The sequence below is a fragment of the Streptomyces zaehneri genome, from assembly GCF_032248645.1.
Classification (GTDB): domain Bacteria; phylum Actinomycetota; class Actinomycetes; order Streptomycetales; family Streptomycetaceae; genus Streptomyces; species Streptomyces coriariae.
This window is the reverse complement of sequence record NZ_JASTTJ010000035.1, coordinates 1-55,378: the sequence shown is the minus strand read 5'-3', so window position 1 is coordinate 55,378 and position 55,378 is coordinate 1. Positions and strand designations below refer to the sequence as shown.

General features: G+C 68.7%; 55 protein-coding genes and 2 pseudogenes (1 of these 57 cut by a window edge). 31 read left to right on the top strand and 26 right to left on the bottom strand.

Translation table 11 applies throughout. The features are described from left to right. The 8 genes from QQM72_RS37810 to QQM72_RS37775 form a co-directional block, all read left to right on the top strand. Positions 1-402: the 3' portion of a class II aldolase/adducin family protein gene (locus QQM72_RS37810; RefSeq protein ID WP_314225331.1), read on the top strand. 327 nt of this gene lie to the left of the window's left edge; 402 of the gene's 729 nt are visible here — the last part of the coding sequence; the start codon falls outside the window, past its left edge; its stop codon occupies positions 400-402. An 86-nt stretch (positions 403-488) separates the two neighbouring features. Beyond that, positions 489-1,232 (top strand): dienelactone hydrolase family protein, encoded by a 744-nt coding sequence (locus QQM72_RS37805; protein ID WP_314225330.1) that lies wholly within the window; start codon positions 489-491, stop codon positions 1,230-1,232. Positions 1,233-1,264: 32 nt separating this feature from the next. Further along, positions 1,265-2,248 (top strand): cupin domain-containing protein, encoded by a 984-nt coding sequence (locus QQM72_RS37800; RefSeq protein WP_314225329.1) that lies wholly within the window; start codon positions 1,265-1,267, stop codon positions 2,246-2,248. Positions 2,249-2,270: 22 nt separating this feature from the next. Beyond that, positions 2,271-3,371, top strand: coding sequence for an alcohol dehydrogenase catalytic domain-containing protein (locus QQM72_RS37795; protein ID WP_314225328.1), 1,101 nt, complete (start codon positions 2,271-2,273; stop codon positions 3,369-3,371). Then, complete coding sequence (locus QQM72_RS37790) at positions 3,368-4,957, top strand: bifunctional 3-(3-hydroxy-phenyl)propionate/3-hydroxycinnamic acid hydroxylase (RefSeq protein ID WP_314225327.1); 1,590 nt, start codon at positions 3,368-3,370, stop codon at positions 4,955-4,957. Before QQM72_RS37795 ends, QQM72_RS37790 begins: the two co-directional genes overlap by 4 nt. Beyond that, positions 4,954-6,045: a quinone oxidoreductase family protein gene (locus QQM72_RS37785; protein WP_314225326.1), complete on the top strand. Its 1,092-nt coding sequence runs from the start codon at positions 4,954-4,956 to the stop codon at positions 6,043-6,045. Before QQM72_RS37790 ends, QQM72_RS37785 begins: the two co-directional genes overlap by 4 nt. 71 nt (positions 6,046-6,116) lie before the next feature. Next, complete coding sequence (locus tag QQM72_RS37780; protein ID WP_314225325.1) at positions 6,117-7,253, top strand: NAD(P)-dependent alcohol dehydrogenase; 1,137 nt, start codon at positions 6,117-6,119, stop codon at positions 7,251-7,253. Beyond that, a complete protein-coding gene (locus QQM72_RS37775; RefSeq protein ID WP_314225324.1) occupies positions 7,250-8,692 on the top strand; it encodes an aldehyde dehydrogenase family protein in 1,443 nt (480 codons plus the stop codon). Before QQM72_RS37780 ends, QQM72_RS37775 begins: the two co-directional genes overlap by 4 nt. Positions 8,693-8,808: 116 nt before the next feature. Here the strand turns inward: QQM72_RS37775 and QQM72_RS37770 are convergent, their stop codons facing one another. Both QQM72_RS37770 and QQM72_RS37765 read right to left on the bottom strand, forming a co-directional pair. Further along, positions 8,809-10,092 (bottom strand): MFS transporter, encoded by a 1,284-nt coding sequence (locus QQM72_RS37770; protein ID WP_314225323.1) that lies wholly within the window; start codon positions 10,090-10,092, stop codon positions 8,809-8,811. Between the two features lie 188 nt (positions 10,093-10,280). Next, entirely contained in the window at positions 10,281-11,120 is an 840-nt protein-coding gene (locus QQM72_RS37765; RefSeq protein WP_314225322.1) for a fumarylacetoacetate hydrolase family protein, read from the bottom strand. Positions 11,121-11,226: 106 nt separating this feature from the next. On the opposite strand from QQM72_RS37765, the gene QQM72_RS37760 reads away from it, so the two are divergent. From QQM72_RS37760 to QQM72_RS37750, 3 genes are read left to right on the top strand one after another with little or no spacing between them, the layout of a single operon-like run. Next, positions 11,227-11,721, top strand: a complete 495-nt coding sequence (locus tag QQM72_RS37760; protein WP_314225321.1) for a VOC family protein — start codon at positions 11,227-11,229, stop codon at positions 11,719-11,721. Between the two features lie 40 nt (positions 11,722-11,761). Continuing rightward, the gene (locus tag QQM72_RS37755) at positions 11,762-12,565 is read left to right on the top strand and encodes an IclR family transcriptional regulator domain-containing protein (protein WP_399080108.1); all 804 of its coding nucleotides are present in this window, start codon (positions 11,762-11,764) and stop codon (positions 12,563-12,565) included. 40 nt (positions 12,566-12,605) lie between these two features. Then, the gene (locus tag QQM72_RS37750; RefSeq protein ID WP_314225320.1) at positions 12,606-13,409 is read left to right on the top strand and encodes an IclR family transcriptional regulator; all 804 of its coding nucleotides are present in this window, start codon (positions 12,606-12,608) and stop codon (positions 13,407-13,409) included. Here QQM72_RS37750 and QQM72_RS37745 read toward each other — a convergent pair. Continuing rightward, a pseudogene (locus tag QQM72_RS37745) lies at positions 13,352-13,801 on the bottom strand (sulfatase-like hydrolase/transferase); the annotation flags it as partial. The gene QQM72_RS37750 and the pseudogene QQM72_RS37745 sit on opposite strands and share 58 nt — an antisense overlap. Before the next feature lie 180 nt (positions 13,802-13,981). Here QQM72_RS37745 and QQM72_RS37740 point away from each other — a divergent pair. Next, the gene (locus QQM72_RS37740; RefSeq protein ID WP_314225319.1) at positions 13,982-14,155 is read left to right on the top strand and encodes a hypothetical protein; all 174 of its coding nucleotides are present in this window, start codon (positions 13,982-13,984) and stop codon (positions 14,153-14,155) included. A 285-nt stretch (positions 14,156-14,440) separates the two neighbouring features. Here QQM72_RS37740 and QQM72_RS37735 read toward each other — a convergent pair whose 3' ends face one another. The 6 genes from QQM72_RS37735 to QQM72_RS37710 all read right to left on the bottom strand — a co-directional run bounded on the left by QQM72_RS37735 (position 14,441) and on the right by QQM72_RS37710 (position 19,923). Continuing rightward, on the bottom strand, positions 14,441-15,496 hold the full coding sequence (locus tag QQM72_RS37735) for a sugar phosphate isomerase/epimerase family protein (protein ID WP_314225317.1): 1,056 nt from the start codon (positions 15,494-15,496) through the stop codon (positions 14,441-14,443). 412 nt (positions 15,497-15,908) lie between these two features. Continuing rightward, on the bottom strand, positions 15,909-16,283 hold the full coding sequence (locus QQM72_RS37730; RefSeq protein ID WP_314225316.1) for an antibiotic biosynthesis monooxygenase family protein: 375 nt from the start codon (positions 16,281-16,283) through the stop codon (positions 15,909-15,911). Positions 16,284-16,304: 21 nt separating this feature from the next. Next, positions 16,305-17,225 carry a VOC family protein gene (locus tag QQM72_RS37725; RefSeq protein WP_314225315.1) on the bottom strand — a complete coding sequence of 307 codons (921 nt, stop codon included), beginning with the start codon at positions 17,223-17,225 and terminating at the stop codon, positions 16,305-16,307. A 46-nt stretch (positions 17,226-17,271) separates the two neighbouring features. After that, positions 17,272-18,117, bottom strand: coding sequence for a fumarylacetoacetate hydrolase family protein (locus tag QQM72_RS37720; RefSeq protein ID WP_314225313.1), 846 nt, complete (start codon positions 18,115-18,117; stop codon positions 17,272-17,274). Positions 18,118-18,157: 40 nt separating this feature from the next. After that, positions 18,158-19,330 carry an acyl-CoA dehydrogenase family protein gene (locus QQM72_RS37715; protein ID WP_314225312.1) on the bottom strand — a complete coding sequence of 391 codons (1,173 nt, stop codon included), beginning with the start codon at positions 19,328-19,330 and terminating at the stop codon, positions 18,158-18,160. A gap of 62 nt (positions 19,331-19,392) precedes the next feature. Beyond that, the gene (locus QQM72_RS37710) at positions 19,393-19,923 is read right to left on the bottom strand and encodes a flavin reductase family protein (RefSeq protein WP_314225311.1); all 531 of its coding nucleotides are present in this window, start codon (positions 19,921-19,923) and stop codon (positions 19,393-19,395) included. Positions 19,924-20,043: 120 nt separating this feature from the next. Here QQM72_RS37710 and QQM72_RS37705 point away from each other — a divergent pair, with 120 nt between their 5' ends. Then, positions 20,044-20,820 (top strand): FadR/GntR family transcriptional regulator, encoded by a 777-nt coding sequence (locus tag QQM72_RS37705; RefSeq protein WP_314225310.1) that lies wholly within the window; start codon positions 20,044-20,046, stop codon positions 20,818-20,820. A gap of 738 nt (positions 20,821-21,558) precedes the next feature. On the opposite strand, the gene QQM72_RS37700 is transcribed toward QQM72_RS37705, so the two are convergent. After that, positions 21,559-22,356 carry an IclR family transcriptional regulator gene (locus QQM72_RS37700; RefSeq protein ID WP_314225308.1) on the bottom strand — a complete coding sequence of 266 codons (798 nt, stop codon included), beginning with the start codon at positions 22,354-22,356 and terminating at the stop codon, positions 21,559-21,561. A 281-nt stretch (positions 22,357-22,637) separates the two neighbouring features. On the opposite strand from QQM72_RS37700, the gene QQM72_RS37695 reads away from it, so the two are divergent. From QQM72_RS37695 to QQM72_RS37655, 9 genes are read left to right on the top strand one after another with little or no spacing between them, the layout of a single operon-like run. Beyond that, positions 22,638-22,838, top strand: a complete 201-nt coding sequence (locus QQM72_RS37695) for a hypothetical protein (RefSeq protein ID WP_314225307.1) — start codon at positions 22,638-22,640, stop codon at positions 22,836-22,838. Beyond that, complete coding sequence (locus tag QQM72_RS37690; protein ID WP_314225306.1) at positions 22,838-23,863, top strand: NAD(P)/FAD-dependent oxidoreductase; 1,026 nt, start codon at positions 22,838-22,840, stop codon at positions 23,861-23,863. Before QQM72_RS37695 ends, QQM72_RS37690 begins: the two co-directional genes overlap by 1 nt. 13 nt (positions 23,864-23,876) lie before the next feature. Beyond that, the gene (locus QQM72_RS37685; RefSeq protein WP_314225304.1) at positions 23,877-24,206 is read left to right on the top strand and encodes an indolepyruvate ferredoxin oxidoreductase subunit alpha; all 330 of its coding nucleotides are present in this window, start codon (positions 23,877-23,879) and stop codon (positions 24,204-24,206) included. 2 nt (positions 24,207-24,208) lie between these two features. Then, a complete protein-coding gene (locus tag QQM72_RS37680; RefSeq protein WP_314225303.1) occupies positions 24,209-25,393 on the top strand; it encodes an FAD-dependent monooxygenase in 1,185 nt (394 codons plus the stop codon). 20 nt (positions 25,394-25,413) lie between these two features. After that, positions 25,414-26,109, top strand: coding sequence for a class II aldolase/adducin family protein (locus tag QQM72_RS37675; protein WP_314225302.1), 696 nt, complete (start codon positions 25,414-25,416; stop codon positions 26,107-26,109). Next, positions 26,106-27,194 carry a cupin domain-containing protein gene (locus tag QQM72_RS37670; RefSeq protein WP_314225301.1) on the top strand — a complete coding sequence of 363 codons (1,089 nt, stop codon included), beginning with the start codon at positions 26,106-26,108 and terminating at the stop codon, positions 27,192-27,194. Before QQM72_RS37675 ends, QQM72_RS37670 begins: the two co-directional genes overlap by 4 nt. Then, entirely contained in the window at positions 27,191-28,027 is an 837-nt protein-coding gene (locus QQM72_RS37665; RefSeq protein ID WP_314225300.1) for a fumarylacetoacetate hydrolase family protein, read from the top strand. The genes QQM72_RS37670 and QQM72_RS37665 overlap by 4 nt, the downstream gene beginning before the upstream one ends. Then, the gene (locus QQM72_RS37660; protein WP_314225299.1) at positions 28,017-28,754 is read left to right on the top strand and encodes a maleylpyruvate isomerase family mycothiol-dependent enzyme; all 738 of its coding nucleotides are present in this window, start codon (positions 28,017-28,019) and stop codon (positions 28,752-28,754) included. The genes QQM72_RS37665 and QQM72_RS37660 overlap by 11 nt, the downstream gene beginning before the upstream one ends. Positions 28,755-28,788: 34 nt before the next feature. Next, positions 28,789-29,439, top strand: coding sequence for an MBL fold metallo-hydrolase (locus QQM72_RS37655; protein WP_314225298.1), 651 nt, complete (start codon positions 28,789-28,791; stop codon positions 29,437-29,439). Positions 29,440-29,515: 76 nt separating this feature from the next. On the opposite strand, the gene QQM72_RS37650 is transcribed toward QQM72_RS37655, so the two are convergent. The 4 genes from QQM72_RS37650 to QQM72_RS37635 all read right to left on the bottom strand — a co-directional run bounded on the left by QQM72_RS37650 (position 29,516) and on the right by QQM72_RS37635 (position 32,877). Next, positions 29,516-29,725, bottom strand: a complete 210-nt coding sequence (locus QQM72_RS37650) for a hypothetical protein (protein WP_314225297.1) — start codon at positions 29,723-29,725, stop codon at positions 29,516-29,518. 409 nt (positions 29,726-30,134) lie between these two features. Then, complete coding sequence (locus QQM72_RS37645) at positions 30,135-30,677, bottom strand: cupin domain-containing protein (protein WP_314225296.1); 543 nt, start codon at positions 30,675-30,677, stop codon at positions 30,135-30,137. Further along, positions 30,674-31,420 carry a hypothetical protein gene (locus tag QQM72_RS37640; protein WP_314225295.1) on the bottom strand — a complete coding sequence of 249 codons (747 nt, stop codon included), beginning with the start codon at positions 31,418-31,420 and terminating at the stop codon, positions 30,674-30,676. The genes QQM72_RS37645 and QQM72_RS37640 overlap by 4 nt, the downstream gene beginning before the upstream one ends. 656 nt (positions 31,421-32,076) lie before the next feature. After that, a complete protein-coding gene (locus QQM72_RS37635) occupies positions 32,077-32,877 on the bottom strand; it encodes an IclR family transcriptional regulator (RefSeq protein WP_314225294.1) in 801 nt (266 codons plus the stop codon). Positions 32,878-32,989: 112 nt separating this feature from the next. Between QQM72_RS37635 and QQM72_RS37630 the strand changes: the two genes are divergently transcribed. The 3 genes from QQM72_RS37630 (at position 32,990) to QQM72_RS37620 (ending at position 35,459) form a co-directional block, all read left to right on the top strand. Beyond that, the gene (locus tag QQM72_RS37630; RefSeq protein WP_314225293.1) at positions 32,990-33,271 is read left to right on the top strand and encodes a nickel-binding protein; all 282 of its coding nucleotides are present in this window, start codon (positions 32,990-32,992) and stop codon (positions 33,269-33,271) included. After that, positions 33,264-34,226 (top strand): TAXI family TRAP transporter solute-binding subunit, encoded by a 963-nt coding sequence (locus QQM72_RS37625; RefSeq protein ID WP_314225292.1) that lies wholly within the window; start codon positions 33,264-33,266, stop codon positions 34,224-34,226. Before QQM72_RS37630 ends, QQM72_RS37625 begins: the two co-directional genes overlap by 8 nt. Positions 34,227-34,379: 153 nt before the next feature. Next, complete coding sequence (locus QQM72_RS37620; RefSeq protein WP_314225291.1) at positions 34,380-35,459, top strand: IS630 family transposase; 1,080 nt, start codon at positions 34,380-34,382, stop codon at positions 35,457-35,459. Here the strand turns inward: QQM72_RS37620 and QQM72_RS37615 are convergent. The 6 genes and pseudogenes from QQM72_RS37615 to QQM72_RS37590 all read right to left on the bottom strand — a co-directional run. Next, positions 35,456-35,620 (bottom strand): annotated as a pseudogene (locus QQM72_RS37615) (IS5/IS1182 family transposase); the annotation flags it as partial. The gene QQM72_RS37620 and the pseudogene QQM72_RS37615 sit on opposite strands and share 4 nt — an antisense overlap. A gap of 216 nt (positions 35,621-35,836) precedes the next feature. After that, positions 35,837-37,261, bottom strand: a complete 1,425-nt coding sequence (locus tag QQM72_RS37610; RefSeq protein ID WP_314225290.1) for an MFS transporter — start codon at positions 37,259-37,261, stop codon at positions 35,837-35,839. Positions 37,262-37,485: 224 nt separating this feature from the next. Continuing rightward, positions 37,486-39,030 carry a GMC oxidoreductase gene (locus tag QQM72_RS37605; protein WP_314225289.1) on the bottom strand — a complete coding sequence of 515 codons (1,545 nt, stop codon included), beginning with the start codon at positions 39,028-39,030 and terminating at the stop codon, positions 37,486-37,488. After that, a complete protein-coding gene (locus tag QQM72_RS37600; protein ID WP_314225288.1) occupies positions 39,027-39,971 on the bottom strand; it encodes a sugar phosphate isomerase/epimerase family protein in 945 nt (314 codons plus the stop codon). The genes QQM72_RS37605 and QQM72_RS37600 overlap by 4 nt, the downstream gene beginning before the upstream one ends. A gap of 338 nt (positions 39,972-40,309) precedes the next feature. Beyond that, a complete protein-coding gene (locus tag QQM72_RS37595; RefSeq protein WP_314225287.1) occupies positions 40,310-41,281 on the bottom strand; it encodes a sugar phosphate isomerase/epimerase family protein in 972 nt (323 codons plus the stop codon). 6 nt (positions 41,282-41,287) lie between these two features. Next, the gene (locus QQM72_RS37590; RefSeq protein WP_314225286.1) at positions 41,288-42,481 is read right to left on the bottom strand and encodes a Gfo/Idh/MocA family protein; all 1,194 of its coding nucleotides are present in this window, start codon (positions 42,479-42,481) and stop codon (positions 41,288-41,290) included. Positions 42,482-42,689: 208 nt separating this feature from the next. Here QQM72_RS37590 and QQM72_RS37585 point away from each other — a divergent pair, with 208 nt between their 5' ends. Next, positions 42,690-44,051 carry an ROK family transcriptional regulator gene (locus QQM72_RS37585; RefSeq protein ID WP_314225285.1) on the top strand — a complete coding sequence of 454 codons (1,362 nt, stop codon included), beginning with the start codon at positions 42,690-42,692 and terminating at the stop codon, positions 44,049-44,051. Positions 44,052-44,364: 313 nt separating this feature from the next. Here QQM72_RS37585 and QQM72_RS37580 read toward each other — a convergent pair whose 3' ends face one another. Both QQM72_RS37580 and QQM72_RS37575 read right to left on the bottom strand, forming a co-directional pair. Next, on the bottom strand, positions 44,365-44,658 hold the full coding sequence (locus QQM72_RS37580; protein WP_314225284.1) for a DUF4193 domain-containing protein: 294 nt from the start codon (positions 44,656-44,658) through the stop codon (positions 44,365-44,367). A gap of 82 nt (positions 44,659-44,740) precedes the next feature. Continuing rightward, positions 44,741-46,828 carry a HelD family protein gene (locus QQM72_RS37575; protein ID WP_314225283.1) on the bottom strand — a complete coding sequence of 696 codons (2,088 nt, stop codon included), beginning with the start codon at positions 46,826-46,828 and terminating at the stop codon, positions 44,741-44,743. Positions 46,829-47,192: 364 nt separating this feature from the next. Between QQM72_RS37575 and QQM72_RS37570 the strand changes: the two genes are divergently transcribed. From QQM72_RS37570 to QQM72_RS37555, 4 genes are all read left to right on the top strand, one after another. Next, entirely contained in the window at positions 47,193-47,417 is a 225-nt protein-coding gene (locus tag QQM72_RS37570) for a ferredoxin (protein ID WP_314225282.1), read from the top strand. Then, positions 47,414-48,583, top strand: a complete 1,170-nt coding sequence (locus QQM72_RS37565) for an NAD(P)/FAD-dependent oxidoreductase (protein ID WP_314225281.1) — start codon at positions 47,414-47,416, stop codon at positions 48,581-48,583. Before QQM72_RS37570 ends, QQM72_RS37565 begins: the two co-directional genes overlap by 4 nt. Before the next feature lie 11 nt (positions 48,584-48,594). Next, the gene (locus QQM72_RS37560) at positions 48,595-49,776 is read left to right on the top strand and encodes a cytochrome P450 (RefSeq protein WP_314225280.1); all 1,182 of its coding nucleotides are present in this window, start codon (positions 48,595-48,597) and stop codon (positions 49,774-49,776) included. Between the two features lie 178 nt (positions 49,777-49,954). After that, a complete protein-coding gene (locus tag QQM72_RS37555) occupies positions 49,955-50,092 on the top strand; it encodes a hypothetical protein (RefSeq protein ID WP_314225279.1) in 138 nt (45 codons plus the stop codon). 47 nt (positions 50,093-50,139) lie between these two features. On the opposite strand, the gene QQM72_RS37550 is transcribed toward QQM72_RS37555, so the two are convergent. Continuing rightward, entirely contained in the window at positions 50,140-50,733 is a 594-nt protein-coding gene (locus QQM72_RS37550) for a TetR/AcrR family transcriptional regulator (RefSeq protein ID WP_314225278.1), read from the bottom strand. 328 nt (positions 50,734-51,061) lie between these two features. Further along, positions 51,062-51,985: a sugar ABC transporter substrate-binding protein gene (locus QQM72_RS37545; RefSeq protein ID WP_314225277.1), complete on the bottom strand. Its 924-nt coding sequence runs from the start codon at positions 51,983-51,985 to the stop codon at positions 51,062-51,064. A gap of 372 nt (positions 51,986-52,357) precedes the next feature. Here QQM72_RS37545 and QQM72_RS37540 point away from each other — a divergent pair, with 372 nt between their 5' ends. Further along, complete coding sequence (locus QQM72_RS37540) at positions 52,358-53,179, top strand: FadR/GntR family transcriptional regulator (protein WP_314225276.1); 822 nt, start codon at positions 52,358-52,360, stop codon at positions 53,177-53,179. 203 nt (positions 53,180-53,382) lie between these two features. On the opposite strand, the gene QQM72_RS37535 is transcribed toward QQM72_RS37540, so the two are convergent. Both QQM72_RS37535 and QQM72_RS37530 read right to left on the bottom strand, forming a co-directional pair. Further along, positions 53,383-54,036 carry a CoA transferase subunit B gene (locus QQM72_RS37535; protein ID WP_314225275.1) on the bottom strand — a complete coding sequence of 218 codons (654 nt, stop codon included), beginning with the start codon at positions 54,034-54,036 and terminating at the stop codon, positions 53,383-53,385. Next, entirely contained in the window at positions 54,036-54,791 is a 756-nt protein-coding gene (locus QQM72_RS37530) for a CoA transferase subunit A (RefSeq protein ID WP_314225273.1), read from the bottom strand. Before QQM72_RS37530 ends, QQM72_RS37535 begins: the two co-directional genes overlap by 1 nt. Positions 54,792-55,378: the final 587 nt, after the last annotated feature.

The following is a 55,378-nucleotide window of genomic DNA, read 5'->3' as shown; positions in this document are numbered from 1 at the left end:
CCCCTCCTGCCGCTCTCCCACGAGGGCGCCCTGTTCGGGGGCGAGGATGTGCCGAGGTTCAGGGAAACGGGAGGGCTCGTCAGCAGTCCCCAGCTGGGGGAGAAGCTCGCCACGGCTCTTGGCGAGGCCCCCGCCGCCCTCATGCCCAAACACGGGCTCGTGGCCGCCGGACACACCGCCGCGGCGGCCGTCATGCACGCCGTACTGCTCGACAGCGCCTGTGCCATCCAGCTGCGGGCCCAGGCGGCTGGCCGGGCGGTCGTCCACTCCGACGCCGCGGAGGCCCGCGCCAAACGTGCCCAGTGCTGGCCCGACAGCCAGCTGGAGGCCGGCTACCGCTACCTCGTCCGCAAGGCGGCCACCACGCTCGCCTCGGCCGGCTCGTCTTCTCGCCCAGCCTGACGCCGGGCCCCGCAGCTTGCACTTTGCCCAGGGTGTGAGACCCCGTCACACCGGTTCCCCCGATCCACAGCAGAAGGACTTGCGCCATGACCGACCAGCCCAACTCCACCGCAGCCACCGACTGGACCACCCTCTCCACCGGTGACGGACCGATGCGCGTCTTCGTCGCGCGGCCCGCACAACCCACGAACCGGGCCGTGGTCGTCCTGCAGGAGGCTTTCGGAGTCAACGACCACATCCAGGACATCGCACGCCGCTACGCCGCTCGTGGCTTCCTCGCCCTGGCTCCGGACCTGTTCCACCGCAACGGTGCCGGCACCCTCGCCTACGAGCAGCACGCCGAGGCCATGCCTCTGATCGGCGCCATCGGACCGGACGCGATCGTCACCGACGTCGAAGCCGTCCTGACGCACCTCGCCGAGAAGGAGAACGTGCCCGCCTCCCGTACGGCGATCCACGGGTTCTGCTTCGGCGGCCGCGCCGCCTTCACCGCCGCCACCGGCATCCGCGGCCTCGGCGCCACCGTCGTCTTCTACGGCCCGGGCATCGCAGCCGGCCCGCACGCGGTCCTGGACCGGGCCGCGAACATCGACGCCCCCATGATGCTCCACGTCGGCGCCGAGGACCCCACCATCCCCAGCGACCAGGTAGCGGCCATCGAGGGAGCCCTCACCGCCGCCGGGGTCACCTTCGAGAGCTACGTCTACGAAGGCGCCGGGCACGCCTTCGCCTGCGACGCCCGGCCCCACATGTACGTCGAGGACAGCGCGAAGACCGCCTGGCAGCGCACCCATGCCTTCCTCGACGAGTACCTTCCCGCAGCCTCCTGATCACACCCCTACCGACGGAACAAGGACGTTTCATGGGTACTGTCACCGAAGTCATCGCGGTCGTCTGTTCCGACCAGCCCTCCCGCACCGTCGAGCGGGACGAGCACCTTCTGCTGTCCCCTCCGCACCCCAATCCCTTCCCGGTAAAGCTCTGGCGCGATCACGAGCCACTGAGCGTGGTGCACTTCCCCCACGCGTACGAATCCGTGCCGTTCGCCCCGCCGCGCGGCATCTACGAGAGCGCCCAGGTCCGCGTCGAATGGCAGACGATGGACAACCGCCAGCCCTTCTACCACCGCAACTGCGACGTCGACGAGATCTCTTACCAGATCGCCGGCGAGCGCACCCTGATGACCGAACTAGGGACCGTCGAGCACCGGCCCGGAGAGTTCTCCCGGCTGCCCCGCGGTGTCGCCCACGACAACTACGGGCGGCGCGAGAGCCACCTGCTCTTCTACACGCCCGCCCCCGTCAGGGAGGAACGCCCCCCGGTCAGGCGGTCCGAAGCAGTGTTCCCGCCCTTCCCCGGCTGGGAACCGGGCAACATCAACGAGGCGGTCACCCAGTGCATGGGCACGCCCGGCCATGACATCACCGTCGCCCCCATCGACGAACAGCGACTGCTGGAACAGGTACACGCCGAGAAGGAACGCCTCAGCGTCCTCACCGGGACCGACGAAGTCGGCATGACCTGGCTGTACCGCTCCGCCGGCTTCCGTCTGGGTTCCGTACGGCTGCGGCCCGAGGGCGAGCGTGTCTACCGGCGCACCCTGGACGCCGACGAGATCCAGTACCAGATCAGCGGCCGCCGCACTCTGGTCAGCCAGCGCGGCATCGCCGAGCTGGGACCGGGCGACTTCGTCCGCATCCCGCTCGGTATCGCGTACACCAGCGTGTGCGCCGAAGCCAGCGAACACATCGCCCTGTTTGCCGACCGCGAGCTCCCGCAGATCGCCGAAACGACCAGGACCGCCGAGCCGTACACCCCCGAACGCCTGGCCGCGCTGCAGCACTGAAACGACGTAGGAGCCGCACATCATGAACGCCATGCTCGCCGCGCGCGCCCAGAAGGGCTCCGACGCGCTGCACCTGCACAAGATCGCCATCCCTGAGCCGGGACCCCAGGACGTCCTGGTGAAAGTGGCCTCCGCCGGCCTCGCCCCCGGGATGATGACCCTGCTCGCCCAGGGCGCCTTCAAACACCTGCCCACCACACTCGGACACGAGGCCGCCGGCACCATTGCCGCCGTGGGCAACCAGGTGGAGGGAATCGGCATCGGCACCCGCGTGCGGGTGCACCCCAACCTCAACTGCCGTACCTGCGGATACTGCCGCTCCGACCGGGACATGATGTGCCCGCAACAGGCGATGATCGGACACGCCGCCTTCGGCGACGTTCCCATGCCGCTGTACGACCGCTACCACGACGGCGGACTGGCCGAGTACATCCGGGTACCGCACTGGCTCGTCGACACCCTGCCCGACAGCGTGTCCTTCGACGTCGGCGCAAAGGTCCACGACCTCGCCAACGCCATCCGCGCCCTCAAATGCGCCGACCTGCCGCTGGGCGCCACCCTCGTGGTCACCGCCGCCACCGGCACGATGGGCACCGCCACCGTCAAGCTCGCCCGGCACTTCGGCGTCTCCCGTCTCATCCTCGTCGGACGCAGCGCCGAGCGGCTGGACGCGGTCCGGCCGCTCGCAGGTGACGTACACACCGACATCGTGGCACTCGACGAACTGCCGTCGAACTGGGCGAAAGAAGGCGGCCTCACCCGCGCCCTGCGCACTCTGGTCCCGCAGGGCGCGGACGCGGTCCTCGACTTCGTACCGGAAGGACCCGCCACCTCCCAGGCGCTCGCCGCCCTGGCAACCGGCGCAAGCCTCGTGCACATGGGCGCCAACCGCAGCCCGCTGCTGTTCCCGATGATCGCCGTCATGGTCAACTGCTGGCGCATCGTCGGCACCCGCGCCTGCACTCGCACGGACGCCCGAGAAGCGCTCACCCTGCTCGAGCGGGGCGCACTGGACGCGGAGGAACTCATCACCCACCGCTACCCACTGGCCGCAGCGAACGAAGCCGTCGCCGCGCTGCAGAACCGGACAGAACCGATCTGGATGGCGGTGGTCAACCCGTGACCGCGGCACAGCTTCCCGTACTCGTCGTGGGCGGCGGTCCTGTCGGCCTGACCGTGGCGAACCTCCTCGCCGCCCGCGGCGTGCCACTCGTCCTCGTCGAGCGCAACGCCTCCACCAGCGATGAGGCCAAGGCCATCAGCCTGGACGACGAGTCCCTGCGAACCCTGCAGACGGCAGGTCTCGCGGACAAGGTCCTGGAGGTCGTCGTACCGGGCACCGGAACCCGCTACTACGACCGCAAAGGCCGGCCTCTCTTCCACGCCCGCGGCCCACAGCCCTACCGTCTCGGCTTCCCGTTCAAGAACCAGTTCGCCCAGCCCGAACTGGAAAAGCTCCTCCTGGACGAGCTGAAATCCCGTCCCCAGGCGGACATCCGCTTCTCCACCGAGCTGATCACCGTGACGGAGAATCCCGACGGCACCGGTGCCACCGCCGCGATCCGCTCACCCGGTGACACCGACACGGAAGACCTCCAGGTCAGCTGGGTCCTGGCATGTGACGGAGGCCGCTCCACCGTACGAGAACTGCGTGGCATCGACATGACCGGCACCAGCCACCAGGACGTCTGGCTGGTCGCCGACACCACCGGCGACCACCACGACGAGCGCTACGGCATGCACCACGGCACCCCCGACCGGCCCACGGTGATCGTGCCCGGCCGCGGCGGCCGCTGCCGCTACGAGTTCCTCCTGTACCCCGGGGAGGGCGAGAAGGGAGCAAGCCCCGACTTCGAGACCCTGCGCAGACTCGTCGCGCCCTACCGTCCCCTGACCGAGGACCAGGTGGAACGCTGCACCGCGTACACCTTCAACGCCGTCGTCGCCGACCGGTGGCGCGACGGGCACATCCTGCTGCTCGGCGACGCCGCGCACATGATGCCGCCCTTCGCCGGCCAAGGCCTCAACTCCGGTATCCGGGACGCCGCGAACGTCGCATGGAAGATCGACCACGTGTGGCACGGCCGTGCCGGACAGAGCCTGCTCGACACCTACGAGGCGGAACGGCGCCCGCACGCCACCGCGATGGTCCGCTACTCGGAACGACTCGGCGATGTCGTCATGACCACCGACCGGCGCCGTGCCCTCCTGCGGGACGTCGCCGCCCGGACTCTCCTGCGCATACCACCGGGGCGTCGCTACCTCACCGAGATGCGGTTCCGTCCCCACGCGCGGCACGAGGCCGGCCTGGTGGTCGGAGACCACGCACTGACGGGCACCCAGCTCCCCCAGCCACGGGTCCTGGTCCCACCGAGCCTGCATCCCCAGTGGTTCGACCAGGTTCTCGGCCGGTCCTTCGCTCTGCTGGGCATCAACGTCCCGGAAACCGCCTGGCAGTGCTTCGACGGCACCCCATGGCCGGACGACAAGCTCGACATCAAGCGGATCGACGTGCTGCTGGACGACCGGCTGCCCTCGGCGACGGCAGCACGCGAAGCTGTCGCGGACGCGGACGGCCGCCTGGAGGAAGCCCTCGCCACGGCCCGCAACCGGTTCGTCCTGGTCAAGCCCGACCGTTACATCGCCGCTGTCATGGGACCCGATGACATTCCTGCCGTTGCCGAGGCATTGCGCAGGAACATCCAGTGACCTTGATCCCGACGACCACGGCCGCCGTACGAGTCTACGAACACGGCGGCCCTGAGCAGCTTGTCCACGAACAGCGGCCCCTGCCCGCGCTGGGCCCCACCGACGTGCTGGTGGCCGTCGACACCGCCGCCGTCTCGGGCTGGGATCTGAAGTACCGCCGCGGACTGCAGCCCGGCACGAAACTCCCGGGCCGTAACCCCTTTCCCATGCCCCAACAACTGGGACGGGAAGCCGCAGGAACGGTCGTCGCCGCCGGGCCCGACACCCGGCTGCTGCACGTGGGCGACCGGGTAGCGGCCGTCGTCCACCCTGAGAACCCCCATGCCCCGGAAACCTACCGGGGCCTGGGGAACCTCTCCACGGGCATCGCCATCCCAGGCCATCAGGGCCCGGGAGCCTACGCCGAGTACATCGTGCGTGACGAGCGGCTCTTCCTGCCGGTGCCCGACCACGTCGACCTGGAACAAGCAGCCATCACCCTGTGGCCCTACGGCACCAGCCACCGCGTCCTGCGTGACCGTCTGCGGGTCACCGCGGGCGACACCCTGCTCGTCACCGGAGCCGCCGGCCCTATGGGCCTGGCCACCATCCAACTCGCCCAGCTCTTCGGCCTGCGCGTCATCGCCACCACCCGACACGCCGAGCGAGCCGACGCTCTGCGCAGCGCCTGCAGTGCCGAGGTGGTCGTCACCGACGACCTCGACGCCGCCCGACACGCCGTACGGGACCTCACCCACGGCCAGGGCGTCGACCACGCAGTCGACTACTCCACCCACCGCGACCTCCTGCGCCTGGCCCTGGACGTGCTGCGACTGGGGGGCAGGCTCTGCCCGGCGGCCGGTGAACAAAACCCGCCGGGCCCGATGCCGTTCACCGTCTTCGACCTCACCCGTCTGGAAGCCGACATCGTCGGCGTCCGCGGAGCACGGCACGAGGACGCCCTGCGCGTGATGGCCCTCCTGGCCGACGGCAAGCTCCACTCACGGATCGCGGCACGCCTCCCGCTGGCCGACGCTGCGAAGGCCCACGAACTGATGGAACGAGGCACCACCGTCACCGGGCGCATCCTCCTCAAACCCGGGACCTGAAAGCGCGCGGGTGGCCGGTCCTGCCCTGACCCGGCCACCCGCGTTTCCTCATCGCACGAGAGAAGAAGCTCTTGCCCACCCTCACCACCGTCGCAGTGGCCCGCACCGGCGAGGACACCTTCCACTGGGAACGCGCCGTCCTCGACGACCCCGGCCCCGGCGAAGTCCTCGTCCGCCTCGTCGCAGCCGGCCTGTGCCACACCGACCTGTCCGTCCTGGCCGGACGCCTGCCCACCCCTCTGCCCGCAGTTCTGGGCCACGAGGGAGCGGGAACCGTCGAAGAGGTAGGAGCCGACGTAGCAGGCATCGCCCCCGGAGACCACGTCGTGCTCTCCTTCAACTCCTGCGGCCACTGCAACGCCTGCCGCACCGGCCGTCCCACCACCTGCGAGACGTACTTCCCCCTCAACTTCCGGGCCGCACGCGCCGATGGCACCACACCGATCCACACCGAGGACGGCGCACCGCTCGGCGGCCTGTTCTTCGGACAGTCCTCGCTGGCCCGGCACGCCGTCGTCTCCGCGCAGAGCGTCGTGCGAGTCGACGTCACCGACGAGGAAGAACTCAGCCTGCTGGCACCCGTCGGCTGCGGGATCCAGACCGGAGCCGGAGCGATCCTGAACCTGCTCAGGCCCCACTACGGTGACAGCGTGGCCGTCTTCGGCGCCGGGGCGGTGGGACTGTCCGCCGTCATGGCGGCCCGCCTCACCCCCGCCCGCACCATCGTGGCCGTGGACGTCGTCCCGTCGCGGCTGGCTCTGGCCACCGAACTCGGCGCCACCCACACCATCGACAGCAGCAAGGAAGATCTCCGGTCCCGTCTCGCCGACCTGGCCGGTCCCGGCGGCCTGACGTACATCGTGGAAACCACCGGCGTCCCCTCACTGCTGGAGCTCGCCGCCACGGCCATCGCCGCCGGCGGAACCGTCGCCGTCATCGGAGCCCCCTCCGCCGGCAGCCGGGCTTCCTTCGACATCAATGCCCTCATCGACGGCCGCACCATCCGCGGGGTCACCGAGGGCGGCAGCGACCGCACCACCTTCATCCCCGCTCTCATCGACCTGGCACGCCAAGGACGCCTGCCCTACGAGAAGTTCGTCCGCTTCTACGCCGAAGACCGGCTCCACCAAGCGGTGACCGACGCCCGCTCCGGGCACACCATCAAACCGGTGATCTGCTTCGACAACCGGACGGGGGAGGAACGATGAGCCTGCCGCACGCCCGCAACCTGATCGACGGCCAGTGGCACGACGGACACGCGACAGGCACCGCCTGCGCCCCGGCCACCGGACAGGCCATCGGCACCTTCGCCGATGCCGGAGCCGTCAGCGCCCGTCACGCCATCGACGCGGCCCGCCGCGCCTTCAGCGACACCTCCTGGGCCCACGACCGGCAGCTGAGGGCCCGCGCCCTGTCGGAGCTGGCCGACCGGATGTCCGCCCGGCGCGACGAACTGGTCGATCTGCTCTCCCTCGAGAACGGCAAACGGCGAGCGGATGCGGCCATGGAGATCGACTCTGCCATCCCCAAGCTGCGCTACAACGCCGCCCTCGCCCTGACCGACACCGGCCGCGCCGCGGAAACCAGCCCGCACAGTTACTCGATGACGATCCACCAGCCCGTCGGCGTCGCCGCCGTCATCGTCCCGTGGAACTCTCCCGTCATCCTGGCGGTGCGCTCCTTCGCCCCGGCCCTGGCCGCCGGCTGCACCGTGGTCATGAAGATGCCCGCCCAGACCGCGCTGACCAACGGCCTGCTGTACGAGATCATCGCGGAGACCAGCGCGTTGCCGGCCGGTGTCGTCAACGCCTTCACCGAGTCGGGGAACGAGGGCGCGCCCCTTCTCGTCTCCGATCCCGGTACCGACGTCGTCAGCTACACCGGCTCGACCGCCGTCGGCCGCGTCATCATGGCGCAGGCCGCCCGGCATCTGAAGGGCTGCTCGCTCGAACTGGGCGGCAAGTCCCCGATGGTCGTCTTCGACGACGCCGACCTGGACGCGGTCGTCCCCGTGCTCACCGCTGCCGTCACCACCTTCTCCGGCCAGTTCTGCATGGCCGGCAGCCGCATCCTCGCCCAGCGGTCCGCGGCCGACGAGCTCCGCAGGCGGCTGATCACCGCTCTGGAGACGGTCGCGGTCGGCCCGGACGCGGATCCGGAAGCAGCCATGGGACCGGTCATCGACCGGGCTCAGGCCCTGCGCATCGACTCCCTGGTCGCCGAATCCGCCGACTACGGCCGGGTTCTCGTACGAGGCGGGTTGCTCGAGCCCGACGGCGAGGACGCCTACGTGCGGCCGAGCCTGGTGGAAGTGGACGACCTCGAGGCCCCGATCATCCAGCGGGAGGTGTTCGGGCCGGTCGCCACCTTCGAGGTGTTCGACGACGAGGACGATGCCGTTCACCGGGCGAACGCCACCGAGTACGGCCTCGCCGCCTCGGTCTGGAGCCGGGACGTCGACCGGCCGCTGCGGGTCGGGCGGCGACTCGACGCCGGAACCGTCTGGATCAACGGCTGGGGTGTGATCCGCGACCAGTTCGAAGAGGGCGGATTCAAGCAGAGCGGCGTCGGCAGGCTCAACGGCCCCCGGGCTCTGGCGGAGTTCCAGGAGATCAAGCATCTGGTCCACACCCCCGGCGCCGGCTGACGAAGGGCTCCCGTGGTGCGGCACGGGAGCCCTCGCACAGCGGACGCCACCTTCGCGCCGCGGCCGGTGTCACCGGCCGCGGCGCGATGTCGTGAGGAGGCCGGCTCCTCAGCCGGTCACCGGGGATCGGGGGCCGTGGCCAGGGGCACCCGTGTCCGCTCCGGTGCCCGCGTTCTCGGCAGGGAGGCCACGGCCACCGCTCCGAACACGGCCGGCACGGTGAACGCGTAGAACCCGGCCTTGGGAGAGGCGATCCAGGTGGTGACGGCTGCGAGATAGCTCGGGCCCACGATGGCGCCGAACCGTCCTACCGCGAGACCGAAGCCCATACCGGTGCCGATCAGCTGGGGCGGATGGCTCGCCGCCATGCAGCCCACCACCAGGCTCTGGGTGCCCAGGGAGCCGACTCCTGCCAGTGCCGAGAGCAGCAGCAGGACAGGACGTGGCTGGGGGGTGCTGAGCGCGAGGAGCGCGCACGCGGCCAGGAGGAATCCCCCCAGCGTCACCACGCGGAGATGACCGCGGTCGGCGAGCAGGGACAGGGCTGTGGTCCCCACGCTCGCGCCCACCGTGAAGGCGGTGGAGAACTCCAGTGCCGAGTTCAGGTCGTACCCCGCCTTCAGCATGACGGAGGGCAGCCAGTTGCTCGTGGAGTAGATCAGGGCGATGGACATGAAGGACGCCACCCACAGCAGTACCGTGACGCGGCGGCGGTCCTTGTCCAGCAGAGCCCGGGAACGGTAGGCCGGGTCCGCGCTCCACGGCGCGTTCGCCGCCGGAGGCGGCTGCTGCGGCAGGAACCGCAGCAGGAACGGGACGAGAAGCAGAGGCAGGACGCCGGGAGCGAACATCCACCGGAAGTCCGTCTCGGGCAGCAGCGCGCGGCCGAGATAGGCGGAGACGGCACCGCCGAGGCCGAGGGCCGCCATGGCGACGGCGATGTACAGCGTCCGGCGTCGCTGCGGAGCGTGGGCGGTGACGAACGCCCCCACGAGGGGGGCCAGGGCGCCGACCCCGAGGCCGGTGAGGACGCGGGCGGCGATGAACACCGGCAGTCCCGGGGCGAGGGCCGACAGCAGCATCGACACCGAGATCACCGCCAGGGCGGTGACCAGCGGCAGCCGGAGGCCGAACCGGTCGCCTGCACGGCCGGCCGCCGCCGATCCCAGAATCATGCCGATGCCGGTGACGCTTCCGAGCATGCCGAGTGTGCCCGCGGTGATCTCACCACCCCAGGCACCGTGCCGCAGGAGTGCGGGTCCGACCGTGCCGAGCGTGAAGAGGTCGTAGCCGTCGATGAAGAGGATGAGGAAGGCCAGCGCCAGCACGCCGAGTGGCTTGGCCGGGAGGGGAGAGCCACCTGGGGAGGAGGGGCCAGGGTTGGCGGAGAGCGAGGACACGTGCGGCTCCTAATGGAGAGGGGCGCCACCGAGGAAGCGTGCACCGGGCCGGGAGTGCTCCGGCGCAGCGTGATCACGGCGCCCAGTTGACCTGATTTTCAGGTCGCGTGTCCTGTTAGGCAATACTCGTGCAACGTCCAATACGCGTGCGGAGCTCGACGTCGTCGGCTCCGCACGGCGGACGAACCTCAGCCTCGCGTCTCGCGGACGCACACGTTGCGGGTCTCGCCCAGGCCCTCGATGACGGTCCGGAGGGTCTGGCCCTCCTTGAGGTAGACCTTGGGGTCGCGTCCGTCGCCGACGCCTCCCGGTGTGCCGGACAGGATCACGTCGCCCGGCTGCAGCGTGATGATGTCGCTGATGTAGGCGACGATGTCCGCGATCCCGAACAGCAGGTCCGACGTGCGGGAGATCTGCATCACCTCGCCGTCCACCTCGCAGCGGATCTCCAGGTCCGGCTCCTTGCCGCCGAACTCGTCCGCGGTGACCAGTTCGGGCCCCAGGGGTGTGGTCGCCTCGAAGGTCTTGCCCGCCAGGAACTCCCGGGTGCGACGCTGGTACTCGCGCACGGTCACGTCGTTGGCGACGGTGTAGCCGGCCACGAAGTCGAGGGCCTCGGCCTTCGGGACGTGGCGGGCGGCCCGGCCGATGACGAAGGCCAGTTCCGCCTCCCAGTCCACGGTGTCGCTCACCGTGGGCAGGGTGACCGGGTCACCGGCGCCGATGAGGGAGCCGTCGTACTTCGCGAACAGCGTGGGGTGGCGCGGAGTGTCCCGTCCCATCTCCTTGATGTGCGTGGCGTAGTTCAGGCCGAGGCAGATGATCTTGTTCGGGTGCGGCACCACCGGGGCGAAGACGGCTTCGGCGGCGTCGACGCGCCCGCTTCCGGCGGCGGCGCCCGCCCGGGCCCAGTCGCCACCCGAGTTCAGCAGGTCCCCCACGTTCGTGTGGGGGAGCAGAACGTAGGAGTCCCCGTCACGCCGGGCGGCCCGGGTTCCGTCGCTCGTGCGCAAAGTCGCCAGTCGCATGCCTGATGCACCTCTTCCTTCATTGACTGATTCCGGGGCCGATCGTACTCTAGTTGCGAAATGCAGGATAGATGTCCTGCAAAGTGAGACATGAGGATGTGGCGGCATGGCTATCACCGGACTCGGTCACACGGGGCTGTGGGTCTACGACCTGCCGAAGATGCGGGACTTCTACGAGCGCGTCATGGGTTTGAGCGTGACGGACGAGGACGAGGGTCTGCAGATCGTCTTCTTCAGCGCCCGGCCCGCCGAGGAGCACCACGAGTTCGTGCTCCAGGCCGGGCGGACCTCTCCCGTCGGCGACAAGCAGCAGCACCAGATCTCCTGGCGCGTGGAGTCGATCGAGGATATCCGGACCTTCCACCGGCGCTTCGAGGAGGAGGGGGTCAAGGTTCAGCAGGAGGTGACGCACGGCAACGCCTTCGGGATCTACTTCTTCGACCCCGAGGGGAATCGCAACGAGGTCTACCTGCGCATCGAACGAGACGTGCGGCAGCCCTTCCGCAAGACCATCGACTTCAGCCTCTCGCCGGAGGAGATCTACGCGGAGGCCGAGCGGCTGCTGAGCGACGGCGGCGCCGCGTACCAGCCGGTCCAGTAGCTCAGGGCCGGCTCCCTCGCGCCCCTGCTAAGTTGCCTGCATGTCAGGATCTATCTCTCGAAATACGGGAATTGGGCAGGGGCGTCGAGGGCGGAACGCGACCGCTGACCGGGCGCTGGACATCCTCCTCATGTTCGACGACGACCGGCTCGTCCTCTCCGCCACCGACGTGGCGGACCGTCTCCAAGTGGCCCGGTCGACCGCCTACCGGTACCTGCAGAGCCTGACCGGCAATGGCTTCCTGGAGGAGAAGGACGGCGCCGGATTCCGGCTGGGACCCCGGGTCGTCGATCTCGCGCGTCTGGCGCGCAAGGGCGTGGGGCTGTCGGACCTGGCGCGGCCCGTCATGCGCGCACTGGTGAAGCGCACCGGTATGCCCGCCCTGCTCACCCGCAGAACCGGCCGCACGGTCGTATGCCTGGAACGCGAGGACGCGGGCACTTCACTGCGCCTTTCCTACGAGCGTGGAGAGGTCCTGGCCATCAACGCGGGAGCTTCCGCGCTGGCCCTGCTCGCCTGGGCGCCGGCGGAGGAACTCGACGAACTCCTGGCGGGGCCGCTGCCCCGCTACACCGACGCCACCCACGCCGATCCTGCGGCGCTGCGTGCCCACCTTGCCGAGATCCGGGAGCAGGGATACGCGGTGGGCCATGGCGAACTCGACCCCGACGTGCTCGGGATCGGGGCTCCGGTGAGGGGGGAGAACGGCACCATCGTCGGGGCACTCAGTGTCGCGGCCTTCTCCCACCGGGTGCCGCGAGGGGAAGTGCCCCGCCACATCGAGGCCGTGTGCCAGGCGGCCGAAGACCTCTCAGGCCAAGTGGCGCGCATGGGGATCGGCTGAACGGCGGAAAGTCGCACACGGCACCCGTACGATGTCCTGCATGACAGGACGTAAGTCAGAAAAGGTCACTCCGGTGAGCCAGTACCGGGAACGCAACTCGACCGCGGACCGCGCGCTCGACATCCTCGGACTGTTCTCGCAGGACAAGCTGTCCCTCTCCGGCCAGGAGGTGGCGACCGCTCTGGGAACGGCACGCTCGACCGCTTACCGCTACCTCCAGAGCCTGGTCGGCAGCGGGTTTCTGGAGGAGGACCCCCAGGGCGGGTTCCGGCTCGGCCTGCGTGTTCTGGAACTGGCGCGCCTGGCCCGCCGGGGATACGGGCTGTCGGAGATCGCCCTGCCCCTGATGCGGGAGCTGTGTGCCGAGGTCGGCGAGACGGTACTGCTGACTCGCCGTGCCGGAGGCGCCGCCATCTGCGTGGAGCGATGCGAGGCGGAGCATCCGGTGCGAATCTCCTACGAACGCGGCAGCGTGCTCCCGGCCAATGCCGGGGCCTCCGCCCTGGCGCTGCTGGCCTGGTTGCCCGAGCAGGAGTGCCGCGAGCTGCTGGAGTCTCAGAGACTGCAGCGGTTCACCGCGCGCACGATGACCGACGTCGACGCACTCATGGAACGGCTCGCCCAGATCCGCAAGGACGGGTTCATCGTCAGCCGGGGCGAACTCGACGCCGACATCCTCGGTATCGCCGCCCCGATACGCGGAGCGTCCGGGGGCGTGGTGGCCGCGCTGAGCATCGCCGCGCTGGAGCACCGGGTCCCTGACCGACGGCTCGACGAGGTGGTCGCAGCGGTCCGCCGTGCCGCTGAACTCATCAGCGGCCAGCTGGCGGTCGTCGGGGACTGACCAGAGGACCCGCCGAGGGGTGCCGGCGGGCCGATGGGTGTCGGCCCGCCGAGGGGTGCCGATGGGCGTCGGCCGTTTCGCACCGGACAGGTCGGTGAGCAGGTCGCGGACCCGGAGTACGCGTCGGTGAACCGCACCCCCTGACGGGCGAGCCGGTCCAGATGGGGGGTCCGGATGTGCGGGGCGCCGTACGAGGAGAGATCGGCCCAGCCGAGGTCGTCGGCGAGGATGACCAGGATGTTCGGGCGCTTGCCGGACGGGGCGCCGGGGCGGGCTCTGAACGGCCGCTCGGCGGACGCCGCCTCCGCTGCGCCGGCCGTGGTGGCGGTGGCGGCGGTCACGAGGCTGCCGCCGACGAGACCACTGAAGACACGGCGGGACATTTCAGGCATGAGTGATCCTTGGGTGCATGGCGGTCCCGAGAGGGGCGGCGAACCGGGACCGTGAAGGGATTGAGGAGTCGACCGAGAAGGTCAAAAAGGAAGGAGCAGGTCAGGGAGAGAACCGCTCTTGAACAGTGCCGGCCCGAAGACCTGGCGAAGCACTACGGAAGGCGGGCCCAGGTCGCCGTGATGCACAAGATCGCCATCGCGATCTGGCACATCTTCCGCGACAAGACCTGCTACCAGGACCTCAGTGCCGATTGCTTCACCCGACGCGACCCCGAACGCGCCATGCACCGCATGACCAAGGAGGCCAACCGCCTCGGGCTCACTGTCCGCTTCGAACCCATCCCAGCCGCCTGACCGGCACACACTCCATTTTTCGTGTCAGAGTCAAGCTGAGATTCGGTAGGAGATTCAGCCCCCTACCGAGGGCCCGTCGGACTGCCGACGGGCCCTCCCCGCGAGCAGATACCGGCATGCCTCCGGCGCATCGTCACGGTGGCCGTGTCACTGGTCGGCTGTGCTCGCGCCGCGCGGCCGACCGGACCGACGGTGTGTCGATCCGAGTGGTCCGAGCGTGCGGCCGGCTCCGCGCCACCCCGGCACGCACGGTCGCGCCCCGGCGGGAAGACGGCCAGAGGTGGATCAGGCAGTCGCCGGGGCGGCTGCCCGGATCAGCTCGGCCGTGCGCTTGATCGCGCTCTCCGCGGCCTTGGCGTCGAATCCCCCGTATTCGATGGTGAGCGGGCCCTCGTATCCGCTGTCGGCGATGATCCGCAGGACTCGGTCGAGGTCGTACAGCTTCGAGCGACCGTCGGGGTGAAAACCGTACGTCTTGACATGCACCACCTCGGCTCGCGGGAGGAGCGCCTGGATCGCCTCGTACGCGGGGTCGGCGTCCGCGAGGTCATCCGGTTCGCGACCCGTCAGGAATGCCTCGACCGCCGCGCTCATCACGGGTTCGAGGTTGCCCGTGTCGAGGACCAGGCCCAGCTCGGGACCCACCGCATCGAGCAGCGGGGTCAGCTTCGCCGGATCCGCGGTGTACGGATCGGCGTTTTCGAGCATCAGTCGCACGCCTGCCGCCTGCGCGGTGGCGATGAGCCCCCGCAGGGTCTCGACGATCACCTTGAAGGAGGCTGGTGTCACTGGGGGGACGAAAGGAGGCGGCATGAGGAGGACTCCCACCTGCTCGGCCTGAGCCTCCGCGGCCAGCGAGATGAGCCGATCCGCCCATACGAGGTCTTCGGCCCGGTGGCGGTCGTCCGCGTCAGCGATACACCGGCTGATCCAGACGAGGCTCACCGACACGTTCTCGCGGGCCAGAGCCGCAGGCAAGACCGCGCGCTCCGCTGCGGTGGCCGCCGTGAGCTGTTGCTCCATGAGCTCGACCGACGACAGACCGAATCCCTTCGTACGGCGCGGGATCTGGTCCAGCGAGAGGGACTTCGGGCTGTGCACGACCTGGATCGAGGTCATCTCACCGCTCTGTGCACGATAGTCGACCCACATCGGACCGAGTTCCTCCCTGATCCCCAAGGCGGCCAACCGGATCTGGTTCTCCATTACTGTCCTTTCGTCGGGTCGCGGCGCCGTAAAAGCCGTCGGCTGGTGCGCAACGGCCAACACGGTCGCTGTCCTGTCACCACCGACCTGGCCGGGCGCCGAAGGCATCGCGGGACTGATGCCGCCCTGTGCCATGTGGCTGGCCCTATGCACGGTCGGTTCGTTCGGGCCAGCGGCGCCGAAGTATCGCGGGGCCGATCTTGCAGATGCGCGTAGCTCCGGTGACGGCCATCGGGAAGCGTTGAGCACACTGCTCGTGCTACTACCGCAAAGCAGGGTCAGAGCGGCGGGAGCCGGAATGCCCCTCCGGCCACCACGGACCTGCAACGGAGGGGGGTGCGGCTTGGAGCTGATGAACTCGACGAGCCGGCTTCGAATCACGCCGAGCGAGGTCATCGGGTGCGCTCGCCGGCGAGCTGGTGGGAGGCCTCGTCCACGGCACAGTCGCGGGGCAGACCGGCTGCCGAATGTCCATCGTCTGCCACTCGACGCGGATTTCGTCGTTCTCGTAGTCCAGTCAGGGAGGATGTCCGGCGAACCCGCGGGCTCAGGCGACGCACACTCCCGGCACCGCTGCCGTGCGCATCACGACCGGGTGGGAGATCGAGCCGTCCGGGTAGAGCGTCAGCGTGCTCTGGAACTCCTGGGTCATGAACGCGGCTCTGAGCGAGGCCAGGGTCTCCCAGACGGCCACGTTCGTCAGGAGACGGCTGTCCCCGGCACCCCGGTACAACTGGGCGGAGACGAAGCCGGGCTGCGCCTTCATGATCAGGGAATCCTGGCGCCAGATGCCGATGACCTTGTCGGTCTGTCCTTCTGGAGCCAGGAAGGTGTTGATGAGGGTGACGGGCTGTCCGTCGTCCGGGCCCTGGAGCTGCGCCAGGAACGGGGCCGAGGGGTCGAGGTCCTTGAGTTCGATCATGTGAACTCCTCCGGGAGCAGGTCAGGCGCTGTGGGAGCCGGTCATCAGTGCGGCCAGGTCGTCGGGCTTGATGAACGAGGGGGGCGGGGGCGGTCCCCAGTTGAACAGTCCCTTGGCACCGTCGAAGACTTCCGGCTTCCACAGCTGGTCGTCGACGATGCAGTCCAGGTCCGAGTAGTACTCGGAGAAGTTGCCGGCGGGGTCCTTGAGGTACCAGAAGAAGTTGGAGCCGGCGTGATGGCGGCCCAGGCCCCAGACGTGGCGTTCGGGGTGGTCCTCCAGCATGGCCGCGGCACCGCGGCCCACCTCGTCCACGTCGTCGACCTGCCAGGAGGTGTGGTGCAGGAACGCCACCGGCGCGGCGAGCACGAGGATGTTGTGGTGATCGGTGGAACAGCGCAGGAAGACGCCGACGTCTCCCATCAGGTCGGACACCTTGAAACCGAGGCCGTCGCGGAAGAAGCCGGTGGTGGCCTCGAAATCGGTGGTGCCCAGGACCGCGTGGCCCAGCTTCCGGGGCCGGACCGGGCTCTCACGCAGCAAGGCCGGGGCGCGGTTCCCGATGCGTTCGGTGCGGCCGGGACCGTTGTAGGGGGTGGGCGGGGTTTCCGGCTGTGTGACGCGGGGTTCCACCCTGAGGACGGCGCGGACGCCGGTGATCTTCTCGTAGGCGGTGAGGGTGCCGGCCTCCTGCTGGGCGGAGACACCCAGCCGGTCCAGCCGGGCGGCGACAGCGGAGAGGTCGTCGGGGGAGTCGACGCCCACGGTGATCTCGACGAGCCGGCGCGTGGGTGCGTGCACGACCTGAAGCTGGCGTCCTCCGTCACGCGTGGCGAACCAGCCGTCCCCTTCGGGTGCGAGCCCGAAGTCGGTGTAGTAGGCGGCGGTCTGGGCGGTGTTGGGGACACCCATGACGATCGAGGACAGACGGTGCAGGGCCATGGTGAACTCCTGAACGCGGGAATCGCGTGGTCGTGGGTGAGCCGGCTCAGGCGCGGAAGGTCTGGCGGAGCTCACCGATGCCCTGGACGTGGCTCACGAGAACGTCACCGTCGGCGAGCCAGCGCTGCGGAGTACGGCCCATCCCGACACCTGCGGGGGTGCCGGTGAAGATGACGTCGCCGGGCAGCAGGGGAAGGACGGCCGACAGCCGGGCCACCAGCGCGGGCACGGAGAAGATGAGGTCCCTGGTCCGGCTCTTCTGCACCTCCTCGCCGTTGATCGAGCAGCCCAGCTCGAGGTCGTCGCTGTCGGCCAGAGCATCCGGCGTGACCAGGAACGGCCCCATCGGGGTGAATCCGGGGAAGGACTTGCCCAGGCCGAACTGAGGTGCCGGACCGGTGAGCTGGGTGATGCGCTCCGAGATGTCCTGGCCCACGGTGAGTCCCGCGATGTGCAACCATGCGTCGTCCTCACCGACCCGGTGGGCCGGTTCGCCGATGACGGCGACGAGCTCGACCTCCCAGTCCGTGTGGCCCCCTTCGGGGAGCCGGACTTCGGTGACGGGGCCCGTGATGCTGGAGACGTACTTGGTGAACACGGGCGGCAGGGTGTCGGGGACCGCGAAGCCTGACTCGGCGGCGTGCGCACGGTAGTTGAGCCCTACGGCGAGCACCTGACGCGGAGCGGGGGCGGGGGAGCCGAGGTCCGTGGCCGCGAAGGGCCGCCCCGCGGGCAGCTCGGCGCTCGCGGCCCAGGTACGGAAGGCGGTCCAGCGCTCGTAGACCTCCTGGGGGTCGGGACCGAACCGGCCGTCACTGGCCTGCTCGACGTCGACGGCCGTGTCGTCGTCGGTGATGATGACGAGACGGCCGGACAGGTTGGCGGTACGCACGTGCTGCTCCTCAGAGGGGGGTGGGGTGTCGTGCTGCTGGTCACACGAGGGGGGTGATCTTCTCGTCGATGCCGAGAAGGGCCTTGCCGTACACCTCGAACGCGACCGTCGGCGCGGCGACCGCGTGCCGGCCCGCGGTGTTGGCGTCGCGCCAGATCCGCTGCAGGGGGTTGACGTCGGCGAAGGAGCCGGCGCCGTGCACGCTGACGAGGGTGTTGATCGCTTCCAGCACGTTCTGGATGGCCCAGCCGGTGTCCGCCCGCACCCGGGCGCGCTGGGTGAAGTCGAGGTACGTGCCCTGCTGCGCCGCCTGGTCGATCTCGGAGGCGGCGCGCTGCGCGTGGAGCGTGGCGGTGTCGATCCGCAGGGCTGCTTCGGCGATCTGCAGCTGCACGGCGACCGACTCGGCCTGCGTCTCGTAGAAGGTGTACGAGATGGGCTTGCGGGAGGCCTTCTCCGTGACGTACTCGAGGGCCGCGCGCCCCAGACCCAGTTGGGGGCCTGCCAGAACGAGGGCCAGGATGGGCACGAAGGCGGAACGGGACAGGACCTCGTCCGTGTGCTCGGTCGGATAGTCACCCTCGATGGCGGCGGGCACGGACATGACCCGGTGCTCGGGCACGAAGATGTCCTCGGCGATCAGACAGTTGCTCGCGGTGCCCTTCATCCCCGCGACGAACCAGGTGTCCTCCAGGGTGAGGTCACCGCGAGGCACGAGCGCGAGTGCCTGGTCCACCACCGCGCCGTCCGCGTCCGTGAGCGGAACACCGAGGACGGCCCAGTCGGAGTGCGAGGACCCCGAGTTGTAGTACCAGCGCCCCGAGACCTGCCATCCGCCGTCGACCTTGGTCGTCGTGGAGGTCGGGCTGAGTACCCCGGTGACCCGGGCGTCGGGGTTGGCGCCGAACACGTCGTCCTGGGCTTTGGAGGGGAAGAGGCTGGTGAGCCAGTTGCAGACGTTGACGAGGGTGACCACCCAGGAGGTGGAGCCGTCCCCCTCGGCCAGGGCGGCCGACACGTCGAGCATGGTGCGCATGGACGTCTGGTGACCGCCGTACCGGCGGGGAGTGGCGAGCTTGAACAGGCCGGCGTCGGCGATGGCGTCGATCACCGGGTCCGGCACCCGGCGGCCGGTCTCCGTGGCGGCCGCGTGCTCGCGCAGCAGTGGCCGCAGGGCTGCGGCGCGGGCGACGAGGTCCTCATGAGTCGTCATCGTGGTGCGCTCTTTCTGTCATCGGCGGGACAAGTGGTCCCTGGTTCGAGCGGGAGGAGCGATCAGCGTGCGCAGGCTGCGACGTGTTCGCGGATCGTGTGGCGCGGGCGGTCGGCGAAGGCGGAGTGGGTGCCGAACGTGCGGTGTCCGTAGACGAGCGGTGCCGCCGGTGTCGTTTTCGCGTGGGTGACCAGGCCGAGGATCAGAAGGTGGTCACCGCCGTCCACGGCCTGAGCCACCTCGCACGCCAGCCATCCCGGGGCCGAGCCGAGCCGGGGGAGGCCGTGATCGAAGTCCCAGTCCACGCCGGCGAAGCGGTCGGCCCCGCGGCGGGCGAACCCCAGGGCGAGATCGTCCTGGGTCCGGGCGAGGACGTTCACGCCGAAGCGTCCGGTGGCGGTGATGTGGGACAGGACCCTGGACCCGCGGTCGAGAGCCACGGTCACCATGGGCGGGCGCAGCGACAGGGAAGCGAAGGCGCTGACCGTCGTGCCATGGGGGAGATCCTCCGCCGTGGTGGTGACGATGGTGACCGGGGCGCAGACACCGGCCATGAGATCGCGGAATGCCTGCTCACCGAAGGAGGGGATCATGAGGATCTCCATTCGTCATAATGATTACGGTGATGCTGCATCCGGGTTACGTGAGGCGTCAAGAGGTGCGACTGTATTCGTCATAATGATTTTCGGAGCCGGATGAAGAGTGGAGTGGCTGTGGCGGCACGCAAGGAAGATGCCCGGCGTCGGAGTACGGGCGCGAGCAGGGGAGTCGATCCACCGGCACTGCGACGGGCCGAGTGGGGGCAGGCGGGGAGCGCGTCTCGTGCCGAGGCCGCCGCGGACGCCGTGGCCGAACTGGCCGCGCACGCCGCCCCGGGCACACGTCTGGGCACGAAGGACGAACTGCGGTCCCGCTGCGGGGTGTCCGTCGGGACGTTCAACGAGACGCTGCGCCTGCTCCAGACCAGGGGAGTGGTGACCGTGCAGCGCGGCCCGGGCGGAGGCCTCTTCGCTGCCGAACAAACCCCGATGACACGGCTCGCCCACTCCGTACTGGCCCTGGACGCCTCCCGGGGCGATGTCGCGCAGGCGCTGCGCATCCGCAACGCTCTTGAACCGCTCCTCTGGCAGGACGCGCTGTGGCACGCCTCGCCGGCCGACGTCAACGACCTCCGCGTGTGTCTGGAGGGCATGGCCGCGGCCGCCGGCGACGCGGACGACTTCGTGCTGGCCAACTGGCGGCTGCATGCCAGGGTCGCCGACATCACTCCGAACTACCTCCTGTGTTCGCTCTACGTGGCCCTTCTGGAACTGGTCGAACGCCATGCCCTGGCGGTCCGGCCGCAGGCCGGCACCCCTCTCGCGCAGCACATCCGTGACCGCTGGAACCTGCATGCCGCGATGGTCGACGCCCTCGACAAGCGCGATGAGGAAACGCTCCTGCGGCTCGTCGCCGAGCACGACACGACCGCGGCCGCCGGTGAGGAGTGACGTAGGGGGCCAGCGGCCAAGAGGAACATCTGGCGGGCGTCGTCTTGCATAGAAGGACCATTGTCCTGTTTTCTCGGTCAGGCCGCCATAGTCGGGCGCACTTTTCGACCCCTGAAGGTAAGGCCTTCTCCCGCCCGGCCCGGGCAGCGTCGCCCGTCGTCTCGTCGCAGGCTTCGCCGCTGTCCGGCCCGTACTCGAAAGACGGGTCGATGAGGCCACCCCCACGGCAGGACTGTCCGTGGGCGACGTGCAGCTGCGCACGCCGATCCCTCGAAGAGCGTGGCCGCACCGGTGAACTACCGGGACCATCAGCCCGACATGAGCGAGGCTTTCCACGTCAGCGCACTCGGTCGGCGGACTGACCGTCGGGGTCACCGGCGAGGGGGTGGTGCCGTGCCCGACCGGTGGTGCCGTGCCCGACCGGTGGTGCCGTGCCCGACCGGGGGGTGCAGGGCAGGGGCCGGTGCCCCCGCCCGCTCCCGTCGGGCGGCGCTGACCCGCACGACGGGAGCGGCTCGGTCGCCCAGCTTGCCTGTCTGTCCGTATCGGTCGGTCGACGTGGCACGGGCGTGCATGGCGCGCCCCTCGGCACCAGCGAACCCTCCGTTGCTCGCCGACCCCCGGGGCGTCACCGACCACCGCCGTCCGGCCGTCTTGGCGTGCCCCGACCACACCCTCGCCGTGCGTGATGGAAGGTAACCCGGACTCAGATGTCCGCCCGCCACGCGACGACCCGCGTCAGCCGATGCGCTCGCTCAGTTCCTTCGCGATGCGTGTCACCGTCGGTGCGACGCTCTCGGTCCATCCCGTACCGGCACGGGAAGCGGGCGCAGTCACCGCGATGGCGACGCGGGTGTGGCCGTGCCCGTCCCGTACGGCCGCGGCCACCGAGCGGACTTCGAGCTGGCTCTCGCCGTCGTTCGTCGCGTAGCCGCGCTCTCGGGCCACCGTCAGCGCGGGCAACAGATCGTCGAGTGTGCCGATCGTGTGCTCGGTGAGCTTCGCGAGCTCGCCGCTCGGATGGAGAGTGGCGAGCTCCGTGTCCGGCAGTTCGGCGAGCAGCACCTTGCCGATCGCGGTCGCGTGTGCCGGGACGGACCAGCCGACGCGGCTGCCGGCGCGGACGGCCTGGGTGCTCTCGACGGCGTCCAGGTACACCACGTCGGCGCCGCGCAGGCAGGCGAGGTGAGTGGTCTCACCTGTCTCGTCCCGCAGTCGCGTCAGGACATCGCGGGAGACGGCCTGGATGTCGATGTTCACGACGACGGACAAGCCGATATCGATCAGTGCGGGGCCCGGCCGGTAGGCCCGCGACCCCTCGTCCTGCTGCACGAACTGGTGGTGGCTGAGGGTTGCCAGCAGGCGATGCACCGTCGAGCGGGACAGCCCCATCCGCTGTGCCACCTGGTTGACGCGGATCGTTTCGTGATCTTCGAACATGCGCAGCAGATGCAACACGTTGTCAACCGCGCCGATGAGCCCCGAAGGGCTTTTCGCCTGGCCTGACCTGTCGGGGGTGTCGTCTTCTCCAGCCACGTGGAGCACGTTATCCCACCGTTTTCCAGCCTTGCTTCGTCTCTACAATAGGGCCACACTACGGAACAATGTTCCGCATGATGCGTCATGCCTGAGGATTCGAGGAGCCGTCATGTTCCAGCGCCCGGAGATGCCCACCGCGTCGTCGCCGCAGTTCCGGCGTCACATGGCTACGGTGCCTGCTGGTGGAGGTTCGGCATGAGCGTCGGAGCCGTGGCTGTCCCGCGGCGCGGGTGTCCCGTCGCCGCGGCCCTGGCCAACACCCAGGCCCGGAGGGGGACGTGACCGCCCTGGACTGCTCCGACCCGGCGGTCCTGTGCCGTGCGGACCTGGACGACGACATCACCCGCCTGATCGCCCAAATGCCGACCCGGGGGCGCAGCTCCGCGGAAGCCGGGGCAGCGGAGCCTACGCCGCTGCATCCCGGAACCACCCGCGTCCACGCCGACCTCGTCACCGACGCACCCCTCGGGAGCCGCTGATGTCCGAATCCGTCCTGACACCTGGGCCGCCTGCCGTCCACGAGACCGAACTCCTCGTCGTCGGCGCCGGTCCCGCCGGGCTCTTCGCCTGCTACTACGCGGGGATGCGAGAGCTTGAGGTGACCCTCCTGGACAGCCTGCCCCACCTCGGCGGCCAAGTTGCCGCGCTCTATCCGGACAAGGAGATCTTCGATGTCGCGGGGTTCCCGGCCGTCACCGGACGAGAGCTGATCGAGCGGCTCACTCGGCAGGCCGAAAGCGCCTCCCCGGCCATCGTGCTAGGGGAAGGCGCCCTAGACCTACGCCAAGACGACGCGGACGCTGTCACCGTCATCACCGACGCCGGACGCGTCATCCGCGCGGGCGCCGTGCTGATCACCGCCGGCATCGGCCGCTTCACCCCGAGGCCACTGCCCGCCCTGGACGGATTCACCGGGAATGGGGTCCACCACCTCCTCGCACCTCCCCCTGCGTACGCCGAGCGCGAGGTAGTGATCGTCGGAGGCGGCGACAGCGCCGTCGACTGGGCCAACAGCCTTGCCCCGCACGCACGTCAGGTGACGCTCGTACACCGCCGCAACAGGTTCCGAGCCCACGAGCACTCGGTGAGCCGACTGATGGACTCCCCGGTACGGATCCTCACCAACAGCGAGATCACCCACGTACACGGCAGTGCCTCGCTCACAGCGGTGACCGTGCGCGACTGCGGCACCCAGACACTGGAGACGGTCGACGCCGACGTCCTGATCCCCGCTCTGGGGCACATCGCCTCGCTCGGGCCGCTCACCACATGGGGGCTCACGCTCGACAAGCAGCAGCTTCAGGTGGACACCGCGATGTGCACCGGTGTGGACCGCGTCTACGCCGCCGGTGACATCACCACCTATCCCGGCAAGGTCCGGCTGATGGCCGTCGGCTTCGGCGAGGCCGCCACCGCGGTCAACAACATCGCCGTGCGCCTGCGGCCCGACGAGGACCTCTTTCCCGGCCACTCGAGCGAACGCCCGCCGACCCCGACCCCCTGAAGGAGGACGCCTCGTGGGTTACGTGATCAACGACAAGTGCATCAACGAACTCGACGGCTCCTGCGTCGACGTATGCCCCGTGGACTGCATCTACGAGGGACTCACCAAGCGCTACATCAACCCCGCCGAATGCATCGACTGCGGGGCCTGCCTGCCCGAATGCCCGGTCGACGCCATCGCCACCCCCAAGAAGGCCGACCCCACCTGGGCACGCGACAACGCCGAGTTCTTCTCTGCGCTGCTGCCCGGCAAGGACGCCCCGCTGGAGAGTCCCGGCGGCGCCTGCGGAACCGGCTCCATCGGGGTGGACACCCCGCTCGTCGCCAACTGGACCCAGGAGTGACCGTGCGACACGTCCCCCTGCTCATCATCGGAGGCGGCATAGGGGGCATGGCCACCGGCCTGGCCCTCGCGCAGGCCGGCTTCGAGGCCCATATCGTCGAGCAGACACCGGAGTTCGCCGAGATCGGCGCGGGAATCCAGCTCGCCCCGAACGCTCTGCGGGTCCTTGAATCCCTTGGTGTCCTCGACGCCGTCAGCGAGGTGGCGGTACGCCCGCGCAACCTGGTGTTCCTGCACGCCGACACCGGCAAGCACCTCACCACGATCGACTTCGGCGCCGCCTTCCTCGAGCGCTACCGACAGCCCTACAGCGTGCTGCACCGCGGCGACCTCCTCGACGTCCTGCTCGCCGCCTGCCGTGAACACCCCAAGGTCATCTTGGAGAACGACCGCCAGGTCGTCGACATCGAGGACCACACCACGAGCGCCGTCGTCCACTTCGCCGACGGCGAGAGCTACCGCACCGACGCCCTGATCGGCGCCGACGGCCTGAAATCCCGCACCCGGCAACTCCTTTCCGACGACCGTCCCATCACGGACGCGTACGTCGCCTACCGCGGCGCGCTCCCCATGGCCGAGGTCAGCCTGCCGGTCGAACCGGATGACGAGATCATCTGGATCGGCCCGGACAAGCACCTGGTGCAGTACCCGATCCGGCGCGGCGAGCTCTACAACCAGGTCGCCGTCTTCCGCAGCCCCAGCTACACGCCGGAGATCGAACACACCGACCAGTGGGGCGGACCCGACGAACTCGACCAGGCCTTCGCCGGGGCCTGCGAGCAAGTCCGCACCTCCGTGACGATGTTCAACAGGTCCAGGCGCTGGCCGATGTACGACCGGGAGCCCTTGGACAACTGGACCCGCGGGCGCATCACCCTGCTCGGCGACGCCGCCCACCCCATGTTCCAGTACCTGGCCCAGGGGGCCTGCCAGGCCATCGAGGACGCCGACTGCCTGGCCCGCCAACTCGCCAAGCACAACGGCGACATCGACGAGGCCTTCGCCGCCTACCAGGCGGAACGGATCCCCCGGACCGCGCTGGTGCAGCGCGTCGCCCGCGGCTGGGGCCAGGTCTGGCACACCGGGAACGACACCACGATCTCCGCTCTGCGTGACCGCCTCTTCACCCGCCGCAGCGCCGACGACTACACCGACCTGGACTGGCTGTACCAGCCGATCGCCCTGTGACCCGAGCCCTGAGGACCGTGATGAAAGAAGAGATCGACGAGACCGTCCGAGCCAGCCGGGCCCTGGCCGCGGCCGGCCTGACCGACATGGTGTGGGGGCACGCGGCGCTCCGCGACCCCGACACCGACGGCGTATGGATGAAGGCATCCGGCTGGGGCTTCGAAGAGATCAGCCCCGAGCGTGTCCTGCTCGTCAGCCGCGACGGAGAGGTCCTGCACGGCGAGGGCAAGCGGCACATCGAGTACCCGATCCACACCGAGATCATGGCGCGGCGCACCGACGTCCGCTGCGTCGTGCACACGCACGCGCCCGCCCTGAGCGCGTTCGCCTCCCTGGACGTGCCGCTGCTGCCGCTCTCCCACGACGGCGTCGTGTTCAGCGACCCGCAGGTGCCCCGCTTCACCGACACCGGCGCGCTCATCGCGACCGCCGAGCTCGGCGGTGCCCTCGCCGAGACCCTCGGCGACGCGCCCGCGTGCCTTCTGCCCAAGCACGGGGCCGTGACCGCCGGGCCGGACGCTGCGACCGCCGTGATGTACGCCGTCCTGCTGGAGCGTGCGTGCCGTACGCAGCTCATGGCCATGGCGGCGGGCGAAGTCAAGGTCTGGTCCGACGCCGAGGAAGCGGCCTTCAAGCGCGAACAGATCTGGAATTCCGCCCAACGCGACGCCGGCTGGAACTACCTGACCCGACTCGCAGAGAGGACCTTCCAATGACGCAGACACCCGCGACGGCGGACAGCGACGCTGAACTCACCACTGCGGAGAAGCAGTTGTACGAGGACTTCAACCGGTTCGGGCTCATCCCGCTGTGGACCGAGCGTGAAGACCTCATGCCGATGACGCCCGCACCCCAGGCCGTTGCCTACGTGTGGCACTGGGACGACCTGTACCCATTGGCCGCCCGCGCGGGTGATCTGGTCCCCGTCGGCCGCGGCGGCGAGCGACGCGCCATCGCCGTGTCCAACCCGGGGCTGCCCGGCCTCCCGTACGCGACCCCCACCCTGTGGGCGGCCATCCAGTACCTCGGCCCGAACGAGGTCGCACCGGCCCACCGGCACAGCCAGAACGCCTTCCGCTTCGTCCTCGAAGGCGAAGGCGTGTGGACGGTCGTCGACGGCGACCCCGTGGCCATGCGGCGGGGCGACCTCCTGCTGACCCCGGGGTGGCAGTTCCACGGCCACCACAACCCGCACCCGAAGCCGATGGCCTGGCTGGACGGCCTCGACATCCCGTTCGTCTCCGCCACCGACACCGGCTTCTTCGAATTCGGCGAGGAAGGGGTGACCGACCGGTCCACCCCGCACCGCTCCCGCTCCGAGCGGGTCTGGGGCCACCCGGGCCTGCGCCCCGTCGCGGCGACGGCACAGGACACCCCCAACTCGCCGCTTGCCGCCTACCGCTGGGAACACACCGACGCCGCCCTGACCGCTCAGCTCGAAGTGGCAGCCGACGGACATACCGGGGTCGTGACGGAGCCCGGTCACGCCGCCGTGCGCTTCAGCAACCCCACCACGGGAGGCGACGCGCTCACCACCATACGTACGGAAATGCATCGCGTTGCCGCTGGCGAACGTACCGCCGCGGTCCGCGAAACCGGCTCCAGCGTGTGGCAGGTCTTCGACGGCGCCGGCGCCATCACCCTCGACGGCAAGCGCACCGACCTGGTACGCGGCGACGTCATCGCGGTGCCGTCCTGGTGCGAGGTCGCCATCGAGGCCCGCACCGGCCTCGACCTTTTCCGATTCAGCGACGCCCCCATCTTCGAACGCCTCAACCTCGCCCGCAGGGAGTACTCATGAAACTCGCCACCATCCGCACCGCCACAGGCACGGCCGCCGTCCGTGTCGACGACACGGAGGCGGTGGAGACCGGTCACCTCGATGTCGGTGCGCTGCTCGCCGAAAACGGCTGGCGGGAGCTCGCCGCCGGCGCCGGCGGCGCCCGGCACGCCCTGGACGGACTCGACTACGCGCCCGTCGTCCCACGCCCGCAGAAGATCTTCTGCGTCGGTCTCAACTACCGTTCGCACATTCTGGAGATGGGCCGCGAACTCCCCCAATACCCCACGCTCTTTGCGAAGTTCCCCGCCGTTCTGATCGGCGCGTACGACGACATCGTGCTGCCCGCGGCCTCCCAGGCCATCGACTGGGAAGGCGAGATGGCCGTCGTCATCGGAGCCCGGGCCCGCAACGTCACCGCGGAGGAGGTCAACGGCCGCATCGCCGGATACGCCGTGCTCAACGACGTCACGGCCCGCGACTGGCAGTACCGCACCAAAGAGTGGCTGCAAGGCAAGAACTTCGAGGCCACGACCCCGTTCGGCCCCGTCCTGGTGACCTCGGACGAAGCGGGCGCCGGCTCGCGTCAGCTCATCACCGAGGTCGACGGCGTGACCAAGCAGCACGCGGACACCGGCGACCTGGTCTTCGATGCGGCGGCGCTGGTGTCGTACCTGTCGACGATCATCACCCTGGAGCCCGGCGACGTCATCGCCACCGGCACCCCCGGCGGCGTCGGTCATGCCCGGACACCCAGCGAGTACCTCGGCGACGGCAGCGTCCTCACCACCCGGATCGAGGGACTCGGCGAGTGCCGCAACCACTGTGTCCGGGAGAAGCCGCATGACGCGTGAGCCCGCCCCCGTCCCGCTCCTGTTCGACTGGCTGACGCAGGGCACCGACCTCCTCCTCGGCGAACTGAGCAAGGCGAACGAGTCGTGGGTGACCGGCCCCTCCCCCCTGCCCGGATGGACGACGGCCCACCTGCTCACTCACCTCGCCCGCAACGCCGATGCCCTGGGCAACCTGGTCACCTGGGCCGCCGTCGGCGTCGAGACCCCCATGTACCCGCACGGTGTCACCGGGCGCCTGCGCGACATCGAGGAAGGCGCTCAGCGAAACCCGCAGGTGATCGTCAAGGACGTCCACGACAGCGCGATCCGGCTCCGGCAGTCCCTTGACGAGATGCCGGACATCGCCTGGGGGCACACCGTACGCACCGCCCAGGGGCGCCTCGTACCAGCCGCGCTCATTCCCTGGCTCCGCATCCGGGAGGTGTGGATCCACCTCGTCGACCTGAGTACCGGAGTCACGTTCGCCGCGCTGCCCGACGACCTGGCCGCGGCACTGCTCCCCGACGTGGTCACCGCACTGGCCAGGCACGACACCTGTCCGGCTCTGGTCCTACACCCCCGGCCGGGTGGACCGCCGTTGACGACCGGGCCGGCCGACTCCGCGACCGCCCCGGCCGAAGTCGAAGGCCCGACAGCCGAGTTGCTGGGCTGGCTCACCGGCCGCACATCCGGCGCCGGACTCACCTGTTCGACGCCGGGCCTGCCCGCGCTGCCCGCGTGGCTGTAGTCCCGACGAGCCATTCCATCCACCGGAGCACACCATGAAGATCACCCATTTCGGGCACGCCTGCGTGCTGGTCGAGATCGAACGGGACAGCGGTTCCGCCCGACTGCTCTTCGACCCGGGTACGTACGCGACCGGATTCGAGGACGTACGCGATCTCGATGCCGTGCTGATCACCCATGAGCACCCCGACCACCTCGACATCGAGCGCCTCGCACCGCTGCTCGCCGCGAACTCCGGTGCCCGGTTGATCGTGGACGAGGGCAGCAGTGCCCGTCTGGCGGCGGTCGGCCTGCAGCACGAGATCGTGGGCAAGGGCGGTGCCGTCACCCTCGCCGGGGTGCCGGTCCAGGTGGTCGCCGGCGATCACGCGGTCATCCACCCCCAGCTGGCGTGCGTCCACAACAACGGCTATCTCGTCGACGGGCGGCTGTTCCACCCCGGTGACGCCTTCGCTCTCCCACCTCAGCGGGTGGACGTGCTGCTGCTGCCGTCCGGCGGTCCATGGATGAAGGTGAGCGAGGCGATCGACTACCTGCGTGCCGTCGCTCCTCGCACGGCGATACCCATCCACCAGGAGGGACTCGCCACCGTCCACCAGCAACTGCACCAGCAGCTCTTCCGGAACCTGGGGCCGAAGGAGTGCAGTGTCCAGGTCCTCGACCACGGCACGGCGACAGCCGTCTGATCGCTGGGCTCGTCGATGACGTGGTCCCGCCCGACATTGCAGGAGTCGGGCGGGACCACGTCGTGCTGTGGGCGGCTCACACCGCCTCATGCTCTACCGAGCCGGCGGCCCTGGTGACTTCGCCGAGCAGAACGGGCCCCGCGCCGCGGATGCTGAATCCGGTGAGCGGCCTGGCCACGGCGACGGTTTCGAGATCGGGCGCCAGTGCGGTCAGGAGCACGGCGACCGAGATCAGAGCGAGGAAAGCGTCAGCGGGCGGCGCCTGCCGTACCGGTCGTCGAGCCATCCGGCGAGCATCGAACCGATGGGCCTGCCCAAGGCCGTGGCGGTGCCGGGGTGGCGATGGTGCTCCGCCTGACATGCCAGTCGTCGTAGTGGAGGAGCGAGCCCCGACCGTGGTCCAGAGTCGGGGCGAGGACGAAGTCCCAGAGCGACGGCTGGATCCGTGAACCGACCGGGATCCGCCACCGTCTCTCGTCCAGAGGACTACCGGGCAGGTCATCGACTCCTGGACCCGCCGTTCCCCGCTGTGCGGAAAAGGATCGCAGTTGCCCTGCGGGGTGCTCTCTCCCTTGTGCGACTGGGACGTTGGAGACCGAGAGGACGCGGCTGGGCCGCTTTGGGGAGCGTGCGGACTGCCGGCCCTCCCGGTGAGGTGATCCATACGTGGTGACCCGCACCGGCCTCGACGGGTCTCAGGCGGGTACCGGACTCGACCAGCCGAACGCGACGAGATCGATCTCGGAGTGCACGGTCTTGCACGAGACACAGGTACGAGCGGCCTCATCGGCCGAGAAACGCGCGCAGGCGGCCGCGTAGAAGGTGGAGGGCATCACGTCGTTGTCGTGCTCCCACTCGTAGCGGCGCAGCTCGGTCCGACACTCCGGGCAGTACCAGACCGCGCCCTGACGCCCCGCCTTGAGCGCCATGAAGCGGATCGCGGTACCGGCCTCCACGGGGACGATCTGGTGCGGGGTGCCGGCGGGCACGTAGACGTGATCGCCGATGCCCATCCGGAACCTGTTCACCGAACTGTCGCGCAGGAGCACGTCGCTGCTGCCGGACAGCTGGCTCAGGACCGTGTCCTTCTCACAGATCAGGTGGAACGGCTGCGGCAACTCGTTGTACGACAAGTACAGCTGAGGGTCGGTGTCCGCGGGAAGCACGGCCGCGTCGGCGTAGCTCCCCAGCTCGGGGGCGACTTTGAGCGCGTGGAGCATCCGTCGGCGGTTCGTCATCGGGAGACCTCCTGAAGTGCTCGCTGTCCGGCTTCCTGCAGCGCGCGGTACGCGGCATTGGCAGCGGTGGTCTGGGCGACTGTCCGGTGCCATCCCCAAGGGGCCGTGGCGAACGGCCTGTTGACGTGGCCGCATTCCCTGCAGGTGCGTCCGGCGTCGGAATTGCGGATGTCCGCGAACCTGGCCGATCCGACCGTCGTCGGGAACTGCGAGACCCGGTCGTCGGCGGCACCGCCGTGCCGGGTTGCGTCATGTCCGGGCAGGTCGGCCGGAGTGGCGTCGTACTCGTGCCGCACGATCTCCGCCTTGCACTCCTGGCAGCGGGCGATCATCGCCTCGGACTGGTCTCCCTCCTCTGCCTGGTGCTGGGTGATGACCATGAGGCCGTAGGCGCCCTCCTCCTTCTCGTCGCGGAGGTAGGAGTTGACGCCGTGCAGGTTCTGCGTCGCCATGATCTGTCCGGTGGCCAGCACCGACCGGTGTGCTCCGTAGACGACGACGACTTCGTTGACGGTGTTCCAGTGGAAGAAGTGGCCGTAGTCGGCGTCCGGGCCGCCGGTGAGGACCGCGCCGCAGGGCACGATCGCACCGGCGTGGTCGTAGGGGAACAGCGGCATCAGCTGTCCTGCGGACCTGGCCATGTGCTCGAAAACGCTGGTCTTGAGTGGTGCACGGTCGGGATCGGGCGGCGAGATCTGCTGCGTCTCTTCCAGCAGAACCGCCTCTGCGGTGGGCTCACTCACGACTGCCCCTCCTATATGTTTCACCATGCGGAACAATGGTCGCTATTTTGGTACTAATATCTGACGCATGGCAAGCGTCGAGCAATGGCCGACCCGTTCGTAGGTACGCGTGAGTGGTGTCGAGGAGCAGGTTGAAAGGCCAGGTCACGCGCGGTGTGGAGACGCCGATGGTCGCCCCGGAAACTCCGGGCGACCATCGTGGTGGGTGGGCCTGTGCTGCTGATCACGTCGCTGGGCCAAGCGGAAGCGGCGGTGGCACGCCCCGCTGTGGCGACTGGGGTTGGCCGGTAACACATCGATGCGCGAGGTGAGGGCAGCCTCGGTCCGATCGCACCAGTCGCCGCTGGCCGTGGCCGCGCAGATCGGCCTCGGCCGGCGGTTTCTCGAGGATCGCGGGCGTGCGGCTCGGCGGTGGTGGCCGCGTACATGTACAGCGAGCCGGTCCCGTGCCGAGCTCCTAACCGGCCGGCGCGCGGTGACCCGCTGCAGGCCCTCGGCTTCCACGAGGCACGCCGCGGCGGCGATGCCCTCGCGCGTGACCGCCTTGGCAGGCCGTTCCGCTCTCGGCGGCTACGGGGCCGCGGCCTTGCGCTCACACCGGCGCCGCGTCACCCCGAGTATCTGGGGGCCGGCGACGCGGGCCGGGTGGGCGGGTGTCAGTCGATGCGCTCGCCCAGTTCGTGGGCGACGCGGATCGTGGCGGCCGCCGCCCTAAAGACCCAGCTGTCGTCGACCCGGGACTGGGGGGCCGTGGTGGCTATGGCGGCCCGTGCGCGACCGTGCCTGTCGCGGACGACTGCCGCGACCGCGCCGACGTCGGCTTCACTCTCGGCGTTGTTGACCGCGTAACCGAGGCGTCGGACGTCCGTGAGCTGCTTCTTGAGCTCCTCACGCGTCTGCGGAGCGCGGGACGTGGGTGCCTGCAGGTCTTCCTCGGGGTAGCGGGCCAGGAGGGCTTCGTCGTCGAGTTCGGCGAGCAGCGCTTTGCCGGCGGCTGTCGCGTGTGCGGGCAGCGTCCAGCCGGTCCGGCTGCCGGTGCGTACGACCTGATTGCTCTCGACGCTGTCGACGTACAGCACCTCGGCTCCGCGAAGGGTCGCTAGATGAACGGTTTCATTGCTCTCGTCGCGCAGCTGCACCAGGGCTGCGTGCGCGAGCGAGCGGATGTCCATGTTCGCGACGACCGACAGACCGATGTCGACCAGTGCGGGACCCGGTTTGTATGCGCGTGAGAAGTCGTCCTGGACCACGAAGCCGTGGTGGCTGAGCGTGGCGAGCATGCGATGGACCGTGGAGCGTGACAGGCCCATGTCGCGGGCCACCTGGTTCACCCGGATCATCTCGTGGTCCTGGAACATGCGCAGCATGCGCAGCACGTTGTCGACGGCCCCGATCAGGCCCGACGGCCGGCGGGCGGAGCTGGGCTCATCGCTGTTGGTCCCCGTTTTTCGATCCACGCTGAGCACAGTAGCGCAGGGATTTCCACCCTTCGGGCCCTTGCCATTACGTTCCCGTGAACGGGACAGTGTTCTGCACAATGACACATGTAAACGGCGAAGGAGACTTGCCATGCCTCTGTACCTGAGCCTTCACCAGGCCCCGGGCTTGTCGGTCGAGGAGATCGCGGGGAACGCGCCGGAGGTCGCCCAGCAGGTGCACGCGACCTTTCGGCAGCTGTATGTGAACACCGACTCCGGGTTCATCGTCTCGGTCTACGAGGCCGACAGCGCCAAGGCCCTGGAGGAGGAGTTCGAGCGCATTGGCTTCCCCTTCGACGCCATCCACGAGATCGACTTCACGCAGAACGCCGTGGAGCTGGCCGAGATGGTGCGACAGGGCGGCCATGTCTGAGGCACCCGCGCTGCGACGCCCAATCACCCTGCACTTCCGCGGTGACTGGGGGCAGGCCAACCTCCACCGGATCTGCGGCTGGCTGGCCCAGGAAATGGGGGACCGCGCCCCCGCAGGCTCCCGCTTCGCCATCTGGAACGGCAGAGGCGGCGTCGACCAGATCGAGGCGCTGCGCACCGGTGAGGCCGACATCGCCCTGGTCACACCGACGGCCGCGGTGCGGATGCTGGACCGCGCGGGGAAGACGGAGGGGCTGGCCTCACTGGGCGTGATAGGCCAGCGCGACCGGCTCGTCGTTGCCGTCGATGCGTCCCTGCCCGCCACCACCGTGGCTGACCTCGCCTCCATCACCGACCAGCTGACCGTGGCCACCTCGCCGGACGACGGGGTCAACCTCATCGGCCTCGCCGCACACAAGGCGCTCCGTATCGCCGGCGTCGACCCCGGGAAGCTGACGTTCTTCTACGACGAGCGCCCGTTCCCGCCGCTGGACCACTTCATCGAGGGCAAGGCGAACGTCCTCATCCACGAAGCGGTGATGACCCCGCGATGGCAGCAGCTCGACAGCGTAAGGCCGGTCAAGTACCTGCCATGGGGAGAGGACGTGCTGCGGGCCTTCGCCGCCGAGGGGTGGCAGGATGCCATGGTGAAGGCGGGCTACTTCCCCGGCCTCACCGAGGATCTGCGCACGCTCGACTTCTCGGACTTCGCGATCCTGTGCAGGCAGGACCTGGACGACGACGTCGCCGCCCTCGCCACCTGGTGCTTGGTGATGACGCGCCGGGCCCTGGAGGCGCAGTACACACACCTGCCGGCCGATCACTCACCGGTGACGTACCCACTCGTCCCCGCCGACATGGCACGCTCGCCGCTGCCGCTGCACCCGGCCGCAGCGCGTACGTACGAGGCATTGGGGGACAGCGAACAGTCCGACGGCGCCCCGCTCTGGAAGTGAGGCCGCAGCACCGCCGGAAGCATGATTGCGTCACGGCGTCCCGCCTGTCCCCCCTGCCGACATCCCTGACAGGGCGCTCGGAGCAGCCGGATTGCCCGGTTGTGCCCTAGTCTTCTGAGTCAGGAGTTCCTTCTATATATGTAGGCTTGCGGTATGGCTCGTACGGGGCGGCCGAAGGCCGAGTTGGTGCTGTCGGTGGATGAGCGGGCGGCGCTTGAGGGGTGGGTCAGGCGTCGCTCGACTCCTCAGTCATGGGCGGTGCGGTGCCGGATTATCCTGGCCTGCGCGGACGGCATGTCGAACAAGGATGTCGGTGCCCTGGTGGGCATGACGGGGCAGTCGGTGGGCCGCTGGCGGGCGCGTTTCAACGAGCATCGCATCGCCGGTCTGGGTGACCTGCCCCGATCCGGCGGCCCCCGCTCGGTGAGCGACGAGCAGGTTGCCGCAGTGGTGAAGCGGACGCTGGAGTCGACACCGAGGAACGCCACGCACTGGTCGACGAGAGCGATGGCGAGAGAGCTGGGCCTCTCCCAGTCGACCGTGTCGCGGATCTGGCGGGCCTTCGGCCTGCAGCCCCACCGCTCGGAAACCTTCAAGCTGTCGACGGACCCGTACTTTGTGGACAAGGTGCACGACGTCGTGGGCCTGTATATGGACCCGCCCGAGAGGGCGCTGGTGTTCTGTATGGATGAGAAGACGCAGATCCAGGCTCTGGACCGCTCTCAGCCGGTGCTGCCGATGATGCCCGGGGTCACCCACGACTATGTCCGTGCCGGCACTACCACCCTGTTCGCGGCACTCGAGGTCGCCACCGGGAAAGTGATCGGATCCCTGCACCGCCGGCACCGGGCTGAGGAGTTCAAGAAGTTCCTGATCAAGTTGGACCAGGAGATCCCGGCAGATCTGCAGGTGCACCTGATCCTCGACAACTACGCCACCCACAAGACGCCGGCCGTCAAGACCTGGCTGATCGCCCACCCTCGGTTCCATCTGCACTTCACGCCTACCGGCTCGTCCTGGCTCAACCTCGTGGAGCGGTGGTTCGCAGAACTGACGAACAAACAGATACGGCGAGGGGCCTACAAGAGCGTCCAGGCCCTTGAGAAGGACATCCGCACCTGGATCGCCGCATGGAACACCGATCCCAAGCCCTACATCTGGACCAAGACAGCAGACGAGATCCTCGAACGCCTCGCCGGTTATTTACACAGGATTCCTGACTCAGAAGACTAGCGAGTTCCTCGCCAGGTGGGAGTGGTCTCGGCCGTTGTACGCCTGGCGAGGTTGTCGACCGAAGCGACGTGGATCATTGCCGCGGAGCCGGCCGGCACGGTCTCGTAGTCGCCGGCGAGGCAACGATGCATCATGATCCGACCGATACTCCGCTCGGCTACCCGCTTTTGCCTGGAACCGCGCGGCCGGGAGCTGCCGGGCGGGAGACAGACGCCGGGAGTTCCGCGGTTCCCGGTCCCATCGCCGCCCGACTGCGCCGGACTGCCGGTGGCAACGGGCGGCGCTTTCGACCCGCCCAGGGCACCGGGGTCCCCCGGTGCCCTGGGCGGGTGAGCAACGCCGGCATGGACATCACGACGCAGCCGGGAACAGACCTCTCAGCGGGCCTCGCGCGCGGCTCGAGCGGCACTGTTCAACTCGTTGCGAACGTCAACGGCATCACGGTCCGTCAGCTTGTAGCCGAACAGGACCAGGATGGCGGCGACGCCCACCAGGGCGGGCAGAAGGTTGACGACGAAGCTGATACCGCCGAGCGCCTCGGAGGTCTGTGCGGAGTTCGGCCGGTAGCCGAGGAGTCCGAGCAGGCCGACCCCGGCGGCGCTGACGGCACTCGCGAGTTTCGTTCCGAAGCTCCAGACGGCGTAGACCGTGCCGTCGGAGCGGATACCGGTCTGCTGCTCACCGTGGTCGATCACGTCGGCGATCATCGAGATCAGCAGTGCCATGCTGAAGCCGGCCAGCCCGTGGAGCGCGGTGAAGAGAACGACCAGGGACGTGCTGTGCGGGTCGACGAGATACAGCGCGACGAGCGCGAGCACCTGAACGACGAGCGAGACGATGAGCAGGTTGCGCTTGCCGAGATGCCGTGCGAACCGGGTGAAGGCGAAGGTACCGATCATCGCTGCGAACCAGGGCAGGCTCATCAGGAGCGGGACGAGCGCCGAGTCACCGACGTTGTACTCGTAGAAGTAGATCACCACTCCCATACGTCCGAAATAGGAGATGACGATGAGGAGGGTGGCCACGAGGAACACCAGGAGGGGGCGGTTGGTCAGGACGGCGCGCATCGTGACGCGAATCGGTGGCTGCTTGGGCCGGACCGGCGTGATGGTTTCCCGCGCAGTCGCGAACACGGCGTAGAGCAGCGGCAGCGAGACCGCGGCGAAGATCGCGAGGGTGATCGTGTACCCGCCGGCGGTCGCGGAGTCCCCGTCCTGTGACCGGCTGAAGAAGGTGATGAGCGGGACCGTGACCAGTCCGAGCAGGATGCCGATGGCATTCGAACCGATGTAGCGGAAGGAACTCAGGGACGTGCGGTCGGCCGGAGTCTCCGCCATGGCGGCGCCGAGCGCTCCGTACGGCACGTTGACCGCGGAGTACAGGATGCCGAGGATCATGTAGGTGAGGGTGGCCCATGCGACGGCGGCCGCCGAGTCACCGGAGAACGGGGCGGTGAAGACGAGGACCGAGAACGCCGCCAGCGGGAACATGCCGTACAGCATCCAGGGGCGGAAGCGGCCGTGCCGGCTGTGTGTCCGCTCGGCCAGCGCGCCGATCACCGGGTCGATGACGGCGTCGAGGACGCGTGCGCCGACCATGAGGATGCCGACGGCGCCGGCCGCGATGCCCACGGTGTCGGTGTAGAAGATGGCGAGGTAGGCGATGGTGGTGTTCCAGATCATGCCGCCGGCGAAGTCCCCGAGTCCGTAGACCGCTCGGTGGAGCAGGGGAAGGCGGGGGCGGCTGTCCGCGCTGATCAGCGACGGCTGTGCCTCGACGGCGGCGGGTTCTGTGGTGGACATGGCTCTCCCAGAGGTGGGCACGACGGTGTGCGACACGGATGCCCGCAAGCGCGGGCGATCCCGTCCGGACCCGATGCGCGGTCGATCGGTGGCGCACAGCGCACACAGCGCATCGGTCCGGGAGAACGAGGGGTATCTCGTGATGAGGGGTGGTGCCGTACGACGTGCGATCGCCGGTCCCGTGGGGTGCCGGCGTACGGCTTCAGTCCGGAGGGATCACCGAGTCACAGCGAGGACGCGGTGAGCGAGGCGGCCTGTTCCGCTCCCCGGCAGGCCAGCAGCATCGACGTCAGGGTGGGGTTGCAGGCCACCGGCGTCGGGATGACGTTGTTGCCTCCCAGGTAGAGGTTGTCGTAACCCCACACACGGGAGTGGCTGTCACACACGGAGGTGCCGTCGTCAGCCGGGCCCATACGGGTGCTGCCGAGGTAGTGCAACGACGTCCCGCCCGGCTGGACCATGACGGTCGGCCGGTCGGCGCCGAGTGCGCCGGCGGCGCGGGCGACCTGGCGTCTGGCCTGCTCGATGAGGTCCAGGTCGTGCGGGGTGTACTCGTAGTCGTAGCGGATGGCCGGCATTCCGTACGGGTCGCATTCGGTCTGCGAGAACCAGATCCGGTCCTCGAAGCGTGCCTCCTTGGCGAACATGAAGGAGAACAGCACCATCCCCGTGCTGCGGTCCGATCCTTCGGAGCGGACGACGGACTGCCGGAACTGGCCGTGCAGTTCCCCGTGTTGCGGGAGCGGGATCCACCCCACGCCACTGGACGTGCCGTCCGCGTGGAGGATGCTGAGGTCGGGTGTGGCGTCCAGTCCGGCGGGCGTGAGCGTGGTACCCACGAACACGTGCTCGCTGAAGTAGCGGCCCAGTGCCTGGGGACGTATGCCGGAAGCCCACAGCAACTGCGGGGTGTGCAGCGCGTCGCCGGCCACGACCACCACCTTCGCCGAGACACGCTCGGTGTGTCCGGTGGGCCGGTGCTCCAGGACTGCCCCGGTGATGCGACGGCCTTCCCCCGTCAGCCGACGGCAGAGAGTGTCCGCGGCTATCGCGAACGTCTCACGGGGCCCGGTGGCCAGGTCACCGAGGACCGTGTCGGAACCGGACCAGTGCAGGGTGCCGTCGGGGTTCCTCCGGCAGGCGAGCGGTATGTTCCGCACCGGGCCGTCGGGGTCCAGTTCGTCGTTGAACTCCTTGCCGAGCCGGGCGAGGCACTCCTGCCACTCGGGGCTGTCGGTCAGCGGCTCCTCGCTCACGGCGAGCAGCTGCTTGGCCTTGTCCAGTGCCGCGTCCCACTCGTCCCGCGGGATGAAGCCGACCCGCTCGCGCCCCCGGGGGTAGGGCGATGCCGTACCCCAGTGGCTGCCCATTCCGCCGACGTTGCGGGAGGCAGCCAGGGCCGGGAGCAGCCCGCTGCCGGCGCCCGGCGCCGCCGGGTCGACGAAGAAGGTTCCGGCCGCCGCCGCGAGTTCGGTCGCCTCGGCGTCGAAGTGCGCCCGCATGGAGGTGCGCTCTTCCCCGGCCGTACGCCCTTCGGACAGCCGTACGGCGCGGGCGCGTTCCGTGCGGTCCTGGATGTTGAGGACATGCTTTCCGGGCACGCCCGTGAGACGCGGGCCGGCCTCGACCATGAGGATCCGGGCGCCGGGGACACGCTCGGAGACGATCCTCGCGTAGGCCGAGCCGATCGGACCGCTGCCGACGACCAGGAGATCGACTTCTTTCGGCAGCCCGCCCTGCGCCGAGCTGTCCACGAACCGCGCTGTCATCGGCTCTGCACCTGCTTGCTCTGCGCCGAGGGGGTCGTGGCCCGGATGCGTGCGACGGTCTGCCGGATCGTGTCGTAGGCCACCGAGGAGTCCGGGCCGCCGTACTCGATGGTGAGCGGTCCCGCAAAGCCGCTGTCGGCGATGATCTGCAGCACCCGGTCGAGGTCGTAGACCTTCGAGCGCTTGTCGTCGTGGAATCCGTACGTCTTCACGTGGACCACCTGTGCGCGTGGCAGGAGTGCTTCGATCGCCCGGTAGGTCTGTTCGGCGTCCTGGACGTCGCCGGGTTCGCGTCCCGCGGTGACACTGCCGACCACCTCGGACATCACGGGCTCCAGGTTGCCCGTGTCGAGCACGAACCCGAGCTCCGGACCCACACCGTCGAGCAGTGCTTCCACGTACTCGGGGACCGACGTCATCTCGTCGTCGTTCTCGATCAGCAGGGAGACCCCCGCCGCGTGGGCGACGCCGACGAGGTGCCGGAGTGCCGCCACGAGCTCGTCGGTGGCGGCGAGGGGCACCTGGGGCACGATGGGCGGCGGCAGCAGGATCACCCGTGCCGACTGTGCGCCGGCTTCGGCGGACTGCTTGATGATGCGTTCGACCGCGGCCAGGTCTTCCGCACGCCGGCCGGCGTCGGCGTCCCCGACGTAACGGCTGATGGCGGCGAGGCTGTAGGTGAGTTCCCCACGGTCGACCGCGCTGCGCAGTGCGGCGCGTTCCTCGGCGGGGGCTCCGCTGAGATGTTCATCCATGATCTCGACGGCGGTGACGCCGAACGCGCTGCGCAGGCGCTGCGGAAGGTCACCGAGAGGGAGGGACCGGGGGCTGTCGACGACCTGCTGCCGCACGAACTCGCCGTCGGGCGAGCGGAAACCGAGCGAAAGCGGGCCGAGTTCGTGCCGGATCCCGAAGGTGGCGATGCGTATGTCGTTCTGCACGGATTCTCTTCTCTTTCTCTGGCGGCCCCGTCAGGGGCGATCTGCGGGGGCTCGCGCGATCAGAGGGCGGCCCCGATCGGGCGAGGCTGGTGTGGGGGAGCGGAAAGCCGGCTGTCGCACCGCGAGGCGGATATTCCCGGGCGATGCGCGGTCCCGGACACCGGAAGGGATACCGGTATTAACCATGATGATTATGGTGATAGTGCTTTTCGGGCCACCAGGACGTCAAGAGGCAGGACAGGACCCGATATCACATATCGGTGACAGCCGCCTCGGCCCGAGGAGGGAGACGCTGGTCAACCACAGTCTCCGAAGAAGCGACAGGTGGCGCGGGGGACTCAGTGGCCCAGCAGCGGGGCGAGCGTACGGTGAGCGATGTCCAGACCGCGGACGACCTTCTCCGGCGTGCCGCCCCAGACAGGGTCCTCGTGTTCGACGGAGAGGGTTCCGGTGAACCCGTGCTCGTACAGCCGGTCGATCACGGAGCGCCAGTCGACCTGTCCGAGGCCGGGCACCCGGTATCGCCACCAGCCCATGTCCCAGGGGCTGCCGGAGCGGTCTCGTGCCGGCCCGAAGTGGCCCCACCGCTGCCGGTCCTGCGGCCGTAGCTCCACGTCCTTGGCCTGGGCGTGGACGATCCGGTCGATGTACGGCGCGATGGTCTCCACCGGATCGATGCCGATCCAGGTCAGGTGCGACGGATCCCAGTTGAGGTAGAGCCCCAGATCGAACATCCACTCCCACAGCTCGGGGGAGTAGGCGAGGTTGCCGGGGTAGCCGTCCGGATGCCACCCCTCCATCACGCAGTTCTCGATGACGAGCTTGACGCCGCGCTCGCCCGCGTAGTCGACGAATTCCGGGAAGACCCGCTCGGCTTCGGCCAGGTTGTCGGCGACCGTCTTCGTCCAGTCCCGTCCGATGAAGGTGCCGACGTACGGCACGCCCAGTCTCTGTGCGGCATCGACGGCGTGCTTGAGATGGCTGCGGTAGGAGGCCCGCCGCTCCGGGTCCGGGTGGAGGTGGTTCTCGTAGTAGGCGAACGCCGACAGCTCCAGTCCGTACGTGTCGAACAGGGTGCGGGTGCGCTCGGCGTCGTCGTCGGTGAAGCAGGCCACCGGCAGGTGCGCTGCCTCGAAGTCGCGGCCGCCGGTGTCCGGCCAGACGGCCACTTCCAGGGCCTGGTACCCGCGGCCCGCCGCGTACCGGGCGATCTTCTCCAGGTTCCAGGAGGGCAGGCAGGCGGTGAGCATGCCCAGCCTGATCCCCTCGGAGGGGGGTGTGGCACCGCTGATGCTCGGATTCCCGTTCATGGTCGGTCAGTTCACCTTCGTCCAGGTTCCGGTGTCGGAAGCGGTCAGGAAAGCGTCGACCAGGTGCGCCGAACGCAGCCCGTCGGCGAAGAGCGGCAGTCCCTCCGGAACGGCGCCGGTGGTGATGGCGGTGTACACATCGGCGGTGAAGGCCGCGAAGCAGTCCACGTACCCCTGGGGGTGGCCCGGCGGTACGACGGTGAGCCGCTGCTGTTCGGGTGAGGTGTCGCCGGCTCCGCGGTGCAGCAGACGTGATTCGGACCGGCCGCCGAGCCAGACCGTCTCGGGGCTCTCCTGATCGAACACGGCGCTGCCGGCCGAGCCGTCGAGTTCGAACCAGAGCCGGTTCTTGCGGCCTGCGGAGACTTGCGAGATCACGGTGGCGGCGAGCACCCCGTTCTCCGAGCGGAACAGCACCGCGGCGGCGTCCTCGGTGACCACGGGTGCGCGTCCGGCGGCTGACCCGGTGTCCGGCGCGGTGAAGGACTTTGCTCCCGTGACGGGCCTGTCGGGCACCACCACGCTGCCGCGCGCGGTCAGTTCGGTGAATCGCTCGCCGGACACGAATTCGACGAGATCGCACCAGTGCGACCCGATGTCCGCGAAGGCCCGGGAGGCGCCGCCGTCCCTCGGATCGACGCGCCATCCGGAGGCGTCCGGATCCAGCATCCAGTCCTGCAGGTAGCTGCCGTGCAGGAGATGCCATGTGCCGAACTCCCCGGCGACACGGCGGGCACGCAACTCCCTGATCAGTGGGTGATACCGGTAGACGAACGGTACGGCGGCGATGGTGCCGGCCCGGTCCGCGGCGGCACTCAGCCGTTCCGCCTCCTCCACGGAGACGGCCAGCGGCTTCTCGCAGACCACGTGCTTGCCCGCGTCCAGGGCCTGCTCGGCGTAGGCGACGTGGGTGTGGTTGGGGGTGCAGATATGAACGACGTCGATGTCCGGGTCGGCCAGCAGCTGATCCGCGTCCTGATAGCCGCGGACCGGTTCTCCCGGTGCCGACCAGGCCGCACCCGCTTCGGCGGACCGCTGTGCGGACGAGGCCAGGACGCCGGCCACTTGGCCGCCGGCGGTGCGGATGGAGCGGCGGTGCACCTCGGCGATCATGCCTGCGCCTATGACCGCGGCACGGATCGGAGACGCGCTGCGTGCGGGGAGGTCCGGAGCGAGTGAGGGGCGCGGGAGCAGGGGCATGGAGGTTGCCCTTCTTATGACGGGTACGGGGGCTGACGCCACGGTGGACAGCGAGGAACGGCTGTAACGGCAGTACCGTCATTCATGTGACCGGGTTGTTAACCGCTTCCGTATCGGACGTTAAGCGACAGCTTTAAGCCAACACAAGCATTTGTTTTTGCGTCTTGAGACTCATAATGGGAGGGGGATTGGGTTAGGCTGTGCGGCCATGAGTGCTCTGCCCGGCGCCGCCATCGCCCCCTCTTCCGCAGCCTCCGTCCGGCAACAGCCGGGGGGCATCGTCCATCCGCGTCTGTCCGTTCCGGTGCTGCGGTTCCGGGACGGCGGGGGACTGCTCTACTCCACCCTCGCCCGGCTGATCGCCTCCGGCGCCGCCGTGCACCGCGGTGAACTGGTGGAGCGGGCCGGCCTCGCCCGCTCCACCGTCACGCGCCATCTGGAAGCGCTGATCGAGGCAGGGGTCATCATCGAGGACGGGTCCGTGGGCCGGCCCGGACGCGGCAGGCCACCGCAGCGGCTGTCCGTCAATCCGCGCGCCGGGCTGGTGGGTGTCGCCGACGTGGGCGCGCTGGAGGCCCGGCTGGCGATCACGGATCTGGCGCAGAACAGGCTCGCCTCGCTCGACATCCCGGTCGACCTGGCGCAGGGCCCGGAGGCGGTGCTGGAACAACTGGAGGCCGCGCTGAAGGAACTGCACGGCTCGGTCGGCGCAATCCTGGCCACGGGGGACAGGAGTGGTGCTGCAGACGGTGAACCCGGTGACCTCTGCGCCGTCACCGTCGGTCTTCCGGGCCCGGTGGACCACGCCGCCGGCATACCGGTCCGTCCGCCGATCATGCCCGGTTGGGACGGTTACCCGGTCGGCCAGGTCCTCTCTCAGCGGTTCGGCTGCCCGGTCCTGGTCGACAACGATGCGAACCTGATGGCCCTGGGGGAGGCCCGCACCCTGCCCAAGGATCAACTGCCTCTGCTGTTTGTCACGGTGTCCACGGGAATCGGAGGGGGGCTCGTCTCCGCCGAGGGAGAACTGCACCGTGGTGCGGACGGAGCCGCCGGCGATATCGGGCACCTGCCGGTGCGGGGCGCCGACGACGTGGTGTGCCGTTGCGGCAAGACGGGCTGTATCGAGGCGGTGGCGTCCGCCGCGGCGATGACCGCCAGGCTGGAACGGGAACGGGCCGCACAACCTGGCCTTCTGACCGAGACCGCGGAAGATGCCCTGACAGGAACGGAAGAGCTGACCCGCCTGATCCGGCACGGTGATCCCGCAGCCTTGAGGATCGTCCTCGACGCGGCCGAGCACATAGGAGAGGTCGTCGCCCTCCTGGTGCACGTCTGCAACCCCGCCCGCGTCGTCCTCGGCGGAACCCTGGCGAGCGTGGGCGACGAACTGGTGTCGCGAGTACGAGGGGTCGTCTACCACCGGGCGCTGCCACTGGCCACGAGGAACCTCCGGATCGAGGCGAGCCGCCTCGGTGAGCACGCGGGCCGGGTCGGAGGGGCCGTGCTGGGGGTGGAGCAGGTGCTGTCCCCGGACGGCATCATCGACCTGATGCAGCGTCAGCGCTGACACGGTGTCTTCGTGGCCGGCTCACGAGTGCAAGTGACCGGCGACATCGACGAACTGCAGTCCACACATCACCGGCTCACCGAGATCCGACCACCCTCCCGGCAGGGCTGCGCGTCATCTCTGCCCGTCACATTGATGGTGACCGGGGACTGACCGGGGCGGTGCCGCCGTGTTCGAGTCGCTTGCGGGTTCCACGCGGTCAGGTCACGCGAGTACGCCCCTTGATGACCACCTCCGAAGCGCTCACAGCCGGGCAGGAGCGCATGGCGAGGTGACCGGCCCGGCCGCGGGGCGTTGTGCAGTCGTCGTGGTGTCAGGTGCGGTCGCAGTCGAGGCAGGTGCGGGGAGCGCCGCTCGCGTCGGAGAGCTGGCTGCGGTGGTACACAAGGAAGCAGGTCGCACAGACGAATTCGTCGTCCAGTTGCGGAAGCACCTGGACGACCAGTTGCTCGTCCGAGAGATCGGCACCGGGAAGTTCGAGGCCTACAGCGCTCTCGAACTCATCGACGTCGATGGTCGAAGCGGACGTGGCGGTGCTCCGGGACTTGAGCTCCTCGAGGTTGTCGATGACGCCGTCGTTGCGTGGGGCGTCGAAGTCCTGTGCCATGCTGCCTTCTCTGTCATGTGCCGTCTGCGGTGCTTGCGTAGGGCTGGGGAGCCCACACGAGGGGAAGCGGAGAGTGGTCCGGTCAGGTGGGCTGGACGGTGATCGTGCAGAGCCGCTTGGTGGCCCGGGTCAGGGCCACGTACAGGTCCCTTTCCCCACCTGGGCGGGCTGTGGTGATCTCTTCGGGGCTCATGACGACGACCCCGTCGAATTCCAGGCCGCGCGCTTCGGACGCCGGCACGATGCGTGCGTGGTGTGCGATGCCTTCGGCCGTCAGCTCGCTCACCCTCCAGTCCGCGCAGATCACCCCCAGAAGCTCGCCCGGGTACGTGATGCTTTGGGCTCGAAGCTCTTGGGCGACGGAGGCGACCAACCCGTCCGCAGGCGCGGACACGGTGCGGGGAGCCTCACCACTTCGCAGTGAGCGTGTCGGCTTCTGGTCCGGAGCGATCCGTGCGAGCAGCCCCCGGACACTTTCCAGGATTTCCTGTGTGGTGCGGTAACTGACGCTCAAGTGGTGCAGGTTGAACCGCGGTCCGACGTGGGGGCTCAGCGCCTCCTTCCAGCCGCGTGCTGTCGCGACCGGGCCCGCTTGGGCGAAGTCACCCACCAGCGTCATCGCCCTTGCCGGGCAACGGCGGACGATCATCCGCCATTGCATGGCGGTCAACTCCTGAGCCTCGTCGACGACGACATGCCCGTACGTCCGCTCCGGCGGGCCATCGATCAGGCTCGCAGCCTCGTCCAGCAACGGCACATCGGCATCAGTCCACGGGGCGTCCGGGCCGCGAAGCACATGTGACCGCTCGTCGGTGGTCAGGCCGGGCATGTGCTCGGCGAGAGCGTCCACGTTCGTCAGGAGTGCTCTCACCAGGTCACCGGGTATCAGCCGCGGCCACAGCACCTCCACTGCGCGGTCGACGCCGGCGTCGTCGAGGAGATCGGCCCGGATGGTGTCCGCGTCCAGATCGTGAGCCGGGCCCGAGGCCGCTGCGCCGTCGTGGTCGAGGTGGCGCGGGCCGGCCACCGCGAACCGGTCGAGGTTCCTGCCCGTCAGCTGGGTGACCTCGGCATCTATCCGCTCCAGAAGGTCGCTCATGTCACGTTTCAGTGCATCGGTGACGGCGTCGACCAGGAGTTCCTTGAATACCTGGCGCGCGGGGTTGTGCCCCAGCCCGGTTGCCACGGCGGCGTCGCGTGCTGTGATGACTTTCTCAGCGGGCAGGTGAACCGGTTCCTGCCCGACTCGCACGGTGAATTCGCCGCACGGGGCCTGGTGGGCGCGCAGCAGGCCGGCCAGAGCGTCGGCGAGGGCGGAACTGCCCTTGAGGCGCGCCGCATCGAACGGGTCCACCGTGTCCGTGGACACTCCGGCCAGTTCCTGGCAGGTCGTCAGGACGACATCGTTCTCTCCGAGCGAGGGGAGGACCTGGGAGATGTAGTCGAGGAACCGACCGTTCGGCCCGACCACCAGGACACCCCGCTCCGCGGCGCGGGGGAAGGCGTACAGGACATAGGCCGCCCGGTGCAGGGCGACCACCGTCTTGCCGGTGCCGGGCCCGCCCTGCACCACGGTCACTCCGCGGTGGGCGGAGCGGACGATCTCGTCCTGCTCGGCCTGCAGTGTCGCGACGGCCGCGTGCATCCTGCCGGTACGCCGCGCCGACAGAGCCTCTGCCAACGGGCCGTCACCCACTGCGTCTTCACCGGTGGGAGCGGAACCGTCCAGCAGTTCGTCGCTCACCGAGATCACCGTGCGCTCCTCGAGACGCAGGTGTCGGCGCCGTCGCAGGTTCATCGGATGAACCGGCGTCGCCTCGTAGAAGGGCCGTGCCGCGTTCGCGCGCCAGTCCACGAGCAGAGGCAGGATGTCGTCCTCCGTCTGGAGCCCTATTCGTCCGATGCGCAGGGCTGTGCCGTCCGTCCAGTCGATGCGGCCGAAGACCAGCCCGTTCTCAGCACCCTCCAGCCGGCTGATCTCTTTGGCCAGACGCTCTGCGGTGACCTCTTTCTCGTGTGCCTCACCGGCACTGTCCGCCGGGGCTTTGAGCGCGGCCGCTCGGTGTGCTCGTGCCTCGGACAGCCGCTCGGTGAGCAGTTGGTACAGGGCGGACACGTGAGCTTGTTCCAGATCGACCGCGCGCGCAGCGAGGTCGTACACCTGCGACAACAGGGGCTCCTCTTCTCGATTCGGCCACCACTATGTCGCTTCAGTACTTAAAAAGTAAATATTGACTTACTTAAGTAATTAGCCTCCCATTGCACGAAAAAGAGGCTATGGGCTGAGTAAGTGCAGATATCACCTGGCTTCGTCAAGTGCTGCGGGCGAAGGCGGCACGACGTCGGCTCGAGTGGCAGAACGCCGGTCGGAGACTCCTGCCTGACGTCCTATTTTACCGGACACATGACTTGACTATCAGGTCTGCCGATCCTAGCTTGAAAGTGATCAGGCAGGCACCACGGCAGGACGAGGGAGCGATCGGCCCGCATCGTCCTGCTGGCGCACTGCTGGCCGGTAGAGATCGGGAGTTGCAATGGAGCAACCGGAAATGGGCCGACTGTCAGTCGACAGGGACCGGTGCGAGGGCTATGGGATGTGCGAACAGGCCGCGCCGGAGCTGCTCCACCTCAACGATGACGACGAACCGGTCATCGACGTGGTCGAGATTTCGCCCATACAGAAGCCTCTCGCTGACGCTGCGGTGCGCGCCTGCCCGGTGGCGGCTCTGAACGTCAGCACCACTTCGGCACCGGCGTGACCGCCCTGCGCCACATCGTTGTCGCCGGGGCGTCACAGGCCGGCTGCGCCTGTGCCGCCGCATTGCGAGGCTTCGGCTTCGACGGTGAGATCACTCTGCTCGGCGATGAGCCCCACCGGCCATACACACGACCGCCGTTGTCGAAAGGTGTACTGGTCGGTGCCGCACCCGACGACAGCGTCTTCCTGCCCGTCCCCGACGACGTCTCGATGCTCCCTGGTGTCGCTGCCGTCGGCCTCGATCGTTCGCGAAACGTCGTCGAACTGGCAGACGGTGAAAGCCTGCACTACGACGGTCTGGTCATCACCACCGGTGCCCGCGCCAGGCGGCTCACCTCCGCGGGCGGAGACCGCGAGCTCACTGTGCGCACCCTCGACGACGCCATCGGCCTGCGACAGCGGCTGAATGGCGCGCAGACGGTTGTCGTGGCTGGTGGCGGCTTCCTCGGCATGGAGGTCGCCTCCTCGGCCGCGAGCCTCGGCAAGTCCGTCACCGTTGTCGACGGGGCCAGTCCGCTGGCCGACCGTCTCGGCTCCCTGCTGTCCGGCATACTGCTGGACGCGGCCGCAGAGCAGGGTACACAGGTTCGTGTCGTTCCCGGCGGCGTCACTGTCGGCTTCCAGGACGGCGCCCCCGACCGGTTGCTGTCGGCCGACGGCACGCTCCTCGCGGAAGCCGACATCGTCGTCACCGCCGTGGGCGACCTGCCCAACACAGAATGGCTGCACGGCAGCGGTGTGCATCTCGACGGCGGAGTCGTGGTCGATGACGAGTGCCGTGTCGCTCCCGGCATCGTCGGTGCCGGCGACGTGGTCTCCCTCCGTCGTGCCGACGGGCGTTGTCTGCGCAGCCCGCACTGGTCGAATGCGCTGTCACAAGCCAGGACCGCCGCCGCCACCCTGCTTGGACGGAAACCGTCCGGCGCGGCAGCTGCCACCACCCCACCATTCTTCTGGACCGAGGCGTTCGGTCTGAAGGTCCGGCTGGCCGGACACCTCCCTCCCGTTGGGGAGCCCACGGTGATCGACGGATCCATCGCCGACCGACGTGTCCTGCTTGCCTGGCGCGCCGGGCAGGAGCGCGGTTTCGGCACGGTCGCCGCGGTGAACTACCCCATGTCGGCGCCCAAACTCACCAAACTCGCCCAGCAGGTGCTGACTCACTGAAGGAGGCCGCAGTGCCCTCCCTTGTCACCTCCCCCCGGTCCGATGCCGACATCTTCTCCGAGAAGGTCATGGCCGATCCCTACGCGGTCTACCGTGCACTCCGTGACGCGGGACCGGTCGTCTACCTCGAACAATCCGATGTCTTCGCCGTCGCGCGCTATGAGCAGGCGCGCCACGTGCTCGGCGACTGGGAGTCCTTCTCGTCTGCCGACGTCGCGTTGAACGAACAGTTCAACCATTACATCGGTGACGGGATCCTTCGCGCAGATCCGCCGCTGCACGACCAACTGCGCAACGTCCTGTCCGCCCGTTTGGCTCCCCGGGCACTGCGCGATCTGGCATCCGACATAACCCGGCGTGCGGACCTCCTGGTCGACCGCCTCGTCGCGAAGGGCTCCTTCGACGCGGTGACCGATCTCGCGCGTTGGTTCCCCGTCGAGGTCGTCGGCGATCTGATCGGTCTGCCGCGCGAGGGGCGCGAGCGGTTGCTTCCCCTTCTCGACGCGAACTTCAACTGCTTCGGACCCGACAACGCCCGGACCCAGGCATCGTTCCCGCAGCTGCCCGAGCTGGCCGAGCACGTCATGGCCAGTGCGACTCGCGGAGCACTGTCCGAGGGCAGCATGGGCAGGGCGGTGTACGACGCCGTCGACGCCGGGGAGATCCCGGAGGCCGTCGCTCCATGGCTGGTCATGACCTACGTCACGGCAGGGATGGACACCACCGTGCACGCGATCGGCCACACCGTCTGGCTGATGGCTCAGCACCCCGACCAGTGGAATGCGCTGCGAGCAGACCCGTCCCTGACCCCTCAGGCATTTCGGGAAGTCGTGCGGTACGAGTCATCGGTCCAGGTGTTCGGAAGGACGGCACGCGTCGACTGGTCCGTCGGAGACGTCACCGTGCCGGCCGGCGCCCGCTTGGCCGTTCTCTACGGATCCGCCAACCGCGACGAACGCAAATGGGCAGACGCCGACCGCTTCGACATCACACGCAACAACCTCGATCACCTCGGCTTCGGCTACGGGCTGCATGGCTGCGCGGGGCAGGCCCTGGCCCGCCTGGAGGGCGAAGCGATCCTGCGGGCGCTGCTCCGCAGCGTGTCCCGCATCGAGGCCGGCGAGCCGGTCCGACACTTCAACAACATCTTGCGTGGCCTGGATTCGCTGCCAGTAACTGTCGTCACTGACTGACCCCTCATACGTGACGCGGCGCCCGGCTGGACCGGGGACCTCGCCGTCGTCGCCCGGCTCTTCTTCCTGTCATGTCGTGGCGCCTTCGTCAACAGGCGCCAGCCACCTGGAATGACCCGCCTCGGGCGGCGACCTACGGGACGGCACCGATGAACGGCCATCACATGCTCTTCGTGTCATGCGGGACAACATCGACCATCTCGGGCCGGTGCCCCTGCCTGACGGTTGGCAGCTCTGCGCCCTGTCGATCAACGGCGAGCCGGGACGCGTCACCTCGCCGGTCGGTCTTCAGCAGGTCTCCGGGCCTGAGCCGTGAGCCTGCCGTCTGACCGCCGCAGGCCGTTCGGCGCGGCAACCGGCTAGCTAGGCGTGCTGGGAGGTCAGGACATGCAGCAGCACCGTGTCCACGAAGCGTTCTCGCACATCGGGGGAAAAGGCCTTCCCCTGAACCACGCTGCGCGCGAGGACCTGTCCAAGAACCAGATCGAACAGAACATCCGACAGGGCGGCGTCCTGGAGCTCACCTCGACCGATGGCGCGCTGGACGACATCCCGGCAGTTGCGGCGCATCGGGTCCAGGGCTCCGTTCTGCAGGGCTTCGCCGACGGCAGGCTCCTTCTGCGCCGCGGCGAGCAGGCTGACGAATCCCGGAACATCCTCCTGATCTGCCAGAGCGGCTGCCAGGTCCGTCAGCGCCACCAGGTCCTCGCGCAGGTCGTGCGCCCCTGACGGCAGTTCCGGGGCGGACACCGAACGGTCGAGCAGCGCAGCACACACCAGCGCGCGCTTGTCGGCCCAGCGGCGGTAGATGGTGGTCTTGCTGGCACCGGCCCGCGTCGCGACCGCATCGATCGACAACTGCTCGTAGCCCACTTCGCGTAGCAGTTCGTGCGTGGCGCCGATGATCGCTGCAGTACGTGCCGCAGTGCGGCCGGGTAGCGTAGTCCTCTGGGGCATGGTGTACGTAACCGTATCTTTCACCTTGCTGCGCGGCAAGGAAGAAAGACCGTCTCAGGCAGCAGCCAAACGGGAACGTCCGCCTCACGTGTACGGCGCCGGATCGAACCGTCTGCGGGAGACGCGAGGCTATGCCGCCTCCACCACGGATCCGTTTCCGGTGGGAGGACCGGCCAGAAACGGATCCGCGGCGTCCTCACCTCCGGCTAGCGAAGGCGCCGGTCGCATGGTCGGCCGGGGGGCACCACGAGGCTCGGACCAACCACGGGCCCATGGGGTGGCGACGCAGCAGTGGCAGGGGTAGCGCAGCCGCTGACGCAGCAGGCGCTCAGATGTCGTCGTACGGGCAGTAGATGGGCGCGGTGTCCGCGTTCCCCTCGGTGATCAGCCGGTTGGGAACGTAAGCGATCTTGTCTGTCTGGTCGCCGCGGAGAAGTGACAAGGCGCTGGTGACGGCCAACTCTCCCATTTCCATGACTGGACTGGAGACGGTTGCTGAGAATCGTCCGTCCTTCAGGGCTGCCAGCCCTTCGTCGGTGCCGTTGGCCGTGACGATGCGTACGTCGGTGCTCCCTGCCTGGTCCAACGCCTCGCGCACCCCGAAAGCCATGTCTTCATTTGCCACGAAGACGTACTGCAGATCCGGGTGGGACCGGATCATCCGGGACGCTGCAGATTTCGCCTTGGACCTGTCGTAGCCCCCTGGTTCTGAAGCGACGACCTTGACGTTGTCCGCCAAGGCCTTGGTGAACCCGCGGACCATGCTGTTGGAAGAGGATGTTCCGTCGCCCGAGACGATGCCGACTTCCACTTGTCTGCCGTCCGCGTCCTTGCTGATCCACTCCGCGTTCAGGCGCCCGATCTCTGGGAGGCGGAAGAGGACGGCGCCCAGGACGTCGTCGTTGCCGTCGGAGGGAGTGTAAGAAGTGACGAAAAGCGGGATTCCTGCCTTCTTGGCCATGGCGACGTCGGCATCGAGCGCCTTGCTGTCGACCGACTGAATGATGATCGCGTCGACCTCGCTGTCGATCATCGCCTTGATATTGGAGAGCTCGCGGCCGGCACTGGCGCGCGAGTTGGCGACCTGCAGCGTGGCCATGTTGCTCGCGGCGGTCTCACGGACCGCTTTTTCCAGGCAGGTATGGAAATGCTTGGTGTCGCCGTTGACGAACCCGAGGCTGGGCGGACCGGATGAGGAGGAACGGCCCGTGGAGCTGGCGGCGCAGCCGCTCAGCAGCAGGCACAGGCCCATGGCTGAGGCGAGTGTCGTATGTCTGTGAACGCGGGACACGCGGTGCAGACCTCTCGTTGGTCGGTGCAAGTGGAAACTCTGTGGGGGCAGACCTGCCTCGCACGGCCGCGACGGCAGCCGTGCCCGGGAAGCCGGGTCATCCGGAACTGTGGTTCCTGAACCGACCCCTTGGCTCCGTGCCGGCGCGTAGGCCGAACGGTGATCAGGGGAGGCCACGGCGACAGGCGGACGAAGCGCCGGCCGGTGCTGCGTGAGGTTGCTGCTGGCGGTCTGGCCGAAGGGCAAGCGTCCTCATAGCCAATTCATGGTAATGATTATAATGATGTTGCATTGCTGTTTCCGCAGCCGTCAAGAGGTGAGACGATATTCGTCATGGCGAATCACCAGGGCCTGCCCGGGGACGAGAGCGCGACGGCACAAGATGAGCACGGGCGGCGTGGACCGCGACACGCACGAGCCGACAGAAGCGGCGATCCGCCGGCACTGCGACGAGCGGACTGGGGCCAAGCGGGTGGAGCATCCCGCGCAGAAGCCGCAGCCGCCATCGTGACCGATCTCGCCGCACGCCTCGCCCCCGGCACACGCTTGGGCACGAAGGACGAACTCCGCGTCCGATGCGGCGTCTCTGTCGGAACCTTCAACGAAACGCTCCGACTGCTCCAGACACGAGGAGTGGTCACCGTGCAACGCGGCCCTGGCGGCGGCCTGTTCGCGGCCGAGCAGACCCCCATGGCCAAGCTCGCCCATTCCGTTCTCGCGCTGGACGCCTTCCAGGCTGACGTGACCGAAGCGCTGCGGATCCGCAACGCACTGGAACCCCTGCTATGGCAGGACGCGCTGTGGCATGCCTCCCCGGCCGACATCAAAGAGCTCCGCGTTCACCTTGAGCACATGAAAGCAGCTGCCGAATCCGGCGACGCCGACAAGTTCGTCCGGACCAACTGGCAGTTGCACACCAGGATCGCCGACATCTCCCCGAACACCCTCCTGCGCTCGCTGTACGCAGCCCTTCTGGAATTGGTCGAACAGCACGCACTTGCAATCCAGCCGGAACCCGGCGTCCCCCTGACGGAGCACATTCACGACCGCTGGAGACTGCATGCCGCCCTGGTCGATGCCCTGGACAAGCGGGACGAGGGCGCGCTGATGCAACTCGTCGCAGAGCACGACACGGCTGCCATGCGAACTGACTAGCCATCAGAAACCCTTGGCCGCAGGCCTTATGAGCGCACCGTGGCCGCCAGCCGCAGGGCACCGGACCGGCAGGAGTACATGCCCAGAGGCTTGATCGTGGGCTGAACCGGTGCCGCGACCGGAACGGGCCATGCAGGCAGGCCGAATGGCCGCCAATCCGCCGGACCGGTGGCTGTCCGGGATCACCGGACCGGCGGACGCTCTCACACCGGTCGCGTGGCGGGTTCGGGGACGTGCACCGGTGCACCAGTGGCGTCCAGGATCTGCTGCCTACTGACGCCCGGGGCGGTCTCCACCAGTGCGAGGCCGTCGGGGGTGATGTCGAGGACGCCGAGGTCGGTGATGATCCGTTGGACGCAGGCCTCTCCGGTGAGCGGAAGCGTGCACTCCTCGAGGATCTTCGGTGAGCCGTCCTTGGCGGTGTGGTCCGTGAGGACGATCACGCGGCGGGCGCCGTGGACGAGGTCCATCGCGCCGCCCATGCCCTTGACCGTCTTGCCGGGGATCATCCAGTTGGCGAGGTCGCCGTGGGCGGAGACCTGCATGGCGCCGAGGACGGCGGTGTCGATGTGGCCGCCGCGGATCATGCCGAAGGAGAGTGCGGAGTCGAAGAAGGAGGCGCCGGGCAGCACGGTGACCGTCTCCTTGCCCGCGTTGATCAGGTCGGGGTCGACCTCGTGCTCGTCCGGGTAGGGGCCGGTGCCGAGGATGCCGTTCTCGGAGTGCAGGACGACGTGCACGCCGGGCGGGAGGTGGCCGGGGATCAGGGTGGGCAGGCCGATGCCGAGGTTGACGTAGGAGCCGTCGCGCAGTTCGGCTGCCGCGCGGGCGGCCATCTCATTACGAGTCCAGGCCATCAGGCGGTCACCGTCCTCTTCTCGATGTACTTGTCAGCCGCCTGCTGGGCGGTCAGCGCCACGACCCGCTGGATGAACACTCCAGGCAGGTGGATGTCCTCCGGGCGCAGCATCCCGGGTTCGACGAGTTCCTCGACCTCGGCGATTGCCACCCGACCAGCCATGGCCGCCAGCGGGTTGAAATTGCGAGCGGACATATCGAAGACGAGGTTGCCGTGGCGGTCGCCACGCGCTGCCCTCACCAGCGCGAAGTCACACACGATTGCCTCTTCGAGGACGAACTCGCGGCCATCAAAAGTACGAGTTTCCTTGGCTGGTGAAGCGTCGGCTACCGTTCCGTCGGCGTGATGGCGCCAGGGAATACCGCCGTCGGCGAGCGGGGTGCCGACCCCGGCGGGGGTGTAGAAGGCGGGGATGCCGCAGCCGCCCGCGCGCAGCCGCTCGGCGAGGGTGCCCTGGGGCACGAGTTCGACTTCGAGCTCCCCAGTGAGGTACTGGCGGGCGAACTCCTTGTTCTCACCGACGTAGGAGCCGGTGACGCGGGCGATGCGGCTGGCACCGAGCAGGATGCCCAACCCGTGATCGTCGGTGCCACAGTTGTTGGACACCACTTGCAGAGAAGCGGCGCCTTGAGCGTGGAGCGCGTCGATGAGGGTGCTAGGGATGCCGCACAGGCCGAATCCGCCGACGGCAACAGAAGCTCCGTTGCCTATGTCGGCCACAGCATCGGCAGCAGTGGCATAGGTCTTATCCATGGAAGGTCCTTCGTGATCTATGCAGGAGCACCTGGGACGCCAGCCCAAGCGTGACCAGGGGCTGGAGGCCAGGACGATTAGGGCCGAGGAAGGAAGGCACCGTCCGATATAGGCACCGCCGGTGGGTGCGCCGTCAGGAGGGCAGACGGCAGCGCCGGCTTGCAAAAGATCGAGCTTTGCTCCACCGTCCAGGCTGGAGCAGATTCAACATAATGATTACTGTGATCTTCGGTCGGCCGGATGGAGGGCGTCAAGAGTCTGAGAGGTAAAGAACACGATGAATCGAGCACCGGGCCCTCCGGCAACTCGGGTTCCCCTTCAAAGAAGGGGAACCCGAGATCCCAGATACTCCATAGTTTTCTGCTTCCATAAGAGCGCCGGGCGTAATCTGACCCAACGGCAGTATTGACGAACCGTCAGATTCCAACAGGGAGTCAGAGCACGCACCACAACAAGACCTTACGTAGCTAGCCTTCTGACGCGCGCGGAGCGTGCGTCAGATTCGTTTTACTAGCCTGCGGAGCAGGCTAGTAATCGATGAGCGGCGACTTGCCACGGAGTGGGCAAGTCGCCGCTCATCGATTACT

What these genes read in the sequence shown, in the direction of transcription:
- QQM72_RS37585 (WP_314225285.1), top strand. Translation starts at nt 42,690, where the DNA reads ATGAGTGCTCTGCCCGGCGCCGCCATCGCCCCCTCTTCCGCAGCCTCC.
- QQM72_RS37570 (WP_314225282.1), top strand. Translation starts at nt 47,193, where the DNA reads ATGGAGCAACCGGAAATGGGCCGACTGTCAGTCGACAGGGACCGGTGC.
- QQM72_RS37540 (WP_314225276.1), top strand. Translation starts at nt 52,358, where the DNA reads ATGGCGAATCACCAGGGCCTGCCCGGGGACGAGAGCGCGACGGCACAA.
- QQM72_RS37650 (WP_314225297.1), bottom strand. Translation starts at nt 29,725, where the DNA reads ATGGCTCGACGACCGGTACGGCAGGCGCCGCCCGCTGACGCTTTCCTC.
- QQM72_RS37605 (WP_314225289.1), bottom strand. Translation starts at nt 39,030, where the DNA reads ATGACAGCGCGGTTCGTGGACAGCTCGGCGCAGGGCGGGCTGCCGAAA.
- QQM72_RS37610 (WP_314225290.1), bottom strand. Translation starts at nt 37,261, where the DNA reads ATGTCCACCACAGAACCCGCCGCCGTCGAGGCACAGCCGTCGCTGATC.
- QQM72_RS37765 (WP_314225322.1), bottom strand. Translation starts at nt 11,120, where the DNA reads ATGCGACTGGCGACTTTGCGCACGAGCGACGGAACCCGGGCCGCCCGG.
- QQM72_RS37645 (WP_314225296.1), bottom strand. Translation starts at nt 30,677, where the DNA reads ATGACGAACCGCCGACGGATGCTCCACGCGCTCAAAGTCGCCCCCGAG.
- QQM72_RS37665 (WP_314225300.1), top strand. Translation starts at nt 27,191, where the DNA reads ATGAAACTCGCCACCATCCGCACCGCCACAGGCACGGCCGCCGTCCGT.
- QQM72_RS37775 (WP_314225324.1), top strand. Translation starts at nt 7,250, where the DNA reads ATGAGCCTGCCGCACGCCCGCAACCTGATCGACGGCCAGTGGCACGAC.
- QQM72_RS37545 (WP_314225277.1), bottom strand. Translation starts at nt 51,985, where the DNA reads ATGGGCCTGTGCCTGCTGCTGAGCGGCTGCGCCGCCAGCTCCACGGGC.
- QQM72_RS37590 (WP_314225286.1), bottom strand. Translation starts at nt 42,481, where the DNA reads ATGCCCCTGCTCCCGCGCCCCTCACTCGCTCCGGACCTCCCCGCACGC.
- QQM72_RS37530 (WP_314225273.1), bottom strand. Translation starts at nt 54,791, where the DNA reads ATGGATAAGACCTATGCCACTGCTGCCGATGCTGTGGCCGACATAGGC.
- QQM72_RS37555 (WP_314225279.1), top strand. Translation starts at nt 49,955, where the DNA reads ATGCGGGACAACATCGACCATCTCGGGCCGGTGCCCCTGCCTGACGGT.
- QQM72_RS37715 (WP_314225312.1), bottom strand. Translation starts at nt 19,330, where the DNA reads ATGACGACTCATGAGGACCTCGTCGCCCGCGCCGCAGCCCTGCGGCCA.
- QQM72_RS37660 (WP_314225299.1), top strand. Translation starts at nt 28,017, where the DNA reads ATGACGCGTGAGCCCGCCCCCGTCCCGCTCCTGTTCGACTGGCTGACG.
- QQM72_RS37710 (WP_314225311.1), bottom strand. Translation starts at nt 19,923, where the DNA reads ATGATCCCCTCCTTCGGTGAGCAGGCATTCCGCGATCTCATGGCCGGT.
- QQM72_RS37595 (WP_314225287.1), bottom strand. Translation starts at nt 41,281, where the DNA reads ATGAACGGGAATCCGAGCATCAGCGGTGCCACACCCCCCTCCGAGGGG.
- QQM72_RS37550 (WP_314225278.1), bottom strand. Translation starts at nt 50,733, where the DNA reads ATGCCCCAGAGGACTACGCTACCCGGCCGCACTGCGGCACGTACTGCA.
- QQM72_RS37750 (WP_314225320.1), top strand. Translation starts at nt 12,606, where the DNA reads ATGACAGGACGTAAGTCAGAAAAGGTCACTCCGGTGAGCCAGTACCGG.
- QQM72_RS37620 (WP_314225291.1), top strand. Translation starts at nt 34,380, where the DNA reads ATGGCTCGTACGGGGCGGCCGAAGGCCGAGTTGGTGCTGTCGGTGGAT.
- QQM72_RS37735 (WP_314225317.1), bottom strand. Translation starts at nt 15,496, where the DNA reads ATGGCACAGGGCGGCATCAGTCCCGCGATGCCTTCGGCGCCCGGCCAG.
- QQM72_RS37690 (WP_314225306.1), top strand. Translation starts at nt 22,838, where the DNA reads ATGTCCGAATCCGTCCTGACACCTGGGCCGCCTGCCGTCCACGAGACC.
- QQM72_RS37795 (WP_314225328.1), top strand. Translation starts at nt 2,271, where the DNA reads ATGAACGCCATGCTCGCCGCGCGCGCCCAGAAGGGCTCCGACGCGCTG.
- QQM72_RS37675 (WP_314225302.1), top strand. Translation starts at nt 25,414, where the DNA reads ATGAAAGAAGAGATCGACGAGACCGTCCGAGCCAGCCGGGCCCTGGCC.
- QQM72_RS37670 (WP_314225301.1), top strand. Translation starts at nt 26,106, where the DNA reads ATGACGCAGACACCCGCGACGGCGGACAGCGACGCTGAACTCACCACT.
- QQM72_RS37630 (WP_314225293.1), top strand. Translation starts at nt 32,990, where the DNA reads ATGCCTCTGTACCTGAGCCTTCACCAGGCCCCGGGCTTGTCGGTCGAG.
- QQM72_RS37740 (WP_314225319.1), top strand. Translation starts at nt 13,982, where the DNA reads ATGCACAAGATCGCCATCGCGATCTGGCACATCTTCCGCGACAAGACC.
- QQM72_RS37535 (WP_314225275.1), bottom strand. Translation starts at nt 54,036, where the DNA reads ATGGCCTGGACTCGTAATGAGATGGCCGCCCGCGCGGCAGCCGAACTG.
- QQM72_RS37725 (WP_314225315.1), bottom strand. Translation starts at nt 17,225, where the DNA reads ATGGCCCTGCACCGTCTGTCCTCGATCGTCATGGGTGTCCCCAACACC.
- QQM72_RS37730 (WP_314225316.1), bottom strand. Translation starts at nt 16,283, where the DNA reads ATGATCGAACTCAAGGACCTCGACCCCTCGGCCCCGTTCCTGGCGCAG.
- QQM72_RS37760 (WP_314225321.1), top strand. Translation starts at nt 11,227, where the DNA reads ATGGCTATCACCGGACTCGGTCACACGGGGCTGTGGGTCTACGACCTG.
- QQM72_RS37805 (WP_314225330.1), top strand. Translation starts at nt 489, where the DNA reads ATGACCGACCAGCCCAACTCCACCGCAGCCACCGACTGGACCACCCTC.
- QQM72_RS37800 (WP_314225329.1), top strand. Translation starts at nt 1,265, where the DNA reads ATGGGTACTGTCACCGAAGTCATCGCGGTCGTCTGTTCCGACCAGCCC.
- QQM72_RS37755 (WP_399080108.1), top strand. Translation starts at nt 11,762, where the DNA reads ATGTCAGGATCTATCTCTCGAAATACGGGAATTGGGCAGGGGCGTCGA.
- QQM72_RS37655 (WP_314225298.1), top strand. Translation starts at nt 28,789, where the DNA reads ATGAAGATCACCCATTTCGGGCACGCCTGCGTGCTGGTCGAGATCGAA.
- QQM72_RS37625 (WP_314225292.1), top strand. Translation starts at nt 33,264, where the DNA reads ATGTCTGAGGCACCCGCGCTGCGACGCCCAATCACCCTGCACTTCCGC.
- QQM72_RS37580 (WP_314225284.1), bottom strand. Translation starts at nt 44,658, where the DNA reads ATGGCACAGGACTTCGACGCCCCACGCAACGACGGCGTCATCGACAAC.